The following is a 51,979-nucleotide window of genomic DNA, read 5'->3' on the forward strand; positions in this document are numbered from 1 at the left end:
CGGCACCGCGCCGGGCAGCGCGATCAACTCGAAGACGGGCTCTGTCCCCGACGGGCTGCCTCGATCGCGGCGATGTCGATCTTCTTCATGGTCATCATCGCTTCGAAGGCGCGCTTGGCCGCCGCGCGATCGGGGTCGGTGTAGGCCGCGGTGAGCGCGCGCGGGGTGATCTGCCAGGACAGTCCCCACCGGTCCTTGCACCAGCCGCATGCGCTTTCCTGGCCGCCATTGCTGACGATCGCGTTCCACAAGCGGTCGGTTTCGGCCTGGTCGTCCGTCGCGATCTGGAATGAGAAGGCCTCGGTGTGCTTGAAGTGCGGACCACCGTTCAGCCCCAGGCAGGGAATGCCGGCGACAGTGAACTCGACGGTCAGGACATCGCCCTCCTTGCCGTCCGGATAATCGCCTGGCGCGCGGTGCACGGCGTGGACCGCGCTGTCCGGGAATGTTTCGGCGTAGAAGTTCGCGGCATCGAGGGCGCCGCCGTCGTACCACAGACAGATCGTGTTCTTGCTGGTCATATCATGTCTCCTGAAAGGTCGAGCAACGGCATGCGCTCCCATCCAGCCATCCCGATATTCCATATTGCGGAACCCCGGCCTGCCGGATGTGACGGATGCCGTTGTCGGGTTCCTCCAATGTCTCACACTCTCGCGGCGCAGGAAAATTTTCAGCCAATGAAAATTCCACCCCTTTGATTGACGCCGTTTCCGGCCGCTTCCTACCATGTGCGCACAGAGTTTCCTTCGATGAAACCAACGCCTGCGCACATCGCGCCCAGGAGACAGCCGATGACTGCATTCCCACGTCAGCCCCTGCTGGCGGCCCTGCCGCTTCTCTGTGCCGTGCTCGCCGTGCCGGCGAGCGCGGCGGAACCATTCCCGTCCAGGCCGATCCGGCTCGTGGTGCCGTTCACGCCAGGCGGTACCACCGATATCCTCGCGCGGCTGGTCGCGCAGAAGTCGGGCGAAGTGCTGGGGCAGTCGGTCGTGGTCGACAACCGGCCCGGTGCCGGCGGCAATATCGGTGCCGAAGCCGTCGCACGCAGCGCGCCTGATGGCTATACGTTGCTGATGGGAACGCTGGGCACGCAGGTCACCAACCAGTTCATCTATGCGCGCATGCCGTACGACAGCGCGCGCGATTTCACACCGGTGACACTGGTGGCCAACTCTCCGAATGTGCTGCTCGTCAACAGCACGCTGCCGGCCACCTCGGTGGGCGAACTGGTTGCACTCGCCAAACGCGAACCAGGGAAGATCAACTATGCCTCGACGAGCACCGGCGGTTCTCCTCACCTCTCGGGGGAACTGCTGAACACGATGGCGGGAATCAGCATGCAGCACGTGCCTTACAAGGGCGCGGCGCCCGCGATGACCGACCTGCTGGCGGGGCAGGTCAACCTGATGTTCGACAACCTGCCGTCCGCGCTCGCGCAGATCCAGGCCGGCAAGGTGAAGGCGCTAGCCGTGACCAGCGTCAAGCGGGCGTCGGTGTTGCCCTCGGTGCCGACGGTGCGCGAATCGGGGCTGCCCGGTTACGAAGTCAATTCGTGGTTTGGCCTGCTGGCACCGGCAGGCACGCCGCCGGAGCGCGTCCGCCAGATCCAGCAGGCCGTCGACAAGGTGCTGGCGATGCCCGACGTGCGCAAGCGCATCGAGCAGCTCGGCGCGGAACCGGGCGGAGAAGGTTCCGCAGCGTTTGCGGCGGAGATCAAGGCCGACACCGAGAAGTGGTCGCACGTCATCAAGACCGCCGGCATCAAGGCGCAATGACCGACGCGCCTGGCCTCTGCTCGCAACCCGTCTCCAAACCAGGACACATGACGTCATGACCCAGAAGACTACGCTTCGCATCGGCTCCGGATCGGGCTGGTGGGGCGACCGCGTGGAACCCGCGGAACGCTCCGCACGTCTTGGCAAGCTCGACTACCTCTGCTTCGAGACCATGGCCGAGGCGACCGTATCGGCCGCGCAGGTGCGCAAGCGGCGCGATCCCGCGTTTGGCGGCTACGACACCTATCTCGACGACCGCATGCGCGCGGTGCTGCCCCATTGCATCGCGAACGGCACGCGGATCATCAGCAACCAGGGCTGGATCCACCCGCTCGGCGCTGCCCGGCGTGTGGCAGAACTGTGCAAGGAACTCGGCCTGCCCGGCGTGAAGATCGCCGCGGTCACCACGACCGATCTCACGGGCAGCATCTGCGAACTCGATCTCGTGTTGCTGGAAAGCGGCGAACATGTGTCGACGCTGCGTGAATCGCTGATCAGCGCTGAGCCCTACGAGGGCGCCGGCCCGATCGTCGAGGCGCTGCGCGCCGGAGCCCAGATCGTGATCACGGGGCGCGTCGCCGACCCGTCGCTGTTCCTGGCGCCGATGATCCACCATTTCGGCTGGCAGGCGGAGGACGTCGCGCTGCTGGCGCGGGGCAGCGCCATCGGCCACCTGCTCGAATGCGGCGCCCAGGTGACGGGCGGGTACTTTGGCGACCCGGGCTACAAGGACGTGCCCGAGCCGTGGAACCTTGCGTTCCCGATCGCCGAGGTGGAGGCCGACGGCAGCGCGGTGATCGCGAAAGTGCCGGACAGCGGTGGCCGCATCGACCTGGAGACCGTCAAGGAGCAGATGTTCTACGAAGTCCATGACCCGCGCCGTTACATCACGCCGGACGTGATTGTCGATTTCTCGACCGCGGTACTGGAACAGGCGGGCCCCGACCGCGTGCGCATCAGCGGCGTGAGCGGACTGCCGCGCACCGATACGCTCAAGGTGTCGCTTGGCTGTACGGAAGGGCATATCGGCGAAGACATGTTCTTCTATGCCGGTCCCGGATGCCTGGAGAAGGCGAGGCTCGCCAAGCGCATTCTCGAGGAGCGCTTCGCCATGGCGGCGTTGCGGGCGGACGAACTGCGCATCGATTTCCTGGGCGTCAATGCCGTGCACGGCGCGGCGTCGCCCGAACCCGCCTGCGAGCCCAACGAGATCGCGGTGCGCGTGGCGGCCCGCACGCGCACGCGTGAGGAAGCGGCCAAGGTGGGCCGCGAGATCGACAGCATGGCGGTGTGCGGACTGGCTTCGACCGGCAAGCGCGTGCCGCACCAGGACCGTACACGCGAGATCATCGGCGTGTGGTCGGCGCTGGTGCCGCGCGAGCTGATCCGCTCACAGGTGCAGTTCGTCTGACCACCTGCCTGACCTGCCAACCCGATCGGGAGACGTCATCATGCGCGTACCGCTGCGCCGCCTTGCACACAGCCGTTCCGGCGACAAAGGCAATACCTCCAACACGGCAGTCATTGCCTATGCGCCGGAGTTCTATCCGCATATCAAGCAGCAGCTCACCGCTGATGCATTCAAGGCGCACTACGGAACGCTGATTACGGGAAAGGTCACGCGTTACGACGTGGATGGCCTGCAGGTCCTCAACTTTGTTGCCGAGGGCGCGCTCGGCGGCGGCGTGTCGCGCAGCCTGGCGATCGACAACTACGGCAAGGCCCTGGCCAGTGCCGTGCTGCGCTTCGAGGTGGAAATCCCGGACACGCTTGCGCCGCTGCTGCGCGGGCCGGCACACTGAGCACCGCCTGCGGGCACCACCACGCGTGTCCAGGCGCCGGTGATGCGGCGCGCTTCCTGCCGGAGCTGACGCGCGATGGCGGCTTCCCGGCTGCGGATGCGGGCGCTCAACGCCGCCACGCTGAGCGCGCCGATAGGCCGGCCGTCGTAGTCGAGAATCGGCACGGCAATGCCACCCATGCCTTCCACCACCCAGTCCAGGAACAGCACGTAGCCGCGCGCGCGTGCCGCGTCTGCCTCGGCGGCAATCGACGGTGCGTCGAGCCGCGGATAGTTCGCGAGCTTGCGCGCCGTCTGCTGCAGGCGCCGCGTGCGCTCGGGCGGAGGCAGCCACGCGAGCACCGCCAGGCTCCCCGCGCCGACACCAAGCGGGCGCCGCGTGCCGACCGTCACATAGTTTGCATGCACGGGGAATGTGCCTGTGACCACGTCCGAGCACACGGCCTCGCCGCGGCTCGCCTCCGTCAGCACGGCCGTGTCTTCAAACGTCTCCTGAAGCCGCTGCAGGGCCGGATGGGCAAGCTGGCGCAGTTCCACCCGGCGCTGCCCCACGTCGGCCAGCTGGAACACTTCGGGGCCAATGCCGTAACGCCGCTTGTCATCGCGCGTGGCGAATCCTTCCTGGACGAGCATGTCGAGCATGCGTGACGTCGTGGCAGGGTCGAGACCGGTGGCGCGCGCCACGTCGCTCATGCGGCGCACTTCCGGGTCGGAAAGCGCGCGCAGCACTGCAAGCGCACGCTGGACCGGGGACGGGCGCGACGCCATGATCCGACGCTTAACGGACGATGCGCGCAACGCCTGCGGTGCGGTCAGCCATGTTGCGTCGGCCCGAGCGTGTCGCGCTTGATCTTCTTCGCGAGCGACCACTTGTGGACTTCGGTCGGGCCGTCGTAGATCCGGAACGCGCGCAGTTCACGGAATGCCTGGTCGACGATCGTGTCGCGCGACACGCCATTGCCGCCCAGGATCTGGACACAGCGGTCCGCCACGCGGAACAGCGCTTCGGAGACGGCAACCTTGGCCATCGAGCTTTCGGTGGTGCCCGCCGAGCCCGTATCCAGCACGCCGGCGCACCAGTCGATCATCAGTGCAGCCTGCTGCAGGTCGATCAGGTTTTCGGCAAGCATGAAGCCTACGCCCTCATGGTCGATCAGCAGCTTGCCGAACGCCTTGCGCGTCGTGGCGTAGGACCGTGCAATCTCGTCCGCGCGCGCGACCGTACCGAACCAGCGCATGCAGTGGGAAAGCCGCGCCGGTGATAACCGGACCTGCGCGTAGCGGAAACCCTCGTTGACTTCGCCAAGCACCTGGTCGGCCGGCACGCGCAGGTTGTCGATCAGGACCTGCGCATGGCCGCCCGGCATCGAGCTGTCGATCGTGTCGAGCACGCGCTCGGTGCGCATGGCGGGGTGGGGCAGGTCGACAAGGAACATCGTGGCCTGCGCGCGCTCGCCGTCGCCGGTTCGCGCCATCACGATGCCGACCTTGGCGCCTTCTGCGCCGGTGATGAATTTCTTGCGGCCGTTGAGCACCCAGTCATTGCCGTCGCGAACCGCGGTGGTGCGCAGCATCGACGGGTCCGACCCCGCGCCGCCTTCTTCGGCGGGCTCGGTCATGAAGAACGCCGAGCGGGCGTCGCCACGGATGAGCGGGGCAAGGAACCGTGCCTTCTGTTCGGCGGACGCCACCTTGCCAAGCAGGAACATGTTGCCTTCGTCGGGTGCCATGGTGTTGACGGCGACGGGGCCAAGCGGCGACAGACCCGAGCGCTTGAGCACGGCGGCGGTCTCACGTTGGTTCAGGTGGCTGCCATCGGCAAGGATATGCGGCGTCATGATGCCCGCCTCGCGCGCTTTGGCGCGCAGTTCCTCGACCAGTTCGGCGGAAGGGCCATGCGCGGTGCAGCGCGGATCGCTTTCGTACGGCGCAACGACATCGCGCACGAAGCGTTCGACGCGGTCCGCGATTTCCTGGCTTCGTTCGGTAGGACAGGGGGTGAACATGAGTGCCATTCCCTCAGAGTGTGTTGACCAGACGGCTGCGGCCGACGGTCAGCCGCTTGCATGACAACGGCAGATTGTAGGATGATTTCATCCCATGTCAACGGTTCCGAGACTTGATGCCCGGTCAATCCATTAGAATCGCGCCCGTGCCAAGATCGACCTCCCCTTCCTCCGCAGTGCCCATCGATACGCCCGTTGATAGGCCCGTTGCGTCCGCCCCGGCGGATCGTAGTGCGTCCGACACGGTGTTCTTCGGGATCATCAACGGCCTGGAAGCGGGCGGCTTCGTGCCTGGCCAGCGGCTTGTGGAAACCGACCTGGTGACGTATTTCGGCGTTGGCCGCAATTCGGTGCGCGAAGCGCTGCAGCGGCTCGCCGCCGAGGGCATTGTCGACCTCCCGCGCCACCGCGGCGCGATCATCCGCCGGCTCAGCCTGCAGGAAACCCTCGATGTCCTCGATGTGGCCGAGCGCATGACCGGCCTGCTCGCGCGCGCGGCAACGCGGGGGAGCGGCAACCGCGAACTGGCACAGGCGTTGCGCGCTTCGGTACAGGGACTGGTCGCGGCCGAGAAGTCACATGATGGTGAGAGCTTCTCGAGCACCAGACGGCACTTCTACCGCACGCTGCTGGAGATGGGCGACAACCGCGAGCTGCGCCGGCTGTTCCCGACCATCCATATGCCGATCGTGCACGCGCAGCACCGGCTGGCGTCGTTGCGGCAGATGCGGCTGGACGACTACCGGCGCATCGCCACGGCCGTGCTTGCTGGCGACCCCGAAGCGGCCGAGAAAGCCGGTGCGGCGCACGTGCAGAATGTGCGCAGTGCGATCCTGGAGAGGCAGCCGGCCTGAGGGACCATCAACATGAATTGTTGGACCGTGGAGCGAAGACATGCGTCAAGTCCTTCTGATCGTGGACGTGCAATCCACGTTCTCTCCGCCCGAATGGCTGATCGACGGTATCCGGGAACTGGCCAGACACGTGCCGTCGGTGGCAACGATCGAGTTGCACGACGAGACGCAGACGCCGTTCCAGAGCCAGCTGGGCTGGTGCCCCGCTGTCGTGGATCAGTGCCTGGTGGAGGCGGACGAGATCTTCGTCAAGCACGGCTATGCGCCATCGCCTGCCACCATCGAATACCTGAAGAAAATGAACCCGGATCGGGTGCTGGTCTGTGGGATCCAGACCGATACATGCGTGCTCGCAGCGGGCTTCGCGCTGTTTGATGCAGGGCTCCATCCGACGCTGGTCACGGACCTGACTGCCGGCTCGTCGCTCGACAGGTCAGGGCAACTTGGCATCAGGCTGTGGAAACATCATTTTCGGCAGACCATCCTGAAGGATGAACTGCTTGACGGCCAATCAGGATGCCCGGCCGGCATGCCGTGACGCCGGGAGCGACTCAGTTCAAGGTCAGAGCTCGTTGCTGCACATGGCGTTGCGCCGTCGGCCGCGATCAGAGGTAAGGTCGCCCTCGCGAATTGCCCTTGATGCAGGCCAGCGGCTACCATCCCCGAATATCGCCGGGCCAACTATAGTAGCGACACCGGCACAATATTGCCCGGTCCGGATGGCGCATGCGGCATGCCATCTCGTGGTTCTTGCCCCGGAGCCCCCACCCATGGCATTCACCCACACGGTCGGCCAGCACCGCCACGTCTTTGCCGACCTGCGCATGCTGCTGGCCAAGGCCAGTCCTGCCCGTTCCGGCGACTATCTTGCCGGCATTGCCGCCGCGAGCGAGGAGGAGCGCATGGCGGCACGCATGGCGCTTGCCGCCGTGCCGCTTTCGCGGTTCCTGTCCGAAGCGCTGGTTCCGTATGAGGACGACGAGGTGACTCGTCTGATCGTCGATAGCCACGATGCCGGTGCCTTTGCGGAAATCGCGGCGCTTACAGTCGGCGACTTCCGCAACTGGCTGCTGCTGCATGAGACCGACAGCGCCGCGCTCGCGCGCGTGGCGCCCAGCATCACGCCGGAGATGGCCGCGGCGGTGAGCAAGCTGATGCGCAACCAGGACCTTGTCGCCGTGGCGCGCAAGTGCCGCGTGGTGACGCGCTTTCGCAGCACGGTGGGCCTGGCCGGCCGGCTGTCGGTGCGGTTGCAGCCCAACCATCCGACCGACGATCCCAAGGGCATCGCGGCATCGATCATCGACGGGCTGATGTATGGCTGCGGCGATGCGACCATCGGCGTCAATCCGGCGTCGGACAACCTGGGCGCGATCGTGTCCCTGCTGCGCATGATCGACGATCTGCGCTGCCGCTTTGACATTCCCACGCAGTCCTGCGTGCTCACGCATGTCACCAACACGCTGCGCGCGATGGAGCAGGGCGCGCCGGTGGACCTGGTGTTCCAGTCGGTGGCGGGCAGCGAGCGCGCCAATGCCGCGTTTGGCATCAGCCTGTCGCTGCTGGCAGAGGCGCATGACGCCGCGCAGGCGCTGGCGCGCGGCACGGTGGGCAGCAACGTGATGTATTTCGAGACCGGGCAGGGCAGTGCGTTGTCCGCCAACGCGCACCACGGCGTGGACCAGCAGACCATGGAAGCGCGTGCCTATGCGGTGGCGCGCCGGTTCTCGCCGCTGCTCGTCAACACGGTGGTAGGCTTCATCGGGCCGGAGTACCTGTACGACGGCAAGCAGATCATCCGTGCCGGGCTGGAGGACCATTTCTGCGGCAAGCTGCTGGGCGTGCCGATGGGCTGCGACGTCTGCTACACCAACCATGCCGAAGCCGACCAGGACGACATGGACACGCTGCTGACGCTGTTCGGCGTGGCCGGCATCAACTTCATCATGGGCGTGCCGGGGGCCGACGACATCATGCTGAACTACCAGAGCACCTCATTCCACGACGCGCTGTACCTGCGCGAGGTACTCGGCCTGCGCCCGGCACCCGAGTTCGAAGCCTGGCTGCAGCGCATGGGCATTGCCGATGGCAGTGGACGCCTGCTGGAGCCCGCGGAACGGCAGCCGTTGCTCGAACTGGCGCATACGCTGTAGCTGCTGACAGGATCATTGCCATGACAAAGCCACCGGCCACTGTCACCCAGCAGAACCCCTGGCAGCAGTTGCGCCAGTTCACGCGCGCGCGCATTGCGCTGGGGCGCGCCGGGCACAGCCAGACGACCGACACGGTGCTGGCATTCGGACTGGCCCATGCGCAGGCGCGCGACGCGGTGCACCTGCCACTGGACTGTGCGGCCGTCGCATCCGCGCTCGACCGCGCCGGCTTTGCCACCTTGCCTGTTCACAGTGCGGCACCCGACCGCGAGCATTACCTGCGACGTCCGGACCTGGGCCGCAGGCTCGATGAGCCCAGCCGCGCGCGGCTGGCCAGGGCACGTCCGGATGCGGCACCCGATGTGGTCATCGTGATTGCCGACGGCCTGTCCGCGCTGGCTGCGCAGAGCCATGGCGTGCCACTGCTTTGCGCCGTGCGCGAGCGATTGCCGGAGGGCTGGGCCATGGCGCCGGTGGTGGTCGCGGAACAATCGCGCGTGGCGCTTGGCGACGAGGTGGGTGAGTTGCTGGATGCCCGCCAGGTGGTGATGCTGATCGGCGAGCGGCCGGGGCTGAGTTCGCCCGACAGCCTGGGCATTTACCTGACCTATGCGCCGCGTGTCGGCCGCACGGATGCAGAGCGCAACTGCATCTCCAATGTGCAGCCCGAAGGACTGTCCTATGCGCAGGCGGCAGACCGGCTGGTGTTCCTGCTGCGTGGCGCGGCCGCGCTCGGCTGTTCCGGCGTGGCGCTCAAGGACGACAGCGCGCATGCACTGCCGGACGCCTCGGAAGGCGAGCACAACGCCATTGGCAATGACTGAACGCGGCAGCCGCACACCGCGCACCACACGGAGACCGATATGCAAGCCGACATCAACCTGCAGGCCTGGCTGGAATCGCACCCCGCCAACGGTGTGACGACGATCGCCGCCTATGTCAGCGCGGCGCGGGAGGTTGAACTGCAGTACGACATCCGGCTGCGCAACAGCGGGCAGGGCAGCACATCGGCCGTCGCGCAGAGCGGCACCGTGCACGTGAAGCAGAACCAGCCCAGCCAGGTGTCATCAATGGCGGTGACGCCCGTGCCGGGCGGCAAGTGCGAAGTGGGCCTGACGCTGCGCGAAGGCAATGCGGTGGTCGGCCGGTATACGCTCGACTGCAGCGCCAAATGACCACGGCCGGCGCATGGCCGGCCGTTGCCCGTTTGCGATAGTCGCGGCTACATCATGCGCCGCGAAAAATGCCCCTGTTCGGCATCCGACATCAGGTTCGAGAACTGGTCCATGCTCATATGCACCAGTTCCTGGTGGTCGCCCGCTTCGAAGTAGACGTCGGGCTGTTTCATCAGGCTGTCGTCGACATAGGTCTGCATGCCATACGCCATGGCCACGGGCGGGATCGCACCGAGGTCGCAGTCCTTGAAGACCTCGCGGATCTCGTCTTCATGCGCGAGCACCAGCTTGCGGCCGGTCTGCTCGCAGAGCGCGGCCATGTGCAGGTGATGGCTGGACGGGATTACGGCGGCGACATAGCCGTTCTCGTCTTCCAGCAACAGGGTCTTGGCCAGGCGGTCTCCGGGTACGTGCGCAGCCTCTGCAGTGGCCATGCTGCTGAGGGTGTAGGGGTGGTGGATGAGGTCGTACTGCGTATTCTTCCTGCTCATGCAGGTCGCCAGCGTGCTTGCCAGGGCCATGATTGCTCCTCTGGATACGAAGGCCGGCACCCCCCCGGGGCACCGGCCGGGATCAAGGGTTTTCCTTGTGTACCTACTATAGACCGTGGTGTCAGCTCTGGCGCGGCGCGGGCGTATCGTGCAGCCGCGGCCACACGGCCTGGAGCTCCGTCTTCAGGAAGGTCAGCAGGCAGCGCGTGGCCAGCGTCTGGTAGCGGTTGGGCATGGTCAGCATATAGAGCCGGCTGCCGAACACGCTGATGCGGTAGCCGTCCAGCAGCGGCGTCAGCGTGCCGCTGGCCAGTTCGGCGCCGATGGCGTAGATCGGGAAGATGCCGATGCCGAGCCCGGCCATCACGGCCTCCTTCAGGAACCCGAAGTTCTCGGAGCTCAGCGAGGGTTCGAGCACCACCTGCTCGCGCGCGGCGGTGCCGTGCGGTGGCGTGCCGGACACCTTGAGCTTCTGGCCGACCGGCGACGCGCACACCACTGCGTGCCCGTCGAGTTCCGCCAGGACGCGGGGCGCCGGGTGCGCGGCCAGGTAGGCCGGTGCGCCGCAGACGACCCAGTCGACTTCGCCGATCTCCGTCGCCACCACCGAATCGGGCGGCGTGGAAATGATGCGCAGGGCCACGTCCACGTCTTCCGACACCAGGTTGTGGACGCGGTTGTCGAAGACCACATCGAGCTTGATATCGGGGTAGCGCTGCTTGAACTGCACCAGCAGCGGCGAAAGCATCGTATGTCCGAGGCCCGTCGGCACCGACAGCCGCACGTGGCCCTGCAGGCTCTTGCCCATATTGCTGATGAGCGCATTGGCCGCCGCCACCTCGCCCAGGATATTGCGTCCGTGCTCGTAGAGCCCGGCACCGACGGGCGTGGGCTCCACGTGGCGCGTGGTTCGGCGCAGCAGCTGCACGCCAAGCTCTTCTTCCAGCGCCTTCAGGTGGTAGCTGACGTTGGCCCGCGTCATCTTGAGCTTGCGCGCGGCGGCGCTGAGGTTGCCGGCATCGACAATGTCGACGAACAGGCGCAGGGCGTTGAGATCCATGGGTGGGGAACAGGCAGTTCAGGGCGCGGGCTGCCGACGGCAGCATCCGTACCCGTATACTGCCACGCGCAGCCGGCGGCACCCGCCGCCGGCCGGCTTGAAACGCGCGTACCGGTGGACAATGATGAGTCCCTGAGGGTCCCCAACTCATATGCCGATGTCCAGTTCCCTGCGCACATGCCTGTACCTGATGCTGCTCGCGGCAATCGAGCCGTCGTGGGCGCAGGACCTGGTCGAATGCAGGCGCATCGACCAGGAGCAGCTCGCCGCTGCGAGTACCGAGACCCTGCTGTTCCTGCGCTGCCGCGCGCGCCGCATCTCCTATGAAGCGCCGCGGATCAAGGGCGTGTCGCAGCGCGTCAAGGACGACCTGATGTTCGCCTGCCTGGACCAGGTCGATGCGGTTGAGCATCAGTTGCGTGTGCGGCATGGCTATACGCGGGAGTCGTTGTCGCGCGAGCGGTGTGAGTAGCGGATAGCCACGATGCCGGCAATCGTCACGCGAACCCCCCATTGGCCCGCAACACCTGTGCATTCACCCACCCCCCATCAGGCCCCGCGAGGAACGACACCACGGCGGCAATATCCTCTGGCGTACCCAGCCGTTCCAGCGGCGGCAGCCTGGCCATCTGCTCGACCTGCGCCGGGCTCTTGCCTGCCATAAACAACTCCGTCGCCACCGGGCCGGGCGCCACGGCGTTCACCGTGATATCGCGGCCGCGCAGCTCGTTGGCCAGCACGCGCACCAGTCCTTCCACGCCGGCCTTGGAGGCAATGTACGGTCCGTAGCCCGCGAATGAGCGCGCAATCACGCTGGTCGACAGCGCGATGATGCGCCCGCCGGCACCGAGGCGGCTCGCCGCCTGCGACAGCACCAGGAACGTGCCGCGCAGGTTGGTGGCAATCACGCGGTCGAACGCTTCCAGGTTTTCCATCGAGATGTTCGCCATGGGCAGCACGCCTGCGCTGTTGACCACGGTGTCGATGCGGCCGAAGGCTGCCTGCGCGGCATCGAACATGCGGGTCACGTCTTCGGGCCGTGCCACGTCGGCCTGCGCGGCGATGGCATTGCCGCCGGCATCGCGGATGGCGGCGACGGTGGCCTCCGCCTGGGCCGTATTGCCGGCATAGCCGACCGCCACGTCAAAGCCGTCGGCGGCCAGGCGCAGCGCAATGGCGCGCCCGATGCCACGCGAAGCGCCGGTGACGATGGCCGCCTTGCGGGTCGTGGTGGAAATGGTTGGTTCCATGATGGCTCTCCGTTGAGGCCCGGGGCATGTCCCGGCGCGGTTTCGATGGAGTTATCATGAACGTTGATGCTGGCTGGATAAATGCTGGCAAATCGAAAGGATTTTCCAAGCACGGCCAACAATCTGGCTGGATGACGGCCATTTGTGCGGATAAATACTCTCCATGGATCGACTCGACACGCTGCGCCTGTTCACCCGCATCGTCGAACTGGGCAGCTTCACGCGCGCCGCCGGCGCGCTGGATATCCCGCGGGCGACGGCCACGCATGCGATCAAGGAGATGGAAGCCTCACTGGGCGCGCGCCTGCTGGAGCGCACGACGCGCCAGGTACGGCCGACGGCCGATGGGCAGGCGTTCTATGAGCGCTGCCGCCGCATCCTGACCGAACTTGAAGATGCCGAGGCGGCACTGAGCACATCCACGGCCAATCCGCGTGGCACGCTGCGGCTGGACCTGCATGGCGTGCATGCGCGCGAGATCATCCTGCCGCGCATCGCGCAGTTCCGGCAGCGCTATCCGCAGGTCGAGCTCGTGATCAGTACCGGGGACCGGCTCGTCGACCTCGTGCGCGAAGGCATCGACTGCGTGGTGCGTGCCGGACAACCGCGCGATTCCTCGCTGGTGGTGAAGCGCCTTGCGCTGATGCCTGAAGTGATCTGTGCCAGCCCGGATTACCTGGCGCGCTTCGGCACGCCGCGCCGTCCGGACGAGCTCGTCGCGCACCAGGCCGTTGGCTTCTTCTCGGCGAGCCACGATGTGCGCTACCCGCTCACGCTGACGGTGGGTGGCGCAGTCGCCGAGTACAAGCTGGACAGCGAAGTATCGGTCAACGACGCCGAGAACTACACCGTGTGTGCGTTATCCGGGTGCGGCATGATCCAGGTGCCGCGCTTCCGCGTGCAGCCCTACCTGGATTCGGGCCGGCTGGTGCAGGTGCTGGCCGACTGGCCGTGCCCGGACCTGCCGGTGTCCGTGCTCTACCCGTATCACCGGCAGCTGTCGCCGCGGGTGCGGGTTTTTGTCGACTGGGTCAGCCAGGTGTATGCGGCGGTGTTTGGCTAGGGTCTGTTGCGTGCTGATCGCGCTGATTCGGCGTGGCATCCTGAATCCGCCAGCCGGGTGCAGCCCTGCGCAAGATGATCAACGACCAGCGTGCGCAGTGGAAGCCCATGGTGGCGGCTTCGGGCTTCACTGCCAGCGACTGATCGCGGAAGGAAAGGTGACTACTCGATCGTCACCTTCCCGTCCTTCACCAGCTTCGCGAACTTGACGGTTTCATCGTTGATGCGCTTCGCGAATTCGTCGGCCGTGTTCGCCATGGGTTCCGCACCGGCGGCCAGCATGCGCTGCTGGAAGTCCTGCGACTTCACGATCTTCACGATCTCGGCGCTGAGCCTGGACACGATCGGCTTGGGCGTGGCCGCAGGCGCCAGCACACCGAACCACGTGCCGATATCAAAGCCCTTCAGGCCCGATTCTTCGAGCGTCGGTACCTCGGGCAGCGCGCTGGACCGCTCTGCCGTCGTCACTGCCAGGGCTCTGAGCTTGCCGGCCTTGATATGGGGCAGCACCGTGGTCAGCGTATCAAACGACATGGTGACCTGTCCGCCCAGCAGGTCAGTCGTCAGCGGGCCGCTGCCCTTGTATGGCACGTGCAGCAGCGACGCGCCCGTCGCCGCCTGGAACTGAGTGCCGATCAGGTGCTGTGCCGTGCCATTGCCGTTGGAGCCATACGCGAATTCCATGGGCGATTTCTTCGCCAGTGCGACCAGTTCCGCGACGTTCTTCGCCGGCGTTTTGGCGGCGTTGATGACAAGCACGTTGGGCACCATCGCGACCGTTGCAACCGGTGCCAGGTCCTTCTGGAAACTGTAGGGCAGCTTCCTGTAGACGCTGGTCGCGATGGTGTGGTGCACCGCGCCCATCAGCAGCGTGTAGCCGTCCGGCTTCGCCTTGGCCACGTAGTCCGCGCCAACCGTCGCGCCGGCGCCGGGCCGGTTCTCGACGATGACAGGCTGCCCAAGGTTCTTCGACAACTGGTCCCCGAGCGCGCGCGCCAGCACGTCCGTCGTGCCGCCGGACGGAAATGGCACCACCAGGCTGATCGGCCGCGCGGGCCATTCCTGGGGTAGCGCGGCCGGGGACGCGGCGAACCCGGCCGCCAGCACCGAAAGGCGAAGAATGTTCCGCAAGGCAAGGGAAGTGCGCATTGGCTGTCTCCTGTTTGATGGGTATGCGCGGCAGACGCGCATCGCCGGGCTTGATGGTCTCTGCCGCCTCGGAGGCAAGCGCGTCGAGCACGTGGCGCGGCACGTCGATGCCATAGCGCCGGATGATGTCGAGTGCGTCGGCACGCGTAGTGGAGTCGGCCACCGTCGGGCCGGAGGCGATGTCGATCGGGTCATCGCCGGGCACGGTAATGCTCAGGCCGCCCTGGCCTGCTGGCTCGCGGCCAAGTAATCGCAGACAGCCTTGGTCACATCGGCCGTACGGGCCTTGCCGCCGAGGTCGCCGGTGTGCAGCGCGGGGTTTGCGGTGACGGCTTCGATGGCTGCCATCAGGCGCTGTGCGGCGGCTCGCTCGCCAAGGTGTTCCAGCAACATGACGACGGACCAGAACGTGCCGACGGGATTGGCCAGGCCCTTTCCCATGATGTCGAAGGCAGAGCCGTGGATCGGCTCGAACATGGACGGGTAGCGGCGCTCCGGGTCGATATTGCCGGTCGGCGCGATGCCGAGGCTGCCCGCGAGCGCGGCGGCCAGGTCGCTCAGGATGTCGGCGTGCAGGTTGGTGGCGACGATGGTGTCGAGCGACTTCGGACGGTTGACCATGCGCGCGGTCGCGGCATCGACGAGTTCCTTGTCCCAGGTGACGTCCGGGAATTCCTTCGCCACCTGCACGGCCACTTCGTCCCACATCACCATGGCGTGGCGCTGCGCGTTGGACTTGGTGATGACCGTCAGCAGCTTGCGCGGACGCGATTGCGCCAGCCTGAACGCAAAGCGCAGGATGCGCTCGACGCCAACACGGGTCATCATCGACACGTCGGTCGCGGCTTCGATCGGATGGCCCTGGTGGACGCGGCCGCCGACGCCGGAGTATTCGCCTTCGGAGTTCTCGCGCACGATGACCCAGTCCAGGTCCTCGGGCGCGCAGCGCTTGAGCGGCGCGTCGACGCCGGGCAGGATGCGCGTCGGACGCACATTGGCGTACTGGTCGAAGCCCTGGCAGATCTTCAGGCGCAGGCCCCAGAGCGTGATGTGGTCGGGAATCTGGTTGTCGCCGGCCGAGCCGAACAGGATCGCGTCCTTGCCGCGCAGCGCGTCCAGGCCATCCGCCGGCATCATCACGCCGTGCTGGCGGTAGTAGTCGCCGCCCCAGCCGAAGTTCTCGAACTCGAAGCGGAAGCTCGCGCCCGCGGCGGCCAGCGCTTCCATCACCTCGCGCCCGGCGGGCACCACCTCCTTGCCAATGCCATCGCCCGGAATCGTCGCGATCTTGTACGTCTTCATCTTTCGTATCCTGTCGGGGTCGCCGCTGAATTGAGTGAGGTTTGAGTGAAGTGGATTCTGTCCGGTAGACGAGGTTTTGGATCGGCGCTAGAGTTAAACCATTATTAACCTGAAGTTAACAACGAGATGGGCGCGTCGAGCGGTATCCAGCCGTCCGAACTGGGCTTCTTCGCCTCGGTGGCGACGGCAGGCAGCCTGAGCGCCGCTGCGCGCGACCTGGGCATCACCACAGCGGCGGTCAGCAAGCGGCTCGCGCAGATGGAGTCGCGCATCGGCATGCCGCTGGTGACGCGGACCACGCGCCGCATGAGCCTGACGCCGGAAGGAGAGGTGTTCCTGGAGCATGCGCGGCGGATCCTCGGCGAGATCGATGACCTGCAGCAACTGCTGACCAGCGCCAAGGGCCGGCCCAGCGGTCTGCTGCGCGTCAATGCCACGCTCGGCTTCGGCCGCATGCACGTGGCGCCGGTGATTGCCGAGTACAGCTGCAAGTATCCGGACGTCGACGTGCAGCTCCAGCTATCGGCTGATCCGCCGCCGCTGACCGACGACGCCTTCGATGTGTGCGTGCGCTTCGGCGAGCCGCCCGATGCCCGCATCGTTGCCAAGCTGCTGGCGCCCAACCGGCGCCTGCTTTGCGCATCGCCGAAGTACCTGCGCGAGCATGGCGTGCCGCAGACGCCGTCGGACCTGCTGCGCCACAACTGCATCGGCATCCGGCAGGGCAGCGATGCCTATGGCGTATGGCGCCTGACGCCGGTCAAGGGCGGGAAGACACGCACGGAGTCGATTCATGTGCGCGGCAACCTCACGACCAATGACGGGGAGATCGCGGTGAACTGGGCGCTCGAAGGGCACGGCATCGTGATGCGCGCGGAATGGGATATCGAGCGCTACCTGCGCAGCGGCCGGCTGGTGCAGGTGCTGCCCCAGTACGCCACCCCGGAGGCGAATATCTATGCCGTGTACCAGCAGCGCCACCAGTTGTCGTCGCGCATCCGGCTCTTCGTGGAGTTCCTGGCGCTGAAATTCAGCGAGTTCGGCAAGTAGGGCGCAACAGCCAGCTTTGCCCCGCTGGCTGGCGCCCTGCGTACAATGCGGGGCTCGACTCCTGGGATGATGTCCGTGAAGAAAACCGACCTGGAAAAAAACAAGGGCCTGAAGATTGCCAACAGCATGAAGCAGGCGGGCGCCAACCGCGGCGGCTCCCTGCCGAAGACGAAGGGCCAGCAGGCCGCCGGCAAGACCGGATTGCTCGGCAAGCTGCTGGGCAAGGCGCTGCCGCCGGAGAAGGCGGAGGATTGAAGTGCAGTCTTCGGCCCGCGAGCGTGGATATGGCGCGGCGGGCCGTAGTCGTCGTACCTATTGATGTTTCCAGAATTCATGACAACGCAAAATATTCGTCGTCCCCGCGCAGGCGGGGACCCAGTGACTTTTTGTCCCCCTTCGGGGGACTTGTAAGACGCTGGATTCCCGCCTTCGCGGGAATGACGGTGGTTGCTTTGATGTTGTCGTGAAATAGGGAAAGCTCAATAGATTGGCGGGGCGCCACGTCCTGCTTTGGCCAGCGCTACCGCAAGCCGGGCGCCAACTTCGGCGTTGTGTTTCACCAGCGCGATATTGGTTGCCAGGCTGCGCCCGCCTGTCAGTGCCTTGATCCGTGCCAGCAGGAACGGGGTCACGGCCTTGCCCGTGATCCCTTGGGCCTGCGCCTCGGCGAGCGCCTGCTGTGTCAGCGCATCGATCTCCTCTGATGGCATCGCAGCCGCTACCGGCACCGGCGTGCTTAGTACCACGCCGCCCGCGAGCCCGAGATCCCATTTTGTGCGGATGAAGCGTGCCTGGTCAGCGGCATCATCCAGCCTGTAGTCCGCCCGAAAGCCGCTATCGCGCGTGTAGAACGCCGCGAAATTGTCCTGTTCGCAACTGAGCACGGGCACGCCATGGGTTTCCAGGTATTCCAGCGTCAGCCCGATATCCAGGATCGACTTGGCGCCCGCGCACACCACCGCTACCGAGGTCCGCGCCAGTTCCTGCAGGTCAGCCGAGATATCGAAGGTCTCCTGCGCGCCGCGGTGCACGCCGCCGATACCGCCGGTGACAAAGACCTCGATGCCGGCCAGCGCCGCGCAGATCATCGTGCCGGCCACCGTGGTCGCGCCGAGTGCGCCGCTGGCCAGCACGGCGGGCAGGTCGCGGCGGCTGACTTTATGCGCTTCGCCGGAACGGCCGAGCCGTTCGAGTTCATCCTCGGACAGCCCGATGCGGATGCGCCTGTCGATCAGCGCGATCGTCGCGGGCTCGGCACCCAGGTCGCGGATCACGGTTTCCACCTCGCGCGCCGTGCGCACGTTTTCGGGGTAGGGCATGCCGTGCGCGATGATGGTCGATTCCAGCGCGACAAGGGGACGGCCGGCAGCGCGCGCTGCAGCGGCGGGGGCGCTGTAGGTCAGCCAGGATCGGGCGAGGTTGGCAGCCAATTCGATGTTCCCCGCGGACAGCAGGTCGCGCTGATTGGCCGGGGCGACGGTCGAGCCCCGGCTAGCTTGTTACTACACTTCCTTGGTCATCCCCTTCAGGTCAATCCACAAGGCAAACTCCTCCTCCGTCACGTGTCCCGACGCAATCGCCGCCTCGCGTAGCGACAGGTTGCGCTTGACCGCCAGCTTGGCGATCTCGGCGGCCTTGTCGTAGCCGATATGCGGATTGAGCGCGGTCACCGGCATCAGCGAGCGTTCGAGCAGTTCGGCAATGCGCTCGCGATCCGCTTCCACGCCTTCGACCATGTGTTCGGCGAAGCTCGATGCCGCATCGGCAAGCAGGGTCACCGACTGCAGCAGGCTGTAGACGATCACCGGCTTGTACGCATTGAGTTCGAGCGTGCCCAGCGCATTGGCCAGTGTCACCGTGGTGTGATTGCCGATCACGCGGCAGCACACCATCGCCAGCGCTTCGGCCTGCGTGGGATTGACCTTGCCCGGCATGATCGACGAGCCCGGCTCGTTGGCCGGCAGCTGCAGTTCGGCAAAGCCCGCGCGCGGGCCGGATCCAAGCAGCATGAAGTCGCGCGCGATCTTCAGGAATGATGAGGCCGTCGTATTGAGCGCGCCGGACAGGTCCGCCAGCGCATCGTGGGCGGCCTGCAAGGCATAGCGGTTCGGTGCCGGCTCGAACGGCAGGCCTGTGTAGTCGGCCAGCGCGCGCGCGAACGCGGCGGCGAACCCGGGCGGCGCGTTCAGGCCGGTGCCCACGGCCGTGCCGCCCTGCGCGACGGGCATGGCGCGCAGCATGGACTGCTGCAGCCGCGACTGCGCGTCGGCTACCTGCGTCATATAGCCCGAGAACTCCTGGCCGAGGGTCAGGGGCACAGCATCCTGCAAGTGGGTGCGGCCGACCTTGACGATGTCGGCAAACGCGTCCACCTTGCGCGAGAAGGTCTGCTGAAGCAGTTCCAGCGCCGGCAGCAACTTCTGCTGGATCGCCCGCGTGGCGGCGATGTGCATGGCGGTCGGGAAGCTGTCGTTGGACGACTGGCTCGCGTTGACGTGGTCGTTCGGGTGCACCGGCTTCTTGCTGCCCACCTGGCCGCCCAGCAATTGAATGGCACGGTTGGCGATGACCTCGTTGAGGTTCATGTTGGTCTGGGTGCCGGAACCGGTCTGCCAGACCGACAGCGGGAACTCGTCGGGCCAGCGGCCTTCGATCACTTCGCTGGCCGCATGCTCGATGGCGCCGGCCAGTTCCTGCGAGAGCACGCCCAGCTCGCGGTTGGCACGCGCGGCGCACAGTTTGAGGACGGCGAACGCTTCAATCAGCGCCGGCGGCATCTTTTCATTGCCGATGCGGAAATTCTGGCGCGAGCGCTCGGTCTGCGCCCCCCAGAGATGGTCGGCGGGTACCGGCACATCGCCGAGACTGTCTTTTTCAATGCGGGTGGCGGAGGAAGACGGTGCGGACATTGACGAGCTCCTGGCAACGGGGAGAGAGGTTGGCCGGCGGCGGTACGGGATGGCCGTTCTCTAGAATAGTGCGTCATGTCCGGCGTCCGGGCATTCCCCGGCAACCAGCGTGCACCCTGTACTCCCTCCGCGAGCATCGTGACGCGCGGGTCATCGATGCCTTTGCCACGCTGGCGGTACCGGCCAGCCAGGACGCACCGGGGCGCGTGCGGCGATGGAGTGAGGCGACCGGCACCCACCGGGGTGCCGGCATGCGGTACGCCGCGGCTAGGCCGTCATCTTCAGGCAGGCTTCCATGCAGGCCGCGCAGGCGCGGGCGCATTCCTGGCAATGGTCGGCGTCGTGCCGCTCGCATTCTTCCTTGCACCACTTGCAGACTTCGGCGCAATCTTCGCAGACGAGCGGGGCAAATTCGCTGTTGCGGAGCATATAGGACGCGGCAAGCTGCGCAATGCCGGCGCAGTCCATGTCCAGCGCGATGCAGCGCGCCATCTTGCGCACGTCAGGCTCTTCCAGGCACGCCGCGGCGCACTTGAGCGCGGCGGCGGCGCAGGCATTGCAGGCGGCAATGCAGTCGGCGTAGCGGCGGGCGTTTTCCTGCACGGTGGGTCGGATCATGGGAGCGTCCTCCTTGGGGGATCGGTGACGGGGACAAGCAGAGACCCGCGGCGGTGACTGAAACGCCAGTCGCGGGCGACCTTATCCACAATAGCAGGCGCGAACGTGTCCTGCCGGGGCGGGTTTGCTGCACAGCAGTGATCTACAATGCCGCCTGCACCGCACAACCGGCCGCATGAGTGGCCATGGCGGTGGCACTTGCCGCCCTTGGCCGTGCTCTAATCGGAAAGGCGGCATTCCACACGTGGCAGGAAAGGAAGGACATCATGGGCGAGGCAAAACGACGGGGTACGCCCCAGCAGCGTGCCGAACAGGCACGTGCGAAGAAAGAGGCCCTGCGCCCGGCGCAACTGGTTTGCGGCCACTGCAAGGCTGCCTTCCGCGAATTCGACGAACTGGATGTGCCGGGGCTGCCCGGCATCGACGCCGTCTTTGGCGGGCAGTGTCCGGCGTGCGGCAATGACGTGGTCGTTTTCAAGGGCGAGCCGAACGCCGTGGCCGAAGCGATGCTTGCCTGGCAGAAGATGCTGGGCGCCGACGCGCAGCTCGGCTACCAATCCAGCGATGGCCGCCATGTGCCGTATGAGCCGGGCAGCGATGCCGGCGAAGACCCGGGCGGCACGGTTCACTGAGGGCTGTCGGCGGTGGCCAGCTCCGGCGGGCCGATCTCGTACCGGCCCCGTCCTGCGCCCTTGGCGCGGTACAGCAGCACGTCGGCCAGGCGCATCAGTTCGCGCTCCTGTGTCGGGCCACCGTCGTACAACGCCACGCCGATGCTGACGTCGATGTCGGCGAACATGCCTTCGAATTGAAAGCGCTGGCCCACCGCGCACAGGATCGCGGTGGCCACGCTGCGGGCCGCGGCCGCGTGGCCGACGCTTTCGAGGATCACCGCGAATTCGTCGCCGCCCAGGCGTGCCACGGCATCCTGCTTGCGCACGCAGCCCAGCACGCGCTTGGCAAAGGCCTGCAGCAGCAGGTCGCCGGCGGCATGGCCGTGGATGTCGTTGACGGCCTTGAAGCGGTCCATGTCCAGGTACAGCAGCGCCATCATCGCGCCGGTTTCGCGGCAGTGCGCCATGGCATGCTGCAGGCGGCTTTCGAACGCGCTGCGGTTCAGCAGCTGTGTCAGGTGGTCGGTGCTGGAAATATGCGACAGGCGCAGGGTTTCGAGCTTGCGCGGCGTAATGTCCTGCACGTGGATATGCACGCCGACCACCTCGCTGCCGTCCGCGCTCCATTCGGGGCGGTAGCTGGTTTCCATGCAGTGGTACTCGGGCTCGTTGTCTTCGGACTCGAAGGTCACTACAGCACCGGCCAGCGCGCGTTGCAGGAAGGGCTGCGCCCGGGCATAGCGCGTTTCGCCCAGCACCTCGCGCACAGTCTTGCCGCGCAGCTCCTCCAGCGTCAGGCCGAAGGTGTGTTCATAGGCAATGTTGTTGAACACGTAGCGCTCGTTCGTATCGACAAAGGCCAGCAGCGACGGCAGCGTGTCGGTGACGGCGCGCAGGCGCCGCTCGCTGCGGTCCAGTTCCTGGCGCCGGTCGCGCACATCGCGCATGAGGCGGGTGAAGGCGCGCGCCAGGTCGCCGATTTCGTCGCGATGCTGCCGCGCAGGCAGGCGTTCGAAGGCGGACAGGTCGGAGGCGCTGTCCCGTACCACCTCATGCAGCCGCGTCAGGGGCGCCAGCAGGTGGCGCACGGCCAGCCAGATGGATACAGCCACCAGCACCAGTGCCAGCCCGGCCAGCATCAGGAAGCGTTGCTGCATGCGGTGCAGCGGCGCGTAGGCCTCGCGCGCGGGCAGCAGCGCCACGAGTTCCCAGCCCGTGGTGGACATCAGGTAGCGTGAGACCACCGGACGCGTGGGCGTGAGGAATTCGAACAGGGCCGCGCGGTCGTCCTCGCCGCAGGTGTCGCCGATGGCGCGGGCCGGCTGGCGCGCCTGCGCCGGGTCGGGATGCTGCACGTAGACGGGGCGGCTGCCCGCCGAGACCAGGCAGTAGAAGCCCGTGGTGCCCAACCGGTTGTGCAGCACCTCCACGACGAAGTTCGAGCTCGACAGGTCGAGCCAGCCGCCCACCAGGCCGGCGAAGTGCCCTTGCGCGGAAATGACCGGCACCGCCACGATCACGCCGAGACGGTCACTGGTACGCGCACGGATCGGCGGGCTGACCACGGGCGCAAGCGTGCGTGCCGCTTCGCGGAAATAGCTGCGGTCGCCCACTTCGGTGACCAGCCCGGTATCGCCAAGCGCCGTGCCGCGCGCGTCGACCACCGTCAGCGCGTTGAACGCGCCGGGAACCGGGATGGCGCGCCGGACCTGCGTCAGGGCCTGGGCCAGCGCCGCGTGGGCCTCGGCGCCGCGCGCCGTGCCGAGCAGGCCCGCAAGCTGTCCGGCCTGCTGCGTCAGCAGCATGATGCGGTCTTCCATGGCGGTATCGATCTGGTCCGCAGACAGCTTGACGATCGAGTCCTGCTCGTCCTGCAGCACGTCATGCAGGTCGCGGTGCGCCGCGTACAGCGAAGTGAGCACGATGCCGGTGCCGAACACTGCGGCCAGCACCGTGGTGATCAACGCGATACGCGCTTTCAGCGTGGGCAAGAAGAGCATGCGGGGGCGATATTCGGAAATCGGCTTGCCGCGCGGGGCCGGGTCCGGGCAGGCGGGGCGCACGGCGATACGCCTGCGGCACAACCCTACCATACCCGGTGGGGTCCGGGCAGGCTGGCAATGCGTGGGGATTGACATAACCAACCCGGCGGATTTGCCGGCGGCCGTCCTTTCTCATTGCGGGATGCGTGCCGATCCGGACTGTGCGCGTGGGGCGCGCCAAGGTATAGTGCCCCGTTGCCTGGAAGGCGCGGGCATGCGCCGCGCGGCAATCCACGAACCCCGTCCGCCATGAAACTGCGTTTGCCGTCGTCCGCCGTGCCCGTGTTGCTCGCGCTGCTGGTTACCGCGGGCGGTGCGCTGTTGACAGCCGCTGCCTGGCGGCAGGCGGCGCAACCCGAGCAGCGCCTGGCACAACAGCGTTTCGAGGCGCTGCTTGCCGATGCCTCGGCCGCGCTGCGCGCGCGGCTGCAGGAGAACGACCAGCTGCTGCGCGGCGTGGCGGCCCTGATGACGGCCTACCCGGCCACGTCGCGAACCCAGTGGCGCAACTACCTGTATGCGGCGCAGCTCGACGAGCTGCCGCCCGGCACGCAGTCCGTCGGCTATGCACCGGTGGTCCGGCGCGACGGGGAAGCCCGCCTGGCCGCCGCCGCCCGCCGCGACGGCCTGCCCGATTTCGGCATCCATCCCACGGGGGCGCGCGATCTCTACGTACCGGTCTTCTATATTGAGCCGTTGGCCGGGCGCAACGCCCGGGCGCTGGGCTTCGACATGCTGTCCGAGCCGGCGCGCCGCGCCGCGCTCGAGGCCGCGCGCGACACCGGCGAGCCGCGCGCCACCGGCGGGCTGGAGCTGACGCGCGAGCCCGAGTCGCCGACGCACCAGCTTGGCACGCTGGTGTACCTGCCCGTGTATGGCAGCGGCGAGGCGCTCGGCAGTGTCGAAGAGCGGCGCGCTGCGGTCATCGGCTATGTCTATGCGGCGCTGCGCCTGGGCGACCTGATGCGTAGCGTGGCGGGACGTGCCGCCGGCGAACTGGTGCTGTCGCTCCATGAGGGATCCGGCAGCGCGCGCGGCAAGCTGGTGTCCGGCGACCTGACCGAGGGCGAGCGCCGTGACGACGGCCATCTTCCCATGCTCGCTGGGGAACGCCAGGTCGACTATGGCGGACGGACATGGACGCTGCATGCGGCGACCCGCCCGGCGTTCGAAGCGGCCCACGGCACCGACCGCGCCCGCATGGTTGCCGCCGCCGGTGCGCTGGCCACGCTGCTGGTGGCGCTGCTGACCTTTGCGCTGGCGCGCCAGCGGCTGGCCGCCAGGCAGGACGCCGCGGCGGCCGAAAGCCGCCGCGAGGCCGACCATGCCATGCTGCAGGCGTGCATGGCGCTGGCCGCGGACGGATTCCTGGTGACCGATGCCGAGGGCAAGGTGGTCGGCGCGAGCGCACGCGCGGCGCAGCTTTTCGGCTCCAGTGCCGATGGCCTGCAGGGCCGGGCGCTGGCCGAGCTGGTACCGGGGGTTGCCGGCATCGCCATGGCGTCGGTCGCGCCGTCCGCGCAGGCGTCGGCGCAGCGCGAGCTCGATGGTGTCCGCGCCGACGGCAGCCGCTTCCCGCTGCGGGCCGGCATGGCGCGCCTGCCTGGCAACGGTAGCGGCGAGCCGGCCCGCTCGCTCTGGATCCTGACCGACCTGGACGAACTGTGGCACGCGCGCCAGCAGGCCGCCGCGCAGGCCAGCCGCTATGCGGGCCTGGCCGACCACGCGCCCTTGGGCGTCATCACCTTCGATGAAGCGGGATGCATCATCGGCATCAACCGCGCAGGCCGGCACATGCTCTGGTATCCCGAACCGGAGCTTGCCACGGGCATGCGCTATGCCGATCTGTACGTGGCCGACGAACTGGCCGAGCGCGCGCGCGAACTGACGCGCGAGCTGGGGGAGGCCGTCGCGCCGGGGCTGCCGGCGCTGGTGGCCAAGGCCCGCCTCGGGCTGGTCGACGAGCGCGAATGGACGTGGGTACGCAAGGGCGGTTCGCGCCTGCCGGTACAGGTCACATTGCGCGCGTTGCCCGCCGAAGACGGCCAGCCGCGCGAGTACCAGGCCATTGCCTGCGACCTGACCGAACGCCACCGCGTCGACGAGTACATCCGCCACCTGGCGCTGCACGACGCGCTGACCGGCCTGCCCAACCGCGCCGAGCTGACCGAGCGCTGCGAAGCGCTGCTGCTGCACGGACGGCGCCACGGCGAGCGTGTGGCCTTGTTGCTGCTCGATCTTGATCATTTCAAGCACATCAACGATTCGCTGGGCCATCCGGTCGGCGACGACGTGTTGCGCACCATTGCCGACCGCCTCAAGGCCGCCGTGCGCCAGGGCGACCTGGTCGCACGCATGGGCGGAGACGAGTTCGCCGTGGTGTTGGGCGGGCTGCGCCAGGACAGCGAGGCCGAACTGGCTGCCTCGAAGATCCTTGCGCGGGTGTCCGAAGAGCTGGAGGTCGATGGGCAGCGGCTGCGCGTGACGCCGTCGCTCGGCATCGCGATGTTCCCGACCGATGGCGAATCGCTGACGGACCTGCTCAAATCGGCCGATGCCGCCTTGTATGCCGCCAAGCAGGGCGGCCGCGCGCAGCAGCGCCGCTTTGCCAGCGAGATGGCCGAAGCGGCGGTGGCGCGCCTCACCATCGAGGGGCTGCTGCGCCGGGCGCTGGACGAACAGGAGTTCAGCTTGCGCTACCAGCCCATCGTCAATGCCACCACGCTGGCCGTGGCTGGCGTGGAGGCGCTTATTGCCTGGCAGACGCCGGAGCGTGGCACGATGTCGCCGTCCGAGTTCATTCCCATTGCCGAGCAGTGCGGCCTGATCGGTGCGCTCGGCGAATGGGCGCTGGCCACGGCCTGCCGCGACATCCAGGCGCTGCGCACGTCGCTGGGCCGCGATATCGAGGTGGCTGTGAACATTTCGCCGCTGCAGTTGCGCCAGGCCGGGTTCCCCGACGTGGTCGCGCGCTGCCTGCAGCAGACCGGCTTGCCGCCGGCCAGCCTGACCATCGAGGTGACCGAGGGCATCCTGGTCGATGGCGGCGAGACGACCATCGACACCTTCCGCCGGCTGCGCGAACTCGGCGTGCAGCTCTCGATCGACGACTTCGGCACCGGTTACTCGGGCCTGCACTACCTGACGCGGCTGCCGATCAACCGGCTCAAGATCGACAAGTCCTTCGTCGACGACGTGGCTACGCCCGGGCATGACCAGGTCGTGGCGGCGGCGATCATCGCGCTCGGCCACCAGCTGCACCTCAAGGTGGTGGCCGAAGGCGTGGAGACCATGGCGCAGTTCGAATTCCTGCGCACGCAGGGCTGCGATGCGCTGCAGGGCTACCTGTTCTGCCGCGCGATGGGGCCCGAGACGCTGCGCGAGGTACTCGACAGCGGCTTCGAGCGCATGCTGCCGGCCGATGCGTGGCGCGAACCCGACGCCGACTCCAGCGCCGGTCCCGGCACCGAACCCAAAAATCGGCCGATAGCCCCATCGGAATAGTTTGCCGTTCTGCCACACGCCGGAAGGCCCGATGAATCGCTGGCTTCAGGGCATAGCCAGACTGCCTGCCGGGTAGATGATCAGGGTTGGACAAGCAGGTCGCCAGCTACGCCGACGAAACAGCCGCGCCCGCCAGGTACGACGCCCCAATCCCCCCCATTCCGCCCAAACGCCCGCAGAAACGGGTACGCCCCAGCAACAAGGGAACGCCGCAAAAAGGCAGTGCAAGAGAAATCAGGCCTGATTCGTAGCAGGATCGCCAACCGCATCCGCGTCAGGCGCGTGCAGGCGACGGTAAAGGTCGTCGATGCGTTCCCGGCTGGCCCGCAATTCTTCCCGGCCCTGCTCGGTGAGCAGGTAGACGCGGCCGATGCCGTCTCTCAGCACGCTCTGCAGATAGCCTTCCATCTGCAAGGCGCGCAGCAGCGGCCGCACCGAGCCGATATCGACCTGGAAGCCGTATTCCATCAACATTTCTGCAAGCATGGCCACGGTCGCGGGGACTTCCATGGCGAACTGCAGGACATAAACGCGGGCGAGCAAGCCCAGGAACTGTCGTTTCATGTGGCAGGCAACGCGGAACGGGGAGGACCGGTTGACGCAAATTCTACAATGTGAAGCATGCGTGACCAGCACGGTCATCACAACAACTTGCCTGGCATGCCGGCAACGCAAGCTTGCGCCTGGTTGCGGCAAAAAAGAAGCCGCCAGAATCCTGGCGGCTTGTCGGGAATGCGTCGGAGGGGTCAATTAACTCTGGCGCAGACCAGATTTTAATTTGATAGAAGTCGGCTTGTCACGCGCTTGCCACATACCCCCCTCTAGCGAGGGGTGCGACTGAAAGCCACTTGCAAGGTCGTGTGGCGAGTTGGCGACCAGATCGCCACATTTCCGCACAAAAACTGAGGGAATGATGGCTTTTATGTGATTTTTAAGGCTCATAATTGACGTAGATACAAACATCGCTGCAGCGATGAAGACGTCCGAAAACGGCTTGCGGCCGAGCAGGGCGCGGGGGTCTAATCCGCCCATGCCGATGGCAAGCCACCAAACCATGAAACCCGCCGATCTCGTCCGCCTGCTGTCCCTGGCCGCCATCTGGGGCGCCAGCTTCCTGTTCATCCGTATCGGGGCACCGGTGCTGGGGCCCCTGCCGACCGCCTTCGTGCGGGTGCTCATCGGCGCGGTCACGCTTGCCGCCTGCGTGCCGGTGCTCGGCTTGCGTTGGGACATGCGCGGCAAGTGGCCGGCCGTGCTCATGGTGGGCGTGGTGAATTCCGGTATTCCGTTCGCCATGTATGCCGTCGCTGCGCTCTGGCTGCCGGCCGGATACTCCGCCGTGTTCAATGCAATGACGCCGCTGATGGGCGTGCTGATCGGTGCGCTGTTCTTTGCCGACCCCCTGACGCGCGCCAAGGCGGCCGGCGTGGCGCTGGGCGTTGCGGGCGTGGCCGTGCTGACGCGCACCGGGCCGGTGGCGTTTTCGGCGCGCGTGTTGCTGGGGGCGGTCGCCTGCCTGGTGGCAACGGCATGCTATGGGCTGGCTGGTTTCCTGACGCGACGCTGGATCACAGAACGCGGCGGGCTGGACAGCCGCCTGGTGGCCGCCGGCAGCATGGTCGGGGCAACGCTCTTCCTGCTGCCGTTCAGCATCGGCGCGCTGGCGCAGCACAACACGCTGCCGGATGCTGGTGCCGGGGTTTGGGCTGCCATGCTGGGACTCGGCGTGGCCTGCACCGCGCTTGCCTACATCCTTTATTACCGCCTGATTGCCGACCTGGGCCCGGTGCGGTCGCTGACCGTCACGTTCCTGATCCCGCCGTTCGGCATCGTCTGGGGGGCGCTGTTCCTGCACGAGTCGCTGTCCTGGGCGCACCTGGCAGGCGGTGCACTGATCGGCGCCGCGGTGTGGCTGGTGCTACGCCCGGCCCGGCCGCTGGCACAGCCTGAGCCGGCACGTGGCTGACTTTCAGGTGCCGACCATCACGTTGTAGCGTTCGCGTACAAGCATCACCACACGCCGTGCCTGGCGCAGGTTGCGCGCTGCGTCGGCCTCGGTGCGCTCGGGGAAATCCACTTCGGCGCTCCAGTTGCAGCCGGTATGGTCTGGCCGGTGTATGCACACGGCGTGCAGCTGGCAGTCCTGGCAGCCCGGTTCCTGGCGCAGGCAGAGGTTGATCAGACGCTTCAGTTCAGACAGGGGCTTGGTCAGTCGCACCATGGTCGGCTCCGCAATGGCGCGCCGTGCGTGTCAGCCGGCCGGTGGTTCGGCCCGGCATTGCGGGCAGATGCCATACAGGACCAGCATGTGCTCACGCAGCGCGAAGTCGTTGTCGGCGGCCACCTGGCGCTGGCGCTGTTCAATCCTTTCGTCCCGGAATTCCTCGACGCGTCCGCAATTCATGCAGATCAGGTGATCGTGGTGGCCGCCCTCGTTGAGTTCGAACACCGCATGATCCGACTCGAAGCTGTGACGCAGCAGGATATCGGCCTGCACGAGCTGGTTGAGTACGCGGTACACGGTCGACAACCCGGCGTCATCGTCCTGCGTGAGCAGGATGCGGTAGACGTCTTCGGCGCTCAGGTGGCGCCGCTCGCAAGTGCGGAACACCTCCAGGATGCGCATGCGGGGCGACGTGGCCTTGAGGCCGGCGCGCTTGAGGTGGGCAGGATCGGACATCACGATTGGCATGGCATGCGGCTGCGGGCGCCGTCGGTGGACGGTGTCGGGAAAACGGGTGGAAACAGGCTGGAAGGCGTCCGGAACGCCCTTGCGGAGCGTCCCGGACGTGGCGCCGTGCCTGAACGGCGCGCGGAATAAAAAGGCGGCTTGGCTTGTCGCTGGATGACGCGGTCGGGAAAGCGGGGTCTGGTTGCTTTCCCGACCATCCGGCGACTGGCTACTGCCAAACGCTCCGCGTTACGGAGCGGTCCCCACAAAAGTCGGTAACGGGATGCCGCCTGGTGGCGGCGATCCGGAAATTCTTTCCGGCGGGCCTGCTGGGTTCGCCGCGTATCGCGGCGGCGCCAGGCTGGCCGGCTTGTCTGGTTTGCGTTGCTGCTGCGTCAGACAGTGATGACATAGTAAATGGGAATCGATCTCATTACAAGGGGGTTGAAGTTTTTTTCTGGTGAGACGATTGGGTCGACAGCGCCTACGCTGCCGCTGGCGCCTCGCGCGGCAGACCCAGGATCCATTCGCGAAACGCTTGCAGCGCCTCCGACGCCGGCCGGCCCTCGGGATAGGCAAAGTAATAGCCCTGCTGCTCATCGAGCACGCCATCCACGGGTACCACAAGCTGGCCGCTGCGCAGTTCGCGCTCGACCAGCAGCCGCGGTGCCAGGCCTATGCCGAGGCCGGCTGCTGCGGCGGCGGTCATCATGGTGAATAGCTCGTAGCGCGGCCCGCGCGAGGCGGCAATACCGTAGTCCCAGTCTTGCGCCGCGTACCAGTCGCGCCACGCGTGGGCACGCGTGCTCAGGTGCAGGTGGCGGCAGCGCGCAAACGCTTCGGCGTCAGGGACCGGGTTCTCCTCAAGGAAAACGGGGCTGCAAACGGGCACGACGCCGCCTTCGCGAAAGATCATGCCGCCGCGCGTACCGGGCCAGAACTGGTCGCCGAAGTAGATCGCGGCGTCATAGGCGCACTCGTGGAACGAGAACGGCTGCGAGCGCGCGCTCAGGTTGACGGTGATGTTCGGGTGCAGGCGGACAAAGTCGGGCAGGCGCGGAATCAGCCATTGCGTGGCGAAGGTGGGCACCACGGCCAGTTCCAGCGTGTAGCCCATGGCGCGGCCGGCGGTGATTTCCAGCGTGTCGCGCTGCAGGTGGTCCAGGTGGCGGCGGATGCGGGCGGCGTACTCGCGCCCCGTGTCGGTCAGCACCAGCCGGCGTCGCACGCGGGTGAACAGCGCCACGCCCAGGCGCTGTTCCAGCATCGCCACCTGGCGGCCCACGGCGCTCTGCGTCAGCGCAAGCTCATCGGCCGCGCGCGTGAAGCTGCCCAGCCGCGCCGACGCCTCGAAGGCCTGCAGCGCGCCGAGGTTGGGGATGTCGTTTCTCATGGGGATGACTGCGGGGGTGACTGCGGACGGCGCGGGGGGCGACCAGTATAGCGCCCGCGACCGGCGCGGCACATTGTGCGTGGCACGCACAATGTTGTGCGGATTTCGCGCTTGTCCGCGCCACGGCGCCGCCACTATCCTGCCCCGGCCTATTCCCGCATCCCCACAAAATTCCCATGCATCCGAATATCGCCACGCTGCTGTCCGCCAACCTCGGTGAAGCCCGCACCGGCCACCTGCTTTCTCTCGTCGCCGTGCCCGCCTGCCTGCCGGCCGATGGCGAAGGCCGCGCCACGCGCGCCGAAATTGCCCAGGCGCTGAACATGGTGCTGTTCGCCGGCATTCTCGACCGCGTACCGGCGGGCCGCGCCTATACCAATGACGTTGCCGCTGCCGGCGGCAAGGTGGTCTTCGACCACGGCGCGCTGCGTACGGTCAAGTGGCGCGACAACGGCGCCCTGCCGGAGGGTGAGGCCGCATTCACGCGTATCCTGCGTCCGCTGGGGTATCGCCTGAACGGCACCTATCCGCTCGACCGCATCGGCATGACCGGGCGCTCTTACGCCCATGCCGATGCACCCGAAGGCATCGCCCAGTTCTTCGTCAGCGAGTTCCACCCGGAGCGCTTCAGCGAAGCGTTCCGCCAGGCGGTCAGCCGCGTGACCGGCAATTCCGCCGATCCGCTCACGCCGCGGGCCCAGACGCTGTTGTGGCAACTGGAGCGCGATGGCGTGCTGGCAGTCGCCGATGGCGCCGAGCTGATCGGCCTGCTGGTGCCCTGCTTCGAGCGCCAGCATGACGTGCCGCACCTGGACGACTACGAGACCCTGCTGCGTGAATCCGCCGAGATGGCGTGGATCGCCACGGAAGGCAACGCCTTCAACCACGCCACCGACCGCGTGGAAGATGTGTTCGCACTGGTCGAGCAGCAGAAGGCGCTGGGCCGGCCGATGAAGGAGAAGGTGGAAGTTTCGGGAAGTGGCCGCGTGAAGCAGACCGCGTTCCGTGCCGATACCGTGCGCCGCCAGTTCATAGGCGCGCAGGGCGAGACTGTTGAACGCGACGTGCCGGGCTCGTTCTACGAGTTCATCACGCGTGACCGTCTTGCTGACGCGCCCGCCACCGGGCCGCGCTATGACCTGGGGTTTGATGCGGGCAATGCGCAGGGGATTTTCAAGATGACGGCGGCTGCCTGACGACGGGCTCCCAGAAGAAAACGGCCGCGACATGTTCGCGGCCGTTTTCGGATTGCGGCAGCGACCCGCTACGCCACCTTCTTCACATTGATCACCGCCTCAGCCACATTCGCTGGCGCCTCGGCGTAGTGCTTGAACTCCATCGTGAACGTGGCGCGCCCCTGCGTCAGCGAGCGCAGCGACGTCGAGTAGCCGAACATTGTCGCCAGCGGCACCTCGGCGCGCACCACCTTTCCGCCGCCGCCCGCGATCTCTTCCATGCCGTGCACCATGCCGCGCCGTGACGACAGGTCGCCCATCACGTTGCCGGTGAATTCTTCCGGCGTTTCCACTTCCACCGACATCATCGGTTCGAGCAGGATCGGTCTGGCGCGCTTAATGCCTTCGCGGAACGCTATCGAGCCGGCCATGCGGAACGCGTTCTCGTTCGAGTCCACGTCGTGGTACGAACCGAACACCAGCGTGGCCTTGACGTCCACCACCGGATATCCGGCCAGCACGCCGGCGGTCAGCGTCTCGCGAATGCCCTTGTCCACCGCCGGGATGAATTCGCGCGGCACCACGCCGCCCTTGATGGCATCGACGAACTCGTAGCCGCCGCCGTGCGGCATCGGCTCGAGGTTGAGCACCACGTGGCCGTACTGCCCGCGGCCGCCGGACTGCTTGATGAACTTGCCCTCGACATCCTTCACCGCCTGCCGGATGGTCTCGCGGTAGGCCACCTGCGGCTTGCCTACCGAAGCTTCCACGCCGAACTCGCGACGCATGCGGTCCACCAGGATCTCCAGGTGCAGTTCGCCCATGCCGGAAATGATGGTCTGTCCGGATTCCTCGTCGGTCGTCACGCGGAACGACGGGTCTTCCTGCGCGAGCCGGTTCAAGGCGATGCCCATCTTCTCCTGGTCCGCCTTGGTCTTCGGCTCGACGGCCTGCGAAATCACCGGTTCCGGGAAGCTCATGCGCTCAAGGATGATGACCTTGTTCGGATCGCACAGCGTATCGCCGGTGGTGGCTTCCTTCAGACCGACCGCCGCGGCAATATCGCCGGCGCGCACCTCCTTGATTTCCTGGCGCACATTGGCGTGCATCTGCAGGATGCGCCCCAGCCGCTCACGCTTGCCCTTGACCGGGTTGTAGACCGTGTCGCCCGAATTCACCACGCCCGAGTACACGCGGAAGAAGATCAGCTGCCCGACGAACGGGTCGGTCATGATCTTGAATGCCAGCGCGGAAAACGGCTCGTCGTCGTTCGGGTGGCGTTCGGCCTCGCGGTCGTCCTCGGTATGGCCGAGGATGGCGGGCACGTCGGCGGGCGACGGCAGGTAGTCGATCACGGCATCGAGCATGCTCTGCACGCCCTTGTTCTTGAACGCGCTGCCGCAGAGCATCGGCACGATCTCGTTGGCGATGGTGCGCTTGCGCAGGCCCTGCTTGATCTGCGCCTCGGTGAGGGGCTCGCCGGCCAGGTATTGCTCGAGCAGCGCCTCGTCGGCCTCGGCGGCAGCCTCGATCATTTTGTCGCGCCATTCCTGCGCGATGGGCAGAAGTTCCGCCGGGATGTCGCGGTACTCGAAGCGCACGCCCTGGCTTTCGTCGTCCCAGACCACGGCCTTCATCTTGACCAGGTCGACCACGCCCTGGAAATGGTCTTCCGCACCGACCGGGATCTGGATCGGCACGGCGCGGCCCTTGAGCCGGTCGGCGATCTGGGTCTGCACGCGGAAAAAGTCCGCACCGACGCGGTCCATCTTGTTGACGAACGCGATGCGCGGCACGCTGTACTTGTTGGCCTGGCGCCAGACAGTCTCGGACTGCGGCTGCACGCCGCCGACCGCGTCATAGACCATGCACGCGCCGTCCAGCACGCGCATCGAACGCTCGACCTCGATGGTGAAGTCGACGTGCCCCGGCGTGTCGATGATGTTGATGCGGTGCTCGGGGTAGTTGCCGGCCATGCCCTTCCAGAATGCCGTGGTCGCCGCCGACGTGATGGTGATGCCGCGCTCCTGCTCCTGCTCCATCCAGTCCATGGTCGCGGCGCCGTCGTGCACTTCCCCCAGCTTGTGGTTGACGCCGGTATAGAACAGGATGCGCTCCGTCGTCGTCGTCTTGCCGGCGTCGATATGGGCACTGATGCCGATATTGCGGTAGCGCTCGATGGGGGTTTTGCGGGGCACGGTGATCTCTCCGGGATGACACCAATGAAATAGAGTAGCACCTGCCGCAGAACCCCGTTTGCCCATGCGCGTGGAAGGGGAAGTGGTCCGGCAGCGGTCCGGCCACGGCGCGCACCGGCGTCTGTTCGTTAGTAGTAAGTCCGCGATTCTGAAGGCGAATCGGCCTAAAGAACGCAAGGAAATTGCTTCGCCCTGAAGCAGAGTCCTCCCCATGCCGGCATGAGGGTGCCTGCCTATACTTGCCCGCTCGTGTTCCGCGTTTCGTTCCGCGTTTCCCATCCCGCGGGTGCCAGTCTTTCGGCGCCCGGATTCCTTCCTGACCGATACCGATACAGAAAGACAGACAGGCAAGCATGGCTACCGTCCTGATCGTTGACGATCACCCCGCGCTGCGGCTGGTGATGAGATCGCAGCTTTCCCAACTGCTCGGCGTGGAGCATATCGTTGAAGCCGACAACGGCCAGTGCGCAATTGAGGCCGTGCGCCAGCACAAGCCGGAACTGGTGATGCTGGATCTCGACATTCCGCGCATCGGCGGCCTGGATGTGGCGACAAGGGTGCGCGATATCCATCCGCCGGTGCGCATCCTGGTCGTGACGGCGCTGGACCCGGCCGTGTTCGTGTCGCGCGCGTGGCAGGCCGGCGTGCAGGGCTTTGTCAGCAAGACGCAGGACATCCGGGAAATCCTGCGCGCGGTGGAGTCGGTGCTTGCCGGCTATACGGTCTTTCCGGCGCTCGAGCGGCGCGGTGCCTTCGGGCTGGCGCTGTGCGGCGACGACGAAAGCCTGCGGCGCCTCTCCGACAAGGAACTGGTGGTGCTGAAAATGCTGGCCCGCGGCATGTCGTACAAGGCCATCAGCGGCGAACTCTTTATCAGCAACAAGACCGTCAGCAGCTACAAGGCGCGCATCATGGCGAAGCTGCAGGTCGGCTCGCTCGTCGAGCTGGTCGACTTTGCGCGGCGTTGCCGGCTGGTCCAGTAAGGGCGGCGGCCCGACACTCAAGGAATTTGAAGATCCCGTGCAGCCTGCGGACGTGCACGGCGGCGGCGGCGCTGGCAAACTGTCGGTCTGATCAATGCGCGAATGAAGACGGGGAGACGGCTGTGGGCGAGTTGCAGACCATGCTGGAAAACCATGGGCTGATGCTGGTATTCCTCAACGTGCTGGCGGAACAGGCGGGGCTGCCGATCCCGGCGTATCCGATGCTGTTCGTGGCCGGGGCGCTGGGCGTGCAGGAAACCGGCCCGTCGATCGGGGCGGTGCTGGCGGCCGTGATCGCCGCCTGCCTGATTGCCGATACGGCCTGGTATTTTGCCGGCCGCCGGCTGGGCCAGCCGATGCTGCGCACCATCTGCAAGGTATCGATCTCACCCGACACCTGCATCCGCCAGACCCAGTCGCTCTACCTGCGCGTGGGGCCACGTTCGCTGGTGTTCGCCAAGCTGCTGCCCGGCGCCGGTGCGCTGTCCACCGCCATGGCCGGCATGACGGCCACGCCGCTGCCGGTATTCCTGTTCTACGACGCCGTCGGCGCGCTGGTCTGGGCCGGCGCGGCCCTGCTGGTGGGCGTGGTCTTCAGTGATTTCGTCGATGCCATCCTGGCGGCATTCAGCGCCTACGGCCACGTGGCGGTGCTGGTCTGCCTGGCCGCGTTCGCGCTGTTCCTGGCCTGGCGCTGGTGGCGGCGCATCCGCCTGTTGCGCCGCACGCGGCGGGTGCCGCGCATGACGGTGGACGAACTCGAGGCCCGCCGCCGCTCGGGCGCCCTGCCGCTGGTGCTGGACGTCCGTGCGCACGGCGCCACGCCCATCGAGCGCATTCCGGGCGCGCTGGTGGTCGACATGCAAGGGTCGCTCGAAGTCCTGGGCGGGCATCCGGAATCGCAGGACATCGTCGTCTACTGCGCCTGCCCGCACGAGCTTTCGGCGGCCATCCTGGCCGAGCGGCTCAAGGCCGCCGGCTACCAGAAGACCTGGGCCCTGGCCGGCGGCTTCGATGAATGGAAGCGCCTGCATGGCACCGAGTCGCCGCCGCAGGCAGGCGAGGCCGCCAACGACGCGGCGGCCAGTTGACCGGAGCCTTGGCGCTCAGCGTGCGCCGGCAGTCTGGAATACCGACAGGTCCGGGCTCACGCGCAGGATAATGCCCCGCATGGCTATCGGGGAGATGGCGAAGCTGCGGTGCTTGAGACATTGGCCGACAGGTGCGTCGTTACGATGGCGTTGCCGGCCAAGCGGCCGCCGCGCTTGCCTTCGGCCGTCAAGCCGGTTTCAGCGACCTCGCCCCACAATCATGGTTAATGTGGATGCGAGTGAACGCCGGCGGGCATGAGGCGGTGGCTGCCATCCCCGGGGAGTGGCTGGCGAGCCGCCTATACTGGGCACAGACCGTTCGCTACGGAGGCGTGCATGCCTGCAGAAGACCACGGATTCGGCGACGAAGCGGCCCGTATCACGCAAAGGCGCCGGCAGCTCGGTATTCCGGCGCGGCCGCGGGGCGACACGCGCAACTGGGCGCTGGCGCTGTCCGGCGGCGGTATCCGCAGCGGTACCTTCTGCCTCGGCGTGCTGCAGGCGCTGGCCGGCACGCCGCTGCGGCTGGCGCCAGAGGAGCCGAACGGGGAGCAACAGGGTGCTCCAGCCCCCGCGGCATCGCTGCTGGCCCAGTTCGACTACCTTTCCACCGTCAGCGGCGGCGGCTACCTGGGCGCCTTCTTCACCAGCCTGTTCGTGCCCGGCCGCCTGAGGCGCGGATCCAGCTCCGTGCAAGCGGCGGCCGACGCGTACCACACGCTGCAGTGCGAGCCGCCCGGGCGCATCCGCACTTCGGTGTCCTATGCAGCCGATCCGGGCCGCGGCGCCGTGGCGTGGCTGCGCGAAAACGGGCGCTACCTGTCGCCGACCGGCGCCGGCGACAACCTCTACGCGGCCGTGCTGGTCCTGCGCAACTGGCTGGCCATGCATTACGTGATCGGCAGCGCGCTGCTGGTGCTGCTTGCCGTGCTGGCACTGGGCCAGCATGTGGCCGCAGGGATGTCATATGGTCTAGGCCGCTATGAGATGGACCTGCTGCATGACGCGCGCCAGGCGTTCAACCAGGGCGAGTGCGCGATCTGGTGGAGTGCGCTGCTGTGGCTGCCATTGGGCTCGGCGCTGCTGCTGGCGGTGCCGCCCGGGCTGGCCTACTGGCTGGTGTACCCGCGCGCCGGCGACCCGCAGGCGGCGGCCCGCTTCCTCAGTCCGGGTCCGGTCGTCGCGACGCTTTTGGCCGTATTGCTGCTGCTGGCGGCACGGTGGGTCGTGTGGCTGGGGCCAGGGCTGGTGCTCGCCTGCCTGCTTGCGGCGGCGGGTGCATTGTTGCTGCTCGCGGTGCTGTGCTGCCTGGCGATGCTGGTGTCGGTGCCGCGTACGGTGTCGGACTACCGCGTGCGCGCCACGCGCGCATTGCGCAGCGCGCTGACGCTGACGCTGTGGTTGCTGGCGCTTGGCATTGCCGATACCGCTGCGCGCACAACCTATCTCCATGCGTTCATGACGGCGTCGGCATGGAGCGCGGGCATACCGGCCGGGGTGCTGGCCGCGCTGGTCTGGCTGGTGCGCTACGGCGCCGGCCTGCGCGACGAAGGTGAGCAGGACCGTGCCGATACGCCGTGGCGCGCGCTGGTGGCGCACCTGCCCGTATCGCTGCTGGCCGGCGCATTGGCCGCGCTGCTGGCACTGCTGGTGTACGTGCTGTGGTCATGGTTGGTGCTGTACGTGCGCTGGAACGGCCGCGAGCCGGTGGACTGGCTCGTGTACGGCAATGCCTATACCGGCCCGGTGCTCGGTGTGCTGGTGCTGGTATCGCTGGTGCTCGCGGTGGTGGCGGGGCGCTTCACGGGGTTCCTGAACCTGTCGACGCTGCAGCCGTTCTACGCCGCGCGGCTTACGCGCGCGTACCTCGGCGCGTCCAACGGCGAGCGCTTTGTCCCCCATGCCCCTGGCCGCCAAGCACGCGAGCGCTTCAGCGTCGCCGAGCCGGTGCCCGGCGACCAGCTCAGCCTGAACGCTTACTACGATCCGCGTGTGCTGGCGCCGCTGCACCTGATCAACGTCACGCTGAACCAGACCGTGGATCCGGCCGAGCAACTCGTGCAGCGCGACCGCAAGGGCAAGCCGCTTTGCCTGGCTCCCGGACCTTGCGTGGCCCAGCCCGGGCCAGCGCAGACGCTGCCGTCCGATGCCTATGCGCGCTTCTTTGTCGACGGGCGTCCATGCTGTCCGGATCTGTCGCGTCCGGGGACGGCCCGGGTCGCCGAACCCCGCACGGTGGGCGACTGGATCGCGATCTCCGGCGCGGCGGTGTCGACCGGGCTGGGGCGTGCCACCACGCTCGGGACTTCGCTGCTGCTGGGGCTGGCCAATCTGCGGCTTGGCACATGGTGGCCGTCGTACCTGCACGACGGCCCGCGCCACGCGGGCGCCGTGCCGGCCAGACAGCGCCAGCCCGAGCGCGCCACGCATCCGGTGTTGTCGCGTTTCAGCGCGCTGTTCCGCACCCAGTATTGCCTGGGTTGCGAACTGGTCGCGAGGTTCCACGGCATGCATCGCGGCTGGCAATACCTGTCGGACGGCGGGCACTTCGACAACACCGGCGTGTACGAGCTGCTGCGCCCGGGCCGCGATGTATCGCTGATCGTGCTGTGCGATGCCGGCGGCGATATCGACTACCGCTTTGGCGACCTGGCCAACCTCATCCGGCTCGCGCGTATCGACCATGGCCTGGAAATCGTGGTGGACACGGCAGCCGCCACCACGCACCCGGTACTGAGCAACGTGTTCGGCACGCCGGAAGATTTTGGTGCGGACGCCACGGGCGCGGCTGCTGGCAAATGCGCGGTGCTGCTCAATGTGTACCCCGCCGGCCCGGGCATGGACCGGCGCGAGCCGGCATGCCGCATCGTGCTGCTCAAGCCGCGCCTGGCGGGCTGGGCGCCTGCCGATGTGCAGCAATACGGCGCGGGCCATCCGGCCTTTCCGCAGGAAGCAACCTCGGACCAGTTCTTCGACGAGGCGCAGTGGGAAAGCTACCGCGCGCTGGGCCACGCCATCGGCCAGCGCGTCTTTGGCGGCGCCGTGGGGCAGGCGCTGCTGGGCGGCTGACGCCGAATTGGCGCCGACTCAGCGAACGAAGCCGATCACGTCCTCGAGCCGGCCGCTGGCATCGCGCAGGGCTTCGAGCAGGCGCGGCACCGCGTCCTCGCCGAGCCGCTGCGGCGGGCCGGCAATGGCCACCGAGCCGATCACCGCGTTGTGGTCGCGCGACCACAGCGGCAGCGCCAGCCCGGCCACGCTCGCGGCTGCCTCCTCGCGCGTGTGGGCCCAGCCGTGCTGGCGTACCTCGGCCAGCTGCGCCTCGATGGTGTCGCGGTCCAGCGCCGTGTGGGGTCCCATCTTCTCCATGCCCTGACGATAGACCTCGTCGCGGAAGGCGTCGTCCTGAAACGCGAGCATGGCCTTGGCATGCGCGCCCGCGTACAGCGGGAAGCGCTCGCCCAGCTCGATCGAAAAGCGCAGCTGGTGCTGGCTCTGCACCAGGCCCACGCACAGCCCCTCATGGCCGTCGAGCCACGACAGGAAGACCGTCTCGCCGCTCTGCGCGGCCAGCTTCTCCAGCGCCGGGCGCACGATCTCGTCGGGCGAGAAGCTTTTGCGCACGACCTGGCCGAGCTCGAACAGGCGCAGGCCCAGCGAATACTTGCCGGTGGCCGCGTCCTGCACCAGAAAGCCGTTGGCGGCAAAGGTGGCCAGCACGCGGTGCACCACGGCGTAGTGCACGCCGCTGTGCTTGGCGAGTTCGCGAACGCCCCAGGTCGGCTGCCGCACGGTGAAGTGGGTCAGCAAGGCCAGCGCGCCGTCCAGTGTCTTGAGTGTCATACCGATTTCCTGCTTCGCATGGGGCTGCATGGTACGGGACAAGCGGCGCTGCGCTCAATCCTTCCCGCCGCCAGCGCCGCAGCGATAACCACGCCGCCGGCATGGACGCACGGCGGCTGCCAGCACGATTGCCGGGCTCTCACTAAGATAGCGGACGTTTTCGATTCGCTCGCGCGGCGGCCGACACAGGGCCTGCCGCTGTCCCAAGGCAGCTTCCATGACGACCCCAATCCCGTATTCCCTTCTCGACCTGGCTCCCATCGCGGAGGGCAGCGATGCCGGCCAGGCCATGCGCAATTCGCTCGACCTTGCGCAGCACGCCGAGCGCCTCGGCTACCGGCGCTTCTGGCTGGCCGAGCACCACAATATGCCGGGCATCGCCAGCGCCGCGACCGCGGTGCTGATCGGCTACGTGGCCAATGGCACGCGCACCATCCGCGTGGGCTCTGGCGGCGTCATGCTGCCCAACCATTCGCCGCTGGTCGTGGCCGAACAGTTCGGCACGCTGGCCTCGCTCTATCCGGGACGCATCGACCTGGGCCTGGGCCGTGCGCCTGGCACGGACCAGGCCACGGCGCGCGCGCTGCGCCGGCAACTGTCGCACGACACGGCCGACACGTTCCCGCAGGATGTGGAAGAGCTGCAGGCCTATTTCGACGATGTGCGCCCGGGCCAGCGCCTGCGCGCCGTGCCCGGCGCTGGCCTGAAGGTGCCGCTGTGGCTGCTGGGTTCGAGCCTGTTCAGCGCACAGCTGGCGGCGGCGATGGGCCTGCCGTTCGCGTTTGCCTCGCATTTCGCGCCGGGTTTCATGCGTCAGGCCGTGGACCTGTACCGGCGTACGTTCCGGCCGTCCGCGCAGCTGGAGCGGCCCCATGTGATGCTCGGCCTCAATGTGTTCGCGGCAGAGACCGGTGAAGCGGCGCGGCGCCTGTTCAGCTCATTGCAGCAGCAGTTCCTGGCACTGGTGCGCGGCACGCCGGGGCAACTGCGCGCGCCCGTGGACGATATCGAGGCGTTGTGGACCGAAACCGAGGCCGACCATATCCGCCGGTCGCTTGCCTGTTCGGTGGTGGGCGATCCGGACGCGGTGCGCGCCGGCATGCAGCGCTTTGTCGATGATCTGCACCCGGACGAGCTGATGCTGACGGGCCAGATCTACGACCACTCTGCGCGGCTGCGCTCGTTCGAAATTGCTGCCGACGCCGCGCGCGCACTGACGTCGGCAGCCTGAGGGGCAACTGCCCCCGACGGATATCAGGCGCCCGCGAGCCGGAACGCCGCGATCGCCTGCATCATGCGCTGGCCGTGTTCGGCCAGCGTGCGCATCTCGCCCGCCACGACCGCGAAGCCGCAGCCCTGTTCGCGCGGCTTCGCGTCATCGCTTCGCCATGAAATGCCGTGTGCCGCACTTATAGGGCCGTGCGGCCATGCCGGTTTGCACCGTCCCGACCGCGTCGGATACAGTAGCCAACACAGAGGCGTGCGATGACGCGCCCGGCTCGCCAGTTCGCCAATGTGCCCCCCGCGGCGCAGCGAAGACGACAAGGAGACAGCGATGGACCTGCGGCAACGCGAGCACATCGAGACGGTGGTCCAGGCCACTACCTACCTGCCCCCGCCTGCGCCGCTTGCGGACCGGCTGACGCACGACGCCGTGATCCAGAATTCGTGGCGGCGCTGCGTGCACCAGTACGGGCTCGATCCCTCGCGCATGCAGGAAGCGCGCATCGTGCCGCAGACGCGCCTGCGCGAGCACCAGCAACGCATCGACGACTTCGCCCGCATTGCCCGGCACGGGCTGGAAAGCCTCTATGCCCAGGTCGCAGGCCTGGGCTACGTGGTGCTGCTGACCGATGCGCAGGGCGTGACCGTGGACTACATCGGCGATGCGCGCACCGATGCCGACCTGCGCCATGCCGGCCTGTACCTGGGCGCGGAATGGAGCGAGCGCGGCGCGGGCACCTGCGCGGTCGGCACGGCACTGGTTACCGGCGAAGCGCTGACGGTCCACCAGGCCGACCATTTCGATGCGACCCACATCCCGCTCACCTGCACGGCGGCGCCGCTGTTCGATTCGCGCGGCAACCTGAGCGCGATCCTGGACATCTCCGCGCTGACTTCCCCGCATGCCAAGGAAAGCCAGGGGCTGGCGCTGCAGATGGTGCGCATTTACGCGGCGCATATCGAGAACGCCAACTTCCTGCGCGTACACCACCGCGACTGGATCCTCAAGCTCAACGTCTCGCCGGAGTTTGTCGACGTCAACCCGGAGTACCTGCTCGCGCTGGATGACAGCGGCCGCATCGTCGGCCACAACCACCGGGCGCGCCGCATGCTGGAAGGCGAGTTGCCCACCGGCACGGTGCTCGGCCAGCCGTTCGAGACGCTGTTCAACGCTCGGCTGGAAGACCTGGGCCGCTATGTCTATTCACGCCCGAGCGAGCAGCGCCTGGTGGCACTGAACCGCAGCGGCGGCCTGCTCTACCTGAGCGTGCTGCCGCCCGCCCTGCGCTGGCAGGCGGATACGGCGCGCGAGCGGCCCGCACCGCTGCCGGAGCCGCTGGCGGCACTGTGCGGCGGCGATGCCGCGCTGCAGCAGCAGTTGCAGCGCGCGGCGCGACTCGTTGATTCGCCTATCAATTTGCTCATCAACGGCGAGACCGGCAGCGGCAAGGAATACTTCGCCAAGGCGCTGCACCAGGCCAGCGCGCGCCGCGGCCAGCCTTTCGTGGCGGTGAACTGCGCCGCCATTCCGGAAACGCTGATCGAAAGCGAGCTGTTCGGCCACCTGCCCAACAGCTTCTCCGGCGCCGGCCCGCGCGGCAAGCGCGGGCTGATCCAGGAGGCGGACGGCGGCACGCTGTTCCTTGACGAGATCGGCGACATGCCGCGCGAGCTGCAGTCGCGGCTGCTGCGCGTGCTGGCCGAGGGCGAGGTGCTGCCCATCGGCGCGGCGCGCCCGGTGCCGGTCAGGCTGCGCGTGATTTCCGCCACCCATCACCGGCTGGAAGACCTGGTGGCGCAAGGGCGTTTCCGCGAGGACCTGTTCTACCGGCTCAACGGCGCGCGCTTTGCGCTGCCGCCGCTGCGCGAGCGCACGGATTTCGACTGGCTCGTGCAGAAGATGCTGGGCGATGACGGGCAGGGCGGCATTACGCTGTCGCCGCAGGCGCGCGAACGGCTTTGCCGCCACCGCTGGCCCGGCAACCTGCGCGAGCTGCGCAACGTGCTGGAGTACTCGCGCGCGGTCTGCTCCGACGGCTATATCGAACTGCACGACCTGCCCGACAGCCTTGGCGCCGAAGCGGCACCCGCGCCGACAGCGGCAGTGCCGGCGCTGCCGGCGGCGCACGGCGACGCGCATCAGTTGTCGCCCGAGGCCATGCTGCTGATGCAGTACCTGCGTGCGTCAGGCTGGAACCTCAGCGCCGTGGCGCGACAGATTGGCGTGAGCCGCATGACGCTGTACCGCCGCATGGAGCGCTACGGCATCCAGTCCCCCAACCGCCGCGACGGCGACCCGCCGCAGCCGTAACGCTGCCCAACGAGACAGTTGTCCAGCGGTGTACACCTGCGCTGTGACACCTGTCACGCCATGAACGCCGGCGGCACGGTCCGCACGGCAGCCTGACCCGCGTTTCCTGCGGGTTATCCCGCAATTTTTCCTGTCCCTGCCTCGAAGCGGCACGCCGTGCATGCTGGCACAGCCATTGCAATCTGCCTGTCAGCACAACGACAACAGGAAACAGGCCATGGGACAAGCACGGTCCGCCGGTGCGCCGCTGGTCGGCATCATCGCCAACCCGGTATCGGCGCGCGACATCCGCCGCGTGATTGCGAATGCCAGCAGCCTGCAGCTGGCCGATCGCGTCAACATCGTGCTGCGCCTGCTGGCCGCGTTGTCGGCCTGCGGCGTCGACCGCGTGATGATGATGCCGGACCGCGAAGGGCTGCGCGTCATGCTCGGCCGTCACCTGAGCCGGCACCAGGGGCCGGACGCCGGGCTGCCGGCCGTGGAGTACGTCGACATGCCTGTCACCGCGCGCGTCGATGACACGCTGAACGCGGCGCGCCAGATGGCTGATGCCGGCGTGGCGGTGATCATCGTGCTGGGCGGCGACGGCACGCACCGCGCGGTGGTGCGCGAATGCGGCGGCGTGCCGATCGCCGGCCTGTCTACCGGCACCAACAACGCCTTCCCGGAAATGCGCGAGCCCACCATCACCGGGCTGGCGGCGGGGCTGTACGCCACGGGCCAGGTGCCGGCATCGCACGCGCTGGCATCGAACAAGCGGCTCGACATCGTCATCCGCGATGCCGACGGCGGCTTCCGGCGCGATATCGCGCTGGTCGACGCGGTGATCGCCCACGAGCATTTCATCGGTGCGCGGGCGCTGTGGAAGGCCGACACGCTGGCCGCCGTGTACGTGGCCTTTGCCGATCCGCAGGCCATCGGCCTGTCGGCCATCGCCGGCCTGCTGGAACCGCTGGGCCGGCGCGAAGCGGGCGGTCTCGCGATCGAACTGGCTGCGCCGGGGCAAGGCGAGTTCGAGCTGCGCGCGCCGATTGCCCCCGGCCTGCTGTGCCCGGTTTCCGTGGCCGGCTGGCAGCGCCTGGAGCACGCCAGGCCGCATCGCGTGCGCCAGCGCGCGGGCATCGTCGCGCTCGACGGCGAGCGCGAGCTGGCCTTCGGCCCGCACGACGAAGTCACCGTCACCCTGCATGAACACGCCTTCCGCAGCATCGACGTGGCGGCGTGCATGCGCTATGCCGCGCGCGCGCGGCTGATGCGCAGCGTACCCGCAGTCCACTGAGCAAACCGTACCACCCCAACCAAGGAGACAACCATGAGCGCCAGTGCCATGCAAGCCGGCCCCAGCGGGCTGCCACTCGACAAGGAGACCCTGCTGTCGGTGTATCGCAAGATGCGCACCATCCGCGACTTCGAAGAACGCCTGCACGTGGACTTCGGCCGTGGCGACATTCCCGGCTTCGTGCACCTCTATGCGGGCGAGGAGGCCGCCGGTGTCGGCATCCTGCATCACCTCAACGATGGCGACCGCATCGCCAGCACGCACCGCGGCCACGGCCACTGCATTGCCAAGGGCGTGGACCCGGTCGCGATGATGAAGGAGATCTACGGCAAGAAGGGCGGCTCGTGCAACGGCAAGGGCGGCTCCATGCATATCGCCGACCTGTCCAAGGGCATGATGGGCGCCAACGGCATCCTGGGCGCCGGCGCGCCGCTGATCTGCGGCGCCGCGCTGGCGGCCAAGTTCCGCGGCAAGGGCGAGGTCGGCATTACTTTCTCCGGCGATGGCGCCTCGAACCAGGGCACCTTCCTCGAAAGCCTGAACCTGGCCGCCGTGTGGAACCTGCCGGTGATCTTCGTGATCGAGAACAACGGCTACGCGGAGTCGACCTCGCGCGACTACGGCACTGCGGTCGATAGCTACGTGGATCGTGCGGCCGGCTTCGGCATTCCTGGCGTGACCGTGGACGGCACCGATTTCTTCGCCGTGCATGAGGCTGCCGGCGAGGTCATCCGCCGTGCGCGCGAAGGCGGCGGGCCGGCGCTGCTCGAATGCAAGATGGTCCGCTTCTATGGCCATTTCGAAGGCGACGCACAGACCTATCGCGCGGCCGGCGAACTCGACGACATCCGCGCCAACAAGGACTGCCTGAAGCTGTTCTCGCGCACCGTGACGCAGGCCGGCGTCATCACGCGCGAGGAACTCGAAGCCATTGACCGCGAAGTCGCCGCGCTGATCGAACACGCGGTGCAGGAAGCCAAGGCCGCACCGCTGCCCGGGCCGGAAGACCTGCTGACGGATGTCTACGTGAGCTACTGAATCGCTGCCAACCCGACACGGCTACCTAATCATCAGGGGACAGAACATGGCTCGCAAACTGAGCATCAAGCTGGCGATCAACGAGGCGATCGACCAGGAAATGACGCGTGACCCCAGCGTGATCATGCTGGGTGAAGACATTGTCGGCGGCGCCGGCGCGGACGGCGAGAAGGACGCCTGGGGCGGCGTGCTGGGCGTGACCAAGGGCCTCTACGCCAAGCACGGCGACCGGCTGCTGGACACGCCGCTATCCGAGTCCGCCTACGTGGGTGCGGCCATCGGCGCAGCGGCCTGCGGCATGCGGCCGATCGCCGAGCTGATGTTCATCGACTTCATGGGCGTGTGCTTCGACCAGATCTTCAACCAGGCCGCCAAGTTCCGCTACATGTTCGGCGGCAAGGCCGAGACGCCGGTGGTGATCCGCGCGATGGTGGGCGCGGGCTTCCGCGCCGCCGCGCAGCACAGCCAGATGCTGACGCCGCTGTTTACGCACATCCCGGGCCTCAAAGTGGTGTGCCCGTCGACGCCATACGACACCAAGGGCCTGCTGATCCAGGCGATCCGCGACAACGACCCGGTGATCTTCTGCGAGCACAAGAACCTGTACGGGCTGGAGGGCGACGTCCCCGAGGGTGCCTACACCATCCCGTTTGGCGAGGCCAATATCGCGCGTGACGGCAAGGACGTGACCATCGTCGCGTACGGGCTGATGGTGCACCGGGCACTGGATGCGGCAGCCACGCTGGCAAAGGAAGGCGTGGAAGCGGAAGTGATCGACCTGCGTACGCTGTCGCCGCTGGACATGGACACGGTGCTCGAATCGGTCGAGAACACCGGGCGGCTGGTGGTGGTGGACGAGGCGAGCCCGCGCTGCAATCTCGCGACCGATATTTCGGCGCAGGTGGCACAGCAGGCGTTCGGCGCGCTCAAGGCCGGCATCGAGATGGTCTGCCCGCCGCATACGCCGGTGCCGTTCTCGCCCACGCTGGAAGACCTATACATCCCCAGTGCCGCGCACGTCGTGGAAGCGGTGCGCAAGACCATGAAGGGAGGCAAGCACTGATGGCTGCCGCAATTACCCCGATCGTGATGCCCAAGTGGGGCCTGTCGATGAAGGAAGGCACCGTCAATGCCTGGCTCGTCGACGAAGGCGCCGAGATTTCGGTGGGCATGCCGATCCTCGATGTGGAAACCGACAAGATCGCCAATGCCGTCGAGGCGCCTGACGCCGGCACGCTGCGCCGCAAGGTTGCCGGCGTAGGAGATGTGCTGCCGGTCAAGGCCTTGCTTGGCGTGCTGGCGTCAGCGGAGGTGAGCGATGCGGAAATCGATGCCTACATTGCGGCTTATGAGACGCCGGCGGACGACGGCGGCGAGGAAGAAGCCGGACCCGCGTACCAGTATGCCGACGTCGACGGCATCCGTGTCCGCTACGCCCGCAAGGGCGACGCCGGGCAGGCGGTGCTCTTCCTCCACGGATTTGGCGGCGACCTGGACAACTGGCTGTTCAACCTCGACGCCCTCGCCGATGCGTACACCGTGGTGGCGCTGGACCTGCCAGGTCACGGACAGACGTCGCCGCGGCTCGCGGGCACGACGCTGGCGGAGATGGCCGGCTTTGTAGCCCGCTTCCTGGATGCGGCCGGCATCGATGCGGCGCACGTGGTGGGCCATTCCATGGGCGGCGGCATTGCCGCGCAGCTAGCCGTGGATGCGCCGCAGCGTGTGTTGTCGGTGGCGCTGGTCTCGCCGGCCGGCATGGGCGACGAGATCAACAATGGCTATACCGAGGGCTTTGTCAGCGCGCAGTCGCGGCGCGAGCTCAAGCCCGTGGTCGAGCTGTTGTTCGCCAACCCGGAGCTGGTCAGCCGGCAGATGCTGGACGACCTGCTGCGCTACAAGCGGCTCGACGGCGTGCAGGAATCGCTGGCGGCGCTCGGCGACAGCCTGTTCGCGCAGGGTCGTCAGCGCGAACAGCCGGGGCGGCGGCTGGCGGATACCGGCAAGCGCACGCTGGTGGTGTGGGGCGCGCAGGACCGGATCATCCCCAGCGCGCACGCGCAGAACGCACCGGCCGGCGCCACGGTGAAGGTGTTCGATGATGCCGGGCACATGAGCCAGATGGAAAAGGCCAGCGACTTCAACGCGCTGCTGCGCAAGCACCTGGCCGGGTGATGCCGGCAAGCGGACGGCGGCAGCGCCGTCCGCGCCGGCCTGCTATCGTGTGGCAGATCACCGCCAGAACGAATTCCATGCCATTCGTATTCATCGAGCCCCATGCTGCGGAAGGCGATCCGCTGCAGGCCGAACTTGCGTTGCTGGACGCTGCAGCACAGGGCAGCCAGGTCGCCCAGTTGTGGGAGGCCCCGGTGTCGCTGGTGGTGCCACGCAGCTACCTGCGCTATCCGAAGTTCGAGGCCGCGCGTGACAGCTTCGCGCGGCGTGGCTGCCCGGTGTGGCAGCGCATGTCGGGCGGCGGGCTGGTGCCGCAGGGGCCGGGCATCCTGAACCTGAGCCTTGCGTACAGCGTGGACGGGCCGCCCGGCGCGCTGAGCGAGGCGGTGTACCTGCACCTCTGCGAGGTCGTCGGCGGGGCACTGCGCACACTTGGCGTGGACACGCACTGGCAGGCGGTGGACGGCTCGTTCTGCGACGGGCGTTTCAACCTTGCATGGGGCCCGCCGGGGCAGGCGCACAAGATTGCCGGCACGGCCCAGTACTGGCGCCGCGCGCCCGCTGCCGTGCAGGCGACGGACGGCCAGCGCCATCTTGTGCTGGCCCATGCGGTGCTGCTCGTCAGCGCGGATCCGGCCGCGATCACGCAGCGCGCCAATGCTTTCGAAGCCGAGGCTGGTTCCGGCCGGCACTACGATGCCGACAAGGTAGTCAGCGTGCGACAGGCCATGGGCGTGGCTGACGAGGAGGGTGCGGCACTGATGGAGCGGGTTCTCCTCGCACTCCGGGCCAGCGTGGCGGCCACGCTGCCGCCGCATGCATGACGCTTACTGTGCGGGCAGGAAGCGCAGGTCGCCGTACCACGCGCGCGCGGTGGCGCCCGTGTTGTCGGTATCGGTGAGCAGGCCGTAGGCGGTGATCCTGCCGGGCGGTTCGTGGAATACCTGTTCGTAGTCCTGCACGATATTGCGGTGCAGGCTTTGCCATTGGCCGGCATCGCCGGGCTTGCCGGAGACCACGATCATCTGCACGCGCCCCGTGTGCGGATTGGCGATGACGCTGCCGGGCGCTGCCGTGGTCGACCAGATGTACATCAGCGTGGCGTAGGGCAGGTCTTCGCCGCCGAGGCTCCTGGCAAGCTGAATGCTGGCTCGGTCGCCGAACGAGAGTTTTTCCTTGTCGCCATCGAAGAAGAACACCAGCCGTGCCGGGGCATCCTCCCTGGCGCCCTCGCTGTTGTCGGCGCCTTCGATCGGGGCTTGCGCCTTCCAGCGCCAGGCGACGACGGGGGTACGGTTCAGGTCGATATTGCCCTCGTGTATCAGCGCGGAGGCCGAAGCGCTCGCGTCGGCCTGGAGGACGGTAGTGTTGCCGTCCGCCACCAGGCTGTAGCGGGTCATGATCTTGCCGTGCACGACCGGGAGGTTCTTCCAGTCGGCCGGCAATTGCGCGCCGGGACGCAGTGCGGAGAATGCGATGCCGGGCTGGTCGCCCTGCGCGGGCCCGGCCGGGGTTGCCAGCAAAAACGCGGCGCACAGCAGGGCGTGCAGGAGCGCTCCCGTCTGCCTGCGTGCGCGCCGGGCCGACGGGGTGGGCATGGCGGAAGGGCTCCGGTTGCTGGGCATGCGTGCATTGTAGTGAGCGGGGACATGTCCCATTGGTGCACTGAGACATGCGCTGCGCGTCTTGCGGGACGATGCGCGACGGCGGTGCAGTGCCCAGGCGAACTGGTGGCGCTGGCGGGGGCTGCTGGCCGTGGTCGGCGCTGCCATCGCGTTCGTGCGGTCGGGAGGATGAGCTGGCCGATCAATCGGCGCGGCACACAAAAAAATCGCGGCCCGCACAGGGGCCGCCAATCGGGAATGCGAGAAGTCAGTTTCCTCAAGAGGCGTTATCGGCGCAATGGTGCGCATCGAGACCCCTCTTAGGTAGGGAAGTGGCTCGCATTGTCCAGATCATGCGATCAGGTAGTTGGGCCCCATGGGGGGCATATTGGCGGCGCGCAGCTTCTGGACATTCGCCATGAGTTCGGTGTGTGCGGCGTCCAGCCAGTCGACGCGGTGCCGGACAGGATCGTTCGGTGACAGGTCGCGCGCGGGAATCTCGCGCAGGAAGTAGCGCACCATATTTCCGGCGCGGGCCGGGACCGGCATCATCCCCAGCAACTGGTGCCTGGCCAGCAGCCGCCGGCTTGCTGCATGGCGCAGTCCGGACCACGCGGTACGGCCCAGCGCAATATACAGCGCGTCGGGGCGTATCTGCCGTATCGCGCCGAGGAAGTGGGTTTCGAATGCAGCGCGCAGCATGGGCGCCGCGAGCAAATCTTCGAGCGTGCCGTCGAAGGCGAGTCCGCGGCGCGTGGTGGCAAACGGCAGAAGGGCCAGCGGCTGGAACTGGTCGAAGCCTTCATTCCACAGCGCCGCGGCGTGTGGCAATCCCACCAGTTCCGGGACGCGGAAATGGTCGAGCATGCGAATCAGGTTGGGCCGTATCAGTTGCCCGCCCAGTTCCACGCGGCGCTTGTTCTCGCGCTGGATCACCCGTTCGGGCGTGCGTGCCTGCAGCAACTCCTCCGTTACCGTGGCGGCGAGCCGTACATGGGCGTGCCCCGGCGTCGTGCTGACCAATACCAGGCGTGCACCTGCGTTGAGATGCTCGTGCGGCACATATGTCATCGTGTAAGTGCCGTCCTGGCCGACCAGAATGGGTTTGGCAACCAGGCCTGCAGCTCCCGTGCGCCGAATCTGGGCGCAATACTCTTCGATGTAATTCGTCAAGGTGTCCCCGCTCCACAGCGATAAAGGTGCTGCCTTCTTCTTTTTTCTTCATGGTAAGACGCGTGGCCGGACACCGACAAAGCATAGAGTGGCGTTTCCGACCCTCGAAACCATGAGCTTGGTGGGGCAGCGAACAAATACGGTGCCATCCGGTTCTTCGGCGCTCGCGCCGTTTTTGCCGGATGACTTGCCTGCTTGCTACCGTACCGCGTGGTGTGGGTCAGGAGGATGACGCGCCGGCTTCAGCCAGTGAGCGTGGTGTCGATGACAATATCGGCCGACAATGATTTGTGCACCGGACACTTGTTGGCCACGCGCAGCAGGTCTTCAAGGATCTTGGGATCCAGGTGTCCGGTGACGCGGACTTCCCGCTTCATCGCATAGCGGCCGTTGGTTTCTTCGTGGCTAACGGAGGCATGGATGGATTCCACCGCATAGTTCTTGCGCCTGGCATAAAGCTGGAGCGTGAGCACAGTGCAAGCCGCAAGCGCCGAATCCAGCAAGTCATGCGGGCTCGGATACTGCGGGTTGCCGCCGGCGGCGTCATCCAGGTCCGCCTGCCAGTTCGCCTGGCCATTGGTCAGGTTACAGATGGTATTGCCCTGGCTCGGCTGCCATGTCGCTTGGATAGTCATTGAACGTCCTCGTCCAGAAATGGGCCGGAGCGCGGCCCGGAAATATCGATTCTATACAGCCATTTGCAACTGATTGTTCGGGTGACAGGAAGAGCGCTTTTCGGTTTTCTCGAATTATTTCGCCCAACCCCTTGCCAAGACGGTTGTGGGGCCGTAATATTCGCCCCCTCGCAACACGAGACGGCGCTGCAAGGCAGGGCTGGCCAGGGTTGCGGGGTGGATTGGGGAGGTTGGCGCAGCGGGAATCGCGGTGCTGACGCAGCAAAAAAAGATTGCTGACCCGGTTGACGAAACGAAGAAAGCGCTGCATAATCTCGTTTCTCTGCTGCAGACAACGCAGCGCGCTGAACGGCAAAGCCGGCAGCGAAGTT

General features: G+C 67.1%; 48 protein-coding genes and 1 pseudogene. 26 read left to right on the forward strand and 23 right to left on the reverse strand.

The window, feature by feature from the left end:
• Positions 1–23: 23 nt before the first annotated feature.
• Positions 24–521 (reverse strand): VOC family protein, encoded by a 498-nt coding sequence (locus LDO29_RS17675; protein ID WP_224081088.1) that lies wholly within the window; start codon positions 519–521, stop codon positions 24–26.
• A gap of 270 nt (positions 522–791) precedes the next feature.
• Between LDO29_RS17675 and LDO29_RS17680 the strand changes: the two genes are divergently transcribed.
• Genes LDO29_RS17680 through LDO29_RS17690 form a run of 3 tightly spaced genes read left to right on the forward strand, consistent with a single transcriptional unit; the run spans position 792 to position 3,577 of the window.
• Positions 792–1,775 carry a Bug family tripartite tricarboxylate transporter substrate binding protein gene (locus LDO29_RS17680; RefSeq protein WP_224081089.1) on the forward strand — a complete coding sequence of 328 codons (984 nt, stop codon included), beginning with the start codon at positions 792–794 and terminating at the stop codon, positions 1,773–1,775.
• A 55-nt stretch (positions 1,776–1,830) separates the two neighbouring features.
• The gene (locus tag LDO29_RS17685; RefSeq protein ID WP_224081090.1) at positions 1,831–3,186 is read left to right on the forward strand and encodes an acyclic terpene utilization AtuA family protein; all 1,356 of its coding nucleotides are present in this window, start codon (positions 1,831–1,833) and stop codon (positions 3,184–3,186) included.
• Positions 3,187–3,226: 40 nt separating this feature from the next.
• Entirely contained in the window at positions 3,227–3,577 is a 351-nt protein-coding gene (locus LDO29_RS17690; RefSeq protein ID WP_224081091.1) for an AtuA-related protein, read from the forward strand.
• On the opposite strand, the gene LDO29_RS17695 is transcribed toward LDO29_RS17690, so the two are convergent.
• Entirely contained in the window at positions 3,487–4,344 is an 858-nt protein-coding gene (locus tag LDO29_RS17695) for an IclR family transcriptional regulator (RefSeq protein ID WP_224081092.1), read from the reverse strand. The genes LDO29_RS17690 and LDO29_RS17695 overlap by 91 nt on opposite strands.
• Positions 4,345–4,388: 44 nt before the next feature.
• Complete coding sequence (locus LDO29_RS17700) at positions 4,389–5,582, reverse strand: acyl-CoA dehydrogenase family protein (protein ID WP_224081093.1); 1,194 nt, start codon at positions 5,580–5,582, stop codon at positions 4,389–4,391.
• 245 nt (positions 5,583–5,827) lie between these two features.
• Here LDO29_RS17700 and LDO29_RS17705 point away from each other — a divergent pair, with 245 nt between their 5' ends.
• The 5 genes from LDO29_RS17705 to csgH all read left to right on the forward strand — a co-directional run bounded on the left by LDO29_RS17705 (position 5,828) and on the right by csgH (position 9,764).
• The gene (locus LDO29_RS17705; RefSeq protein WP_396022684.1) at positions 5,828–6,436 is read left to right on the forward strand and encodes a GntR family transcriptional regulator; all 609 of its coding nucleotides are present in this window, start codon (positions 5,828–5,830) and stop codon (positions 6,434–6,436) included.
• Positions 6,437–6,476: 40 nt separating this feature from the next.
• Positions 6,477–6,974, forward strand: a complete 498-nt coding sequence (locus tag LDO29_RS17710; protein WP_224081094.1) for an isochorismatase family protein — start codon at positions 6,477–6,479, stop codon at positions 6,972–6,974.
• A 232-nt stretch (positions 6,975–7,206) separates the two neighbouring features.
• A complete protein-coding gene (locus LDO29_RS17715) occupies positions 7,207–8,589 on the forward strand; it encodes an ethanolamine ammonia-lyase subunit EutB (protein WP_224081095.1) in 1,383 nt (460 codons plus the stop codon).
• A 20-nt stretch (positions 8,590–8,609) separates the two neighbouring features.
• Positions 8,610–9,413, forward strand: coding sequence for an ethanolamine ammonia-lyase subunit EutC (gene eutC, locus LDO29_RS17720; protein ID WP_224081096.1), 804 nt, complete (start codon positions 8,610–8,612; stop codon positions 9,411–9,413).
• Between the two features lie 39 nt (positions 9,414–9,452).
• Complete coding sequence (gene csgH / locus LDO29_RS17725; protein ID WP_224081097.1) at positions 9,453–9,764, forward strand: curli-like amyloid fiber formation chaperone CsgH; 312 nt, start codon at positions 9,453–9,455, stop codon at positions 9,762–9,764.
• Between the two features lie 47 nt (positions 9,765–9,811).
• On the opposite strand, the gene LDO29_RS17730 is transcribed toward csgH, so the two are convergent.
• Together LDO29_RS17730 and LDO29_RS17735 are read right to left on the reverse strand one after the other, a co-directional pair.
• Positions 9,812–10,285: an aminoacyl-tRNA deacylase gene (locus LDO29_RS17730; protein WP_224081098.1), complete on the reverse strand. Its 474-nt coding sequence runs from the start codon at positions 10,283–10,285 to the stop codon at positions 9,812–9,814.
• A 91-nt stretch (positions 10,286–10,376) separates the two neighbouring features.
• Entirely contained in the window at positions 10,377–11,315 is a 939-nt protein-coding gene (locus tag LDO29_RS17735; RefSeq protein ID WP_224081099.1) for a LysR family transcriptional regulator, read from the reverse strand.
• Positions 11,316–11,472: 157 nt separating this feature from the next.
• On the opposite strand from LDO29_RS17735, the gene LDO29_RS17740 reads away from it, so the two are divergent.
• Positions 11,473–11,787, forward strand: coding sequence for a hypothetical protein (locus LDO29_RS17740; protein ID WP_224081100.1), 315 nt, complete (start codon positions 11,473–11,475; stop codon positions 11,785–11,787).
• 25 nt (positions 11,788–11,812) lie between these two features.
• Here the strand turns inward: LDO29_RS17740 and LDO29_RS17745 are convergent, their stop codons facing one another.
• On the reverse strand, positions 11,813–12,565 hold the full coding sequence (locus tag LDO29_RS17745; RefSeq protein ID WP_224081101.1) for an SDR family oxidoreductase: 753 nt from the start codon (positions 12,563–12,565) through the stop codon (positions 11,813–11,815).
• A gap of 163 nt (positions 12,566–12,728) precedes the next feature.
• On the opposite strand from LDO29_RS17745, the gene LDO29_RS17750 reads away from it, so the two are divergent.
• Entirely contained in the window at positions 12,729–13,628 is a 900-nt protein-coding gene (locus tag LDO29_RS17750; protein WP_224081102.1) for a LysR family transcriptional regulator, read from the forward strand.
• A 161-nt stretch (positions 13,629–13,789) separates the two neighbouring features.
• Here LDO29_RS17750 and LDO29_RS17755 read toward each other — a convergent pair whose 3' ends face one another.
• The 3 genes and pseudogenes from LDO29_RS17755 to LDO29_RS17765 all read right to left on the reverse strand — a co-directional run bounded on the left by LDO29_RS17755 (position 13,790) and on the right by LDO29_RS17765 (position 16,078).
• Positions 13,790–14,776 (reverse strand): tripartite tricarboxylate transporter substrate binding protein, encoded by a 987-nt coding sequence (locus LDO29_RS17755; protein WP_224081103.1) that lies wholly within the window; start codon positions 14,774–14,776, stop codon positions 13,790–13,792.
• A gap of 136 nt (positions 14,777–14,912) precedes the next feature.
• Positions 14,913–14,981: pseudogene (locus tag LDO29_RS28350) on the reverse strand (hypothetical protein); the annotation flags it as partial.
• Positions 14,982–14,989: 8 nt separating this feature from the next.
• Complete coding sequence (locus tag LDO29_RS17765) at positions 14,990–16,078, reverse strand: tartrate dehydrogenase (protein ID WP_224081104.1); 1,089 nt, start codon at positions 16,076–16,078, stop codon at positions 14,990–14,992.
• A 126-nt stretch (positions 16,079–16,204) separates the two neighbouring features.
• Between LDO29_RS17765 and LDO29_RS17770 the strand changes: the two genes are divergently transcribed.
• Together LDO29_RS17770 and LDO29_RS17775 are read left to right on the forward strand one after the other, a co-directional pair.
• The gene (locus LDO29_RS17770) at positions 16,205–17,128 is read left to right on the forward strand and encodes a LysR family transcriptional regulator (RefSeq protein WP_224081105.1); all 924 of its coding nucleotides are present in this window, start codon (positions 16,205–16,207) and stop codon (positions 17,126–17,128) included.
• A gap of 66 nt (positions 17,129–17,194) precedes the next feature.
• Positions 17,195–17,383: a hypothetical protein gene (locus tag LDO29_RS17775; protein ID WP_224081106.1), complete on the forward strand. Its 189-nt coding sequence runs from the start codon at positions 17,195–17,197 to the stop codon at positions 17,381–17,383.
• A gap of 224 nt (positions 17,384–17,607) precedes the next feature.
• On the opposite strand, the gene LDO29_RS17780 is transcribed toward LDO29_RS17775, so the two are convergent.
• The 3 genes from LDO29_RS17780 to LDO29_RS17790 form a co-directional block, all read right to left on the reverse strand.
• Complete coding sequence (locus tag LDO29_RS17780) at positions 17,608–18,558, reverse strand: pseudouridine-5'-phosphate glycosidase (protein WP_290369593.1); 951 nt, start codon at positions 18,556–18,558, stop codon at positions 17,608–17,610.
• A gap of 72 nt (positions 18,559–18,630) precedes the next feature.
• The gene (gene fumC / locus LDO29_RS17785; RefSeq protein ID WP_224081107.1) at positions 18,631–20,037 is read right to left on the reverse strand and encodes a class II fumarate hydratase; all 1,407 of its coding nucleotides are present in this window, start codon (positions 20,035–20,037) and stop codon (positions 18,631–18,633) included.
• A gap of 267 nt (positions 20,038–20,304) precedes the next feature.
• A complete protein-coding gene (locus LDO29_RS17790; RefSeq protein WP_224081108.1) occupies positions 20,305–20,655 on the reverse strand; it encodes a four-helix bundle copper-binding protein in 351 nt (116 codons plus the stop codon).
• A gap of 266 nt (positions 20,656–20,921) precedes the next feature.
• Between LDO29_RS17790 and LDO29_RS17795 the strand changes: the two genes are divergently transcribed.
• The gene (locus LDO29_RS17795; RefSeq protein WP_224081147.1) at positions 20,922–21,287 is read left to right on the forward strand and encodes a hypothetical protein; all 366 of its coding nucleotides are present in this window, start codon (positions 20,922–20,924) and stop codon (positions 21,285–21,287) included.
• Here the strand turns inward: LDO29_RS17795 and LDO29_RS17800 are convergent.
• Positions 21,281–23,269, reverse strand: a complete 1,989-nt coding sequence (locus LDO29_RS17800; RefSeq protein ID WP_224081109.1) for a sensor domain-containing diguanylate cyclase — start codon at positions 23,267–23,269, stop codon at positions 21,281–21,283. The two genes, LDO29_RS17795 and LDO29_RS17800, sit on opposite strands and share 7 nt — an antisense overlap.
• A gap of 291 nt (positions 23,270–23,560) precedes the next feature.
• Here LDO29_RS17800 and LDO29_RS17805 point away from each other — a divergent pair, with 291 nt between their 5' ends.
• Positions 23,561–26,815: a bifunctional diguanylate cyclase/phosphodiesterase gene (locus tag LDO29_RS17805; RefSeq protein WP_224081110.1), complete on the forward strand. Its 3,255-nt coding sequence runs from the start codon at positions 23,561–23,563 to the stop codon at positions 26,813–26,815.
• A 234-nt stretch (positions 26,816–27,049) separates the two neighbouring features.
• Here LDO29_RS17805 and LDO29_RS17810 read toward each other — a convergent pair whose 3' ends face one another.
• Both LDO29_RS17810 and LDO29_RS17815 read right to left on the reverse strand, forming a co-directional pair.
• The gene (locus LDO29_RS17810; RefSeq protein WP_224081148.1) at positions 27,050–27,379 is read right to left on the reverse strand and encodes a PadR family transcriptional regulator; all 330 of its coding nucleotides are present in this window, start codon (positions 27,377–27,379) and stop codon (positions 27,050–27,052) included.
• 186 nt (positions 27,380–27,565) lie between these two features.
• Positions 27,566–27,871: a hypothetical protein gene (locus tag LDO29_RS17815; RefSeq protein WP_224081111.1), complete on the reverse strand. Its 306-nt coding sequence runs from the start codon at positions 27,869–27,871 to the stop codon at positions 27,566–27,568.
• Between LDO29_RS17815 and LDO29_RS17820 the strand changes: the two genes are divergently transcribed.
• Positions 27,870–28,781, forward strand: a complete 912-nt coding sequence (locus LDO29_RS17820) for a DMT family transporter (protein WP_224081112.1) — start codon at positions 27,870–27,872, stop codon at positions 28,779–28,781. The two genes, LDO29_RS17815 and LDO29_RS17820, sit on opposite strands and share 2 nt — an antisense overlap.
• 3 nt (positions 28,782–28,784) lie before the next feature.
• On the opposite strand, the gene LDO29_RS17825 is transcribed toward LDO29_RS17820, so the two are convergent.
• From LDO29_RS17825 to LDO29_RS17835, 3 genes are all read right to left on the reverse strand, one after another.
• Positions 28,785–29,036: a hypothetical protein gene (locus tag LDO29_RS17825; protein ID WP_224081113.1), complete on the reverse strand. Its 252-nt coding sequence runs from the start codon at positions 29,034–29,036 to the stop codon at positions 28,785–28,787.
• Between the two features lie 30 nt (positions 29,037–29,066).
• Positions 29,067–29,507, reverse strand: coding sequence for a ferric iron uptake transcriptional regulator (gene fur / locus LDO29_RS17830; protein ID WP_224081114.1), 441 nt, complete (start codon positions 29,505–29,507; stop codon positions 29,067–29,069).
• A 463-nt stretch (positions 29,508–29,970) separates the two neighbouring features.
• On the reverse strand, positions 29,971–30,879 hold the full coding sequence (locus LDO29_RS17835; RefSeq protein ID WP_224081115.1) for a LysR substrate-binding domain-containing protein: 909 nt from the start codon (positions 30,877–30,879) through the stop codon (positions 29,971–29,973).
• 176 nt (positions 30,880–31,055) lie between these two features.
• On the opposite strand from LDO29_RS17835, the gene LDO29_RS17840 reads away from it, so the two are divergent.
• Positions 31,056–32,075 carry a DUF1338 domain-containing protein gene (locus tag LDO29_RS17840; protein WP_224081116.1) on the forward strand — a complete coding sequence of 340 codons (1,020 nt, stop codon included), beginning with the start codon at positions 31,056–31,058 and terminating at the stop codon, positions 32,073–32,075.
• 68 nt (positions 32,076–32,143) lie between these two features.
• Here LDO29_RS17840 and fusA read toward each other — a convergent pair whose 3' ends face one another.
• Positions 32,144–34,252 carry an elongation factor G gene (gene fusA / locus LDO29_RS17845; RefSeq protein WP_224081117.1) on the reverse strand — a complete coding sequence of 703 codons (2,109 nt, stop codon included), beginning with the start codon at positions 34,250–34,252 and terminating at the stop codon, positions 32,144–32,146.
• A 353-nt stretch (positions 34,253–34,605) separates the two neighbouring features.
• On the opposite strand from fusA, the gene LDO29_RS17850 reads away from it, so the two are divergent.
• The 3 genes from LDO29_RS17850 to LDO29_RS17860 all read left to right on the forward strand — a co-directional run bounded on the left by LDO29_RS17850 (position 34,606) and on the right by LDO29_RS17860 (position 39,395).
• Positions 34,606–35,235 carry a response regulator transcription factor gene (locus LDO29_RS17850; RefSeq protein ID WP_224081118.1) on the forward strand — a complete coding sequence of 210 codons (630 nt, stop codon included), beginning with the start codon at positions 34,606–34,608 and terminating at the stop codon, positions 35,233–35,235.
• Between the two features lie 122 nt (positions 35,236–35,357).
• Complete coding sequence (locus LDO29_RS17855; RefSeq protein WP_224081119.1) at positions 35,358–36,326, forward strand: DedA family protein/thiosulfate sulfurtransferase GlpE; 969 nt, start codon at positions 35,358–35,360, stop codon at positions 36,324–36,326.
• Between the two features lie 336 nt (positions 36,327–36,662).
• A complete protein-coding gene (locus LDO29_RS17860; RefSeq protein WP_224081120.1) occupies positions 36,663–39,395 on the forward strand; it encodes a patatin-like phospholipase domain-containing protein in 2,733 nt (910 codons plus the stop codon).
• 18 nt (positions 39,396–39,413) lie between these two features.
• Here LDO29_RS17860 and LDO29_RS17865 read toward each other — a convergent pair whose 3' ends face one another.
• The gene (locus LDO29_RS17865) at positions 39,414–40,169 is read right to left on the reverse strand and encodes an IclR family transcriptional regulator (protein WP_224081121.1); all 756 of its coding nucleotides are present in this window, start codon (positions 40,167–40,169) and stop codon (positions 39,414–39,416) included.
• 217 nt (positions 40,170–40,386) lie between these two features.
• Here LDO29_RS17865 and LDO29_RS17870 point away from each other — a divergent pair, with 217 nt between their 5' ends.
• The 7 genes from LDO29_RS17870 to LDO29_RS17900 all read left to right on the forward strand — a co-directional run bounded on the left by LDO29_RS17870 (position 40,387) and on the right by LDO29_RS17900 (position 49,020).
• Positions 40,387–41,400, forward strand: a complete 1,014-nt coding sequence (locus tag LDO29_RS17870; RefSeq protein ID WP_224081122.1) for an LLM class flavin-dependent oxidoreductase — start codon at positions 40,387–40,389, stop codon at positions 41,398–41,400.
• Between the two features lie 324 nt (positions 41,401–41,724).
• Complete coding sequence (locus LDO29_RS17875) at positions 41,725–43,704, forward strand: sigma-54-dependent Fis family transcriptional regulator (protein ID WP_224081123.1); 1,980 nt, start codon at positions 41,725–41,727, stop codon at positions 43,702–43,704.
• A 217-nt stretch (positions 43,705–43,921) separates the two neighbouring features.
• The gene (locus tag LDO29_RS17880) at positions 43,922–44,983 is read left to right on the forward strand and encodes an ATP-NAD kinase family protein (protein WP_224081124.1); all 1,062 of its coding nucleotides are present in this window, start codon (positions 43,922–43,924) and stop codon (positions 44,981–44,983) included.
• Positions 44,984–45,016: 33 nt separating this feature from the next.
• Positions 45,017–46,021 carry a thiamine pyrophosphate-dependent dehydrogenase E1 component subunit alpha gene (locus LDO29_RS17885; RefSeq protein WP_224081125.1) on the forward strand — a complete coding sequence of 335 codons (1,005 nt, stop codon included), beginning with the start codon at positions 45,017–45,019 and terminating at the stop codon, positions 46,019–46,021.
• A gap of 46 nt (positions 46,022–46,067) precedes the next feature.
• Positions 46,068–47,084, forward strand: coding sequence for an alpha-ketoacid dehydrogenase subunit beta (locus LDO29_RS17890; RefSeq protein ID WP_224081126.1), 1,017 nt, complete (start codon positions 46,068–46,070; stop codon positions 47,082–47,084).
• Positions 47,084–48,196: an acetoin dehydrogenase dihydrolipoyllysine-residue acetyltransferase subunit gene (locus LDO29_RS17895; RefSeq protein WP_224081127.1), complete on the forward strand. Its 1,113-nt coding sequence runs from the start codon at positions 47,084–47,086 to the stop codon at positions 48,194–48,196. Before LDO29_RS17890 ends, LDO29_RS17895 begins: the two co-directional genes overlap by 1 nt.
• A gap of 77 nt (positions 48,197–48,273) precedes the next feature.
• A complete protein-coding gene (locus tag LDO29_RS17900) occupies positions 48,274–49,020 on the forward strand; it encodes a lipoyl protein ligase domain-containing protein (RefSeq protein ID WP_224081128.1) in 747 nt (248 codons plus the stop codon).
• 3 nt (positions 49,021–49,023) lie between these two features.
• On the opposite strand, the gene LDO29_RS17905 is transcribed toward LDO29_RS17900, so the two are convergent.
• From LDO29_RS17905 to LDO29_RS17915, 3 genes are all read right to left on the reverse strand, one after another.
• Positions 49,024–49,794 carry a DUF3047 domain-containing protein gene (locus LDO29_RS17905; protein ID WP_224081129.1) on the reverse strand — a complete coding sequence of 257 codons (771 nt, stop codon included), beginning with the start codon at positions 49,792–49,794 and terminating at the stop codon, positions 49,024–49,026.
• Positions 49,795–50,151: 357 nt separating this feature from the next.
• On the reverse strand, positions 50,152–50,973 hold the full coding sequence (locus LDO29_RS17910; RefSeq protein WP_224081130.1) for a hypothetical protein: 822 nt from the start codon (positions 50,971–50,973) through the stop codon (positions 50,152–50,154).
• A 242-nt stretch (positions 50,974–51,215) separates the two neighbouring features.
• Positions 51,216–51,608 carry an OsmC family protein gene (locus tag LDO29_RS17915; protein ID WP_224081131.1) on the reverse strand — a complete coding sequence of 131 codons (393 nt, stop codon included), beginning with the start codon at positions 51,606–51,608 and terminating at the stop codon, positions 51,216–51,218.
• Positions 51,609–51,979 lie beyond the last annotated feature (371 nt).

The organism is Cupriavidus laharis (assembly GCF_914271435.1).
GTDB lineage: Bacteria > Pseudomonadota > Gammaproteobacteria > Burkholderiales > Burkholderiaceae > Cupriavidus > Cupriavidus laharis.

Excerpts from the sequence above, each read along its gene's own strand:
- LDO29_RS17895 (WP_224081127.1), top strand. The coding sequence starts at position 47,084 with ATGGCTGCCGCAATTACCCCGATCGTGATGCCCAAGTGGGGCCTGTCG.
- LDO29_RS17810 (WP_224081148.1), bottom strand. The coding sequence starts at position 27,379 with ATGAAACGACAGTTCCTGGGCTTGCTCGCCCGCGTTTATGTCCTGCAG.
- fumC (WP_224081107.1), bottom strand. The coding sequence starts at position 20,037 with ATGTCCGCACCGTCTTCCTCCGCCACCCGCATTGAAAAAGACAGTCTC.
- LDO29_RS17800 (WP_224081109.1), bottom strand. The coding sequence starts at position 23,269 with ATGCTCTTCTTGCCCACGCTGAAAGCGCGTATCGCGTTGATCACCACG.
- LDO29_RS17870 (WP_224081122.1), top strand. The coding sequence starts at position 40,387 with ATGACGACCCCAATCCCGTATTCCCTTCTCGACCTGGCTCCCATCGCG.
- eutC (WP_224081096.1), top strand. The coding sequence starts at position 8,610 with ATGACAAAGCCACCGGCCACTGTCACCCAGCAGAACCCCTGGCAGCAG.
- LDO29_RS17820 (WP_224081112.1), top strand. The coding sequence starts at position 27,870 with ATGAAACCCGCCGATCTCGTCCGCCTGCTGTCCCTGGCCGCCATCTGG.
- LDO29_RS17825 (WP_224081113.1), bottom strand. The coding sequence starts at position 29,036 with ATGGTGCGACTGACCAAGCCCCTGTCTGAACTGAAGCGTCTGATCAAC.
- LDO29_RS17745 (WP_224081101.1), bottom strand. The coding sequence starts at position 12,565 with ATGGAACCAACCATTTCCACCACGACCCGCAAGGCGGCCATCGTCACC.
- LDO29_RS17835 (WP_224081115.1), bottom strand. The coding sequence starts at position 30,879 with ATGAGAAACGACATCCCCAACCTCGGCGCGCTGCAGGCCTTCGAGGCG.
- LDO29_RS17795 (WP_224081147.1), top strand. The coding sequence starts at position 20,922 with ATGGGCGAGGCAAAACGACGGGGTACGCCCCAGCAGCGTGCCGAACAG.
- LDO29_RS17860 (WP_224081120.1), top strand. The coding sequence starts at position 36,663 with ATGCCTGCAGAAGACCACGGATTCGGCGACGAAGCGGCCCGTATCACG.
- LDO29_RS17790 (WP_224081108.1), bottom strand. The coding sequence starts at position 20,655 with ATGATCCGACCCACCGTGCAGGAAAACGCCCGCCGCTACGCCGACTGC.
- LDO29_RS17685 (WP_224081090.1), top strand. The coding sequence starts at position 1,831 with ATGACCCAGAAGACTACGCTTCGCATCGGCTCCGGATCGGGCTGGTGG.
- LDO29_RS17710 (WP_224081094.1), top strand. The coding sequence starts at position 6,477 with ATGCGTCAAGTCCTTCTGATCGTGGACGTGCAATCCACGTTCTCTCCG.
- LDO29_RS17880 (WP_224081124.1), top strand. The coding sequence starts at position 43,922 with ATGGGACAAGCACGGTCCGCCGGTGCGCCGCTGGTCGGCATCATCGCC.
- LDO29_RS17840 (WP_224081116.1), top strand. The coding sequence starts at position 31,056 with ATGCATCCGAATATCGCCACGCTGCTGTCCGCCAACCTCGGTGAAGCC.
- LDO29_RS17755 (WP_224081103.1), bottom strand. The coding sequence starts at position 14,776 with ATGCGCACTTCCCTTGCCTTGCGGAACATTCTTCGCCTTTCGGTGCTG.
- LDO29_RS17730 (WP_224081098.1), bottom strand. The coding sequence starts at position 10,285 with ATGGCCCTGGCAAGCACGCTGGCGACCTGCATGAGCAGGAAGAATACG.
- LDO29_RS17750 (WP_224081102.1), top strand. The coding sequence starts at position 12,729 with ATGGATCGACTCGACACGCTGCGCCTGTTCACCCGCATCGTCGAACTG.
- fur (WP_224081114.1), bottom strand. The coding sequence starts at position 29,507 with ATGCCAATCGTGATGTCCGATCCTGCCCACCTCAAGCGCGCCGGCCTC.
- LDO29_RS17875 (WP_224081123.1), top strand. The coding sequence starts at position 41,725 with ATGGACCTGCGGCAACGCGAGCACATCGAGACGGTGGTCCAGGCCACT.
- LDO29_RS17815 (WP_224081111.1), bottom strand. The coding sequence starts at position 27,871 with ATGGTTTGGTGGCTTGCCATCGGCATGGGCGGATTAGACCCCCGCGCC.
- LDO29_RS17850 (WP_224081118.1), top strand. The coding sequence starts at position 34,606 with ATGGCTACCGTCCTGATCGTTGACGATCACCCCGCGCTGCGGCTGGTG.
- LDO29_RS17775 (WP_224081106.1), top strand. The coding sequence starts at position 17,195 with ATGATGTCCGTGAAGAAAACCGACCTGGAAAAAAACAAGGGCCTGAAG.
- LDO29_RS17740 (WP_224081100.1), top strand. The coding sequence starts at position 11,473 with ATGTCCAGTTCCCTGCGCACATGCCTGTACCTGATGCTGCTCGCGGCA.
- LDO29_RS17770 (WP_224081105.1), top strand. The coding sequence starts at position 16,205 with ATGGGCGCGTCGAGCGGTATCCAGCCGTCCGAACTGGGCTTCTTCGCC.
- LDO29_RS17890 (WP_224081126.1), top strand. The coding sequence starts at position 46,068 with ATGGCTCGCAAACTGAGCATCAAGCTGGCGATCAACGAGGCGATCGAC.
- LDO29_RS17905 (WP_224081129.1), bottom strand. The coding sequence starts at position 49,794 with ATGCCCACCCCGTCGGCCCGGCGCGCACGCAGGCAGACGGGAGCGCTC.
- LDO29_RS17900 (WP_224081128.1), top strand. The coding sequence starts at position 48,274 with ATGCCATTCGTATTCATCGAGCCCCATGCTGCGGAAGGCGATCCGCTG.
- LDO29_RS17700 (WP_224081093.1), bottom strand. The coding sequence starts at position 5,582 with ATGTTCACCCCCTGTCCTACCGAACGAAGCCAGGAAATCGCGGACCGC.
- LDO29_RS17765 (WP_224081104.1), bottom strand. The coding sequence starts at position 16,078 with ATGAAGACGTACAAGATCGCGACGATTCCGGGCGATGGCATTGGCAAG.
- LDO29_RS17735 (WP_224081099.1), bottom strand. The coding sequence starts at position 11,315 with ATGGATCTCAACGCCCTGCGCCTGTTCGTCGACATTGTCGATGCCGGC.
- LDO29_RS17675 (WP_224081088.1), bottom strand. The coding sequence starts at position 521 with ATGACCAGCAAGAACACGATCTGTCTGTGGTACGACGGCGGCGCCCTC.
- LDO29_RS17885 (WP_224081125.1), top strand. The coding sequence starts at position 45,017 with ATGAGCGCCAGTGCCATGCAAGCCGGCCCCAGCGGGCTGCCACTCGAC.
- LDO29_RS17695 (WP_224081092.1), bottom strand. The coding sequence starts at position 4,344 with ATGGCGTCGCGCCCGTCCCCGGTCCAGCGTGCGCTTGCAGTGCTGCGC.
- LDO29_RS17805 (WP_224081110.1), top strand. The coding sequence starts at position 23,561 with ATGAAACTGCGTTTGCCGTCGTCCGCCGTGCCCGTGTTGCTCGCGCTG.
- LDO29_RS17915 (WP_224081131.1), bottom strand. The coding sequence starts at position 51,608 with ATGACTATCCAAGCGACATGGCAGCCGAGCCAGGGCAATACCATCTGT.
- LDO29_RS17715 (WP_224081095.1), top strand. The coding sequence starts at position 7,207 with ATGGCATTCACCCACACGGTCGGCCAGCACCGCCACGTCTTTGCCGAC.
- csgH (WP_224081097.1), top strand. The coding sequence starts at position 9,453 with ATGCAAGCCGACATCAACCTGCAGGCCTGGCTGGAATCGCACCCCGCC.
- LDO29_RS17680 (WP_224081089.1), top strand. The coding sequence starts at position 792 with ATGACTGCATTCCCACGTCAGCCCCTGCTGGCGGCCCTGCCGCTTCTC.
- LDO29_RS17865 (WP_224081121.1), bottom strand. The coding sequence starts at position 40,169 with ATGACACTCAAGACACTGGACGGCGCGCTGGCCTTGCTGACCCACTTC.
- LDO29_RS17690 (WP_224081091.1), top strand. The coding sequence starts at position 3,227 with ATGCGCGTACCGCTGCGCCGCCTTGCACACAGCCGTTCCGGCGACAAA.